Source organism: Paenibacillus sp. FSL W8-0439 (assembly GCF_038008995.1).
GTDB lineage: Bacteria > Bacillota > Bacilli > Paenibacillales > Paenibacillaceae > Paenibacillus > Paenibacillus polymyxa.
On the sequence record NZ_JBBPAK010000001.1, the window covers coordinates 2,910,857 to 2,968,527 of the forward strand.

General features: G+C 39.8%; 53 protein-coding genes and 9 pseudogenes (2 of these 62 running past the window's edge). 27 read left to right on the forward strand and 35 right to left on the reverse strand.

Annotation, left to right across the window (positions count from 1 at the left end):
• The 11 genes and pseudogenes from MKX36_RS12290 to MKX36_RS12340 form a co-directional block, all read left to right on the forward strand.
• Positions 1–85: the final stretch of an MFS transporter gene (locus tag MKX36_RS12290; protein WP_340864782.1), read on the forward strand. Its footprint begins 1,133 nt before the window's first position; 85 of the gene's 1,218 nt are visible here — the last part of the coding sequence; the start codon falls outside the window, past its left edge; it ends in the stop codon at positions 83–85.
• 669 nt (positions 86–754) lie between these two features.
• Entirely contained in the window at positions 755–985 is a 231-nt protein-coding gene (locus MKX36_RS12295; RefSeq protein ID WP_340864783.1) for a transposase, read from the forward strand.
• A gap of 455 nt (positions 986–1,440) precedes the next feature.
• Positions 1,441–2,848: pseudogene (locus MKX36_RS12300) on the forward strand (D-alanyl-D-alanine carboxypeptidase family protein).
• 328 nt (positions 2,849–3,176) lie between these two features.
• The gene (locus MKX36_RS12305; protein WP_340864784.1) at positions 3,177–4,148 is read left to right on the forward strand and encodes a zinc-binding dehydrogenase; all 972 of its coding nucleotides are present in this window, start codon (positions 3,177–3,179) and stop codon (positions 4,146–4,148) included.
• A 195-nt stretch (positions 4,149–4,343) separates the two neighbouring features.
• Positions 4,344–4,661, forward strand: a complete 318-nt coding sequence (trxA, locus tag MKX36_RS12310) for a thioredoxin (RefSeq protein ID WP_340864785.1) — start codon at positions 4,344–4,346, stop codon at positions 4,659–4,661.
• A gap of 115 nt (positions 4,662–4,776) precedes the next feature.
• Positions 4,777–5,547 carry an SDR family NAD(P)-dependent oxidoreductase gene (locus tag MKX36_RS12315; RefSeq protein WP_340864786.1) on the forward strand — a complete coding sequence of 257 codons (771 nt, stop codon included), beginning with the start codon at positions 4,777–4,779 and terminating at the stop codon, positions 5,545–5,547.
• A gap of 186 nt (positions 5,548–5,733) precedes the next feature.
• A complete protein-coding gene (locus MKX36_RS12320; RefSeq protein WP_340864787.1) occupies positions 5,734–6,840 on the forward strand; it encodes a flavin monoamine oxidase family protein in 1,107 nt (368 codons plus the stop codon).
• A 33-nt stretch (positions 6,841–6,873) separates the two neighbouring features.
• Positions 6,874–7,530, forward strand: coding sequence for a carboxymuconolactone decarboxylase family protein (locus MKX36_RS12325; RefSeq protein WP_340864788.1), 657 nt, complete (start codon positions 6,874–6,876; stop codon positions 7,528–7,530).
• A gap of 124 nt (positions 7,531–7,654) precedes the next feature.
• On the forward strand, positions 7,655–8,029 hold the full coding sequence (locus MKX36_RS12330) for a rhodanese-like domain-containing protein (protein ID WP_340864789.1): 375 nt from the start codon (positions 7,655–7,657) through the stop codon (positions 8,027–8,029).
• 284 nt (positions 8,030–8,313) lie between these two features.
• Positions 8,314–9,084 carry an SDR family NAD(P)-dependent oxidoreductase gene (locus MKX36_RS12335; protein WP_340864790.1) on the forward strand — a complete coding sequence of 257 codons (771 nt, stop codon included), beginning with the start codon at positions 8,314–8,316 and terminating at the stop codon, positions 9,082–9,084.
• A gap of 97 nt (positions 9,085–9,181) precedes the next feature.
• Positions 9,182–9,757, forward strand: coding sequence for a TetR/AcrR family transcriptional regulator (locus MKX36_RS12340; RefSeq protein WP_340864791.1), 576 nt, complete (start codon positions 9,182–9,184; stop codon positions 9,755–9,757).
• Between the two features lie 514 nt (positions 9,758–10,271).
• On the opposite strand, the gene MKX36_RS12345 is transcribed toward MKX36_RS12340, so the two are convergent.
• Together MKX36_RS12345 and MKX36_RS12350 are read right to left on the reverse strand one after the other, a co-directional pair.
• Complete coding sequence (locus MKX36_RS12345; protein ID WP_340864792.1) at positions 10,272–10,622, reverse strand: substrate-binding domain-containing protein; 351 nt, start codon at positions 10,620–10,622, stop codon at positions 10,272–10,274.
• Positions 10,607–10,777 (reverse strand): hypothetical protein, encoded by a 171-nt coding sequence (locus tag MKX36_RS12350; RefSeq protein ID WP_340866099.1) that lies wholly within the window; start codon positions 10,775–10,777, stop codon positions 10,607–10,609. The genes MKX36_RS12345 and MKX36_RS12350 overlap by 16 nt, the downstream gene beginning before the upstream one ends.
• A gap of 241 nt (positions 10,778–11,018) precedes the next feature.
• On the opposite strand from MKX36_RS12350, the pseudogene MKX36_RS12355 reads away from it, so the two are divergent.
• A pseudogene (locus MKX36_RS12355) lies at positions 11,019–12,267 on the forward strand (6-phospho-beta-glucosidase); the annotation flags it as partial.
• 77 nt (positions 12,268–12,344) lie between these two features.
• Here MKX36_RS12355 and MKX36_RS12360 read toward each other — a convergent pair.
• Positions 12,345–13,010, reverse strand: a complete 666-nt coding sequence (locus MKX36_RS12360; RefSeq protein ID WP_340866100.1) for an ArsR/SmtB family transcription factor — start codon at positions 13,008–13,010, stop codon at positions 12,345–12,347.
• A gap of 248 nt (positions 13,011–13,258) precedes the next feature.
• Here MKX36_RS12360 and MKX36_RS12365 point away from each other — a divergent pair, with 248 nt between their 5' ends.
• The 5 genes from MKX36_RS12365 to xerS all read left to right on the forward strand — a co-directional run bounded on the left by MKX36_RS12365 (position 13,259) and on the right by xerS (position 18,241).
• Positions 13,259–13,546, forward strand: coding sequence for a hypothetical protein (locus MKX36_RS12365; protein ID WP_340864793.1), 288 nt, complete (start codon positions 13,259–13,261; stop codon positions 13,544–13,546).
• A 153-nt stretch (positions 13,547–13,699) separates the two neighbouring features.
• The gene (locus MKX36_RS12370; protein ID WP_340864794.1) at positions 13,700–14,143 is read left to right on the forward strand and encodes an OsmC family protein; all 444 of its coding nucleotides are present in this window, start codon (positions 13,700–13,702) and stop codon (positions 14,141–14,143) included.
• 378 nt (positions 14,144–14,521) lie between these two features.
• On the forward strand, positions 14,522–15,190 hold the full coding sequence (locus tag MKX36_RS12375; RefSeq protein ID WP_340864795.1) for an ArsR/SmtB family transcription factor: 669 nt from the start codon (positions 14,522–14,524) through the stop codon (positions 15,188–15,190).
• Positions 15,191–15,363: 173 nt separating this feature from the next.
• Positions 15,364–16,674 carry an MFS transporter gene (locus MKX36_RS12380; RefSeq protein WP_340864796.1) on the forward strand — a complete coding sequence of 437 codons (1,311 nt, stop codon included), beginning with the start codon at positions 15,364–15,366 and terminating at the stop codon, positions 16,672–16,674.
• Positions 16,675–17,170: 496 nt separating this feature from the next.
• Positions 17,171–18,241, forward strand: coding sequence for a tyrosine recombinase XerS (xerS, locus tag MKX36_RS12385; RefSeq protein WP_340864797.1), 1,071 nt, complete (start codon positions 17,171–17,173; stop codon positions 18,239–18,241).
• A gap of 169 nt (positions 18,242–18,410) precedes the next feature.
• Here the strand turns inward: xerS and MKX36_RS12390 are convergent, their stop codons facing one another.
• The 5 genes from MKX36_RS12390 to MKX36_RS12410 all read right to left on the reverse strand — a co-directional run bounded on the left by MKX36_RS12390 (position 18,411) and on the right by MKX36_RS12410 (position 21,649).
• Positions 18,411–18,626 carry a hypothetical protein gene (locus MKX36_RS12390; RefSeq protein ID WP_340864798.1) on the reverse strand — a complete coding sequence of 72 codons (216 nt, stop codon included), beginning with the start codon at positions 18,624–18,626 and terminating at the stop codon, positions 18,411–18,413.
• 18 nt (positions 18,627–18,644) lie between these two features.
• Positions 18,645–18,884 carry an Imm26 family immunity protein gene (locus MKX36_RS12395; RefSeq protein WP_340864799.1) on the reverse strand — a complete coding sequence of 80 codons (240 nt, stop codon included), beginning with the start codon at positions 18,882–18,884 and terminating at the stop codon, positions 18,645–18,647.
• A gap of 84 nt (positions 18,885–18,968) precedes the next feature.
• Entirely contained in the window at positions 18,969–19,166 is a 198-nt protein-coding gene (locus tag MKX36_RS12400; RefSeq protein ID WP_340864800.1) for a hypothetical protein, read from the reverse strand.
• Between the two features lie 365 nt (positions 19,167–19,531).
• A complete protein-coding gene (locus MKX36_RS12405; protein WP_340864801.1) occupies positions 19,532–20,470 on the reverse strand; it encodes an FRG domain-containing protein in 939 nt (312 codons plus the stop codon).
• A gap of 333 nt (positions 20,471–20,803) precedes the next feature.
• Positions 20,804–21,649, reverse strand: a complete 846-nt coding sequence (locus tag MKX36_RS12410) for a DUF2971 domain-containing protein (protein ID WP_340864802.1) — start codon at positions 21,647–21,649, stop codon at positions 20,804–20,806.
• Positions 21,650–22,713: 1,064 nt separating this feature from the next.
• Between MKX36_RS12410 and MKX36_RS12415 the strand changes: the two genes are divergently transcribed.
• The 3 genes and pseudogenes from MKX36_RS12415 to MKX36_RS12425 all read left to right on the forward strand — a co-directional run bounded on the left by MKX36_RS12415 (position 22,714) and on the right by MKX36_RS12425 (position 26,975).
• Positions 22,714–25,011, forward strand: coding sequence for a hypothetical protein (locus tag MKX36_RS12415; protein ID WP_340864803.1), 2,298 nt, complete (start codon positions 22,714–22,716; stop codon positions 25,009–25,011).
• 28 nt (positions 25,012–25,039) lie between these two features.
• Entirely contained in the window at positions 25,040–25,945 is a 906-nt protein-coding gene (locus tag MKX36_RS12420) for a hypothetical protein (protein ID WP_340864804.1), read from the forward strand.
• A 364-nt stretch (positions 25,946–26,309) separates the two neighbouring features.
• Positions 26,310–26,975, forward strand: a pseudogene (locus tag MKX36_RS12425) (M28 family metallopeptidase).
• 499 nt (positions 26,976–27,474) lie between these two features.
• Here the strand turns inward: MKX36_RS12425 and MKX36_RS12430 are convergent.
• The 12 genes and pseudogenes from MKX36_RS12430 to MKX36_RS12485 form a co-directional block, all read right to left on the reverse strand.
• A complete protein-coding gene (locus tag MKX36_RS12430; RefSeq protein ID WP_045244572.1) occupies positions 27,475–27,951 on the reverse strand; it encodes a hypothetical protein in 477 nt (158 codons plus the stop codon).
• Entirely contained in the window at positions 27,917–29,977 is a 2,061-nt protein-coding gene (locus MKX36_RS12435; RefSeq protein WP_045244571.1) for a site-specific integrase, read from the reverse strand. The genes MKX36_RS12430 and MKX36_RS12435 overlap by 35 nt, the downstream gene beginning before the upstream one ends.
• A gap of 3 nt (positions 29,978–29,980) precedes the next feature.
• On the reverse strand, positions 29,981–31,108 hold the full coding sequence (locus MKX36_RS12440) for a tyrosine-type recombinase/integrase (protein ID WP_340864805.1): 1,128 nt from the start codon (positions 31,106–31,108) through the stop codon (positions 29,981–29,983).
• A 579-nt stretch (positions 31,109–31,687) separates the two neighbouring features.
• Positions 31,688–32,320, reverse strand: a pseudogene (gene bluB / locus MKX36_RS12445) (5,6-dimethylbenzimidazole synthase).
• A 92-nt stretch (positions 32,321–32,412) separates the two neighbouring features.
• Positions 32,413–33,645 carry a MalY/PatB family protein gene (locus MKX36_RS12450; protein ID WP_340864806.1) on the reverse strand — a complete coding sequence of 411 codons (1,233 nt, stop codon included), beginning with the start codon at positions 33,643–33,645 and terminating at the stop codon, positions 32,413–32,415.
• The gene (locus MKX36_RS12455; protein ID WP_016820892.1) at positions 33,575–34,435 is read right to left on the reverse strand and encodes a DUF3737 family protein; all 861 of its coding nucleotides are present in this window, start codon (positions 34,433–34,435) and stop codon (positions 33,575–33,577) included. The genes MKX36_RS12450 and MKX36_RS12455 overlap by 71 nt, the downstream gene beginning before the upstream one ends.
• A 146-nt stretch (positions 34,436–34,581) precedes the next feature.
• Entirely contained in the window at positions 34,582–34,977 is a 396-nt protein-coding gene (locus MKX36_RS12460; RefSeq protein WP_340864807.1) for a cupin domain-containing protein, read from the reverse strand.
• A 31-nt stretch (positions 34,978–35,008) separates the two neighbouring features.
• Entirely contained in the window at positions 35,009–35,755 is a 747-nt protein-coding gene (locus tag MKX36_RS12465) for an SDR family oxidoreductase (RefSeq protein ID WP_340864808.1), read from the reverse strand.
• Positions 35,756–35,833: 78 nt separating this feature from the next.
• Positions 35,834–36,586, reverse strand: coding sequence for a carboxymuconolactone decarboxylase family protein (locus MKX36_RS12470; protein WP_016820889.1), 753 nt, complete (start codon positions 36,584–36,586; stop codon positions 35,834–35,836).
• A gap of 127 nt (positions 36,587–36,713) precedes the next feature.
• Positions 36,714–37,247, reverse strand: a complete 534-nt coding sequence (locus tag MKX36_RS12475; protein ID WP_017426962.1) for an NAD(P)H-dependent oxidoreductase — start codon at positions 37,245–37,247, stop codon at positions 36,714–36,716.
• Positions 37,248–37,317: 70 nt separating this feature from the next.
• The gene (gene dmpI / locus MKX36_RS12480; RefSeq protein ID WP_340864809.1) at positions 37,318–37,530 is read right to left on the reverse strand and encodes a 4-oxalocrotonate tautomerase DmpI; all 213 of its coding nucleotides are present in this window, start codon (positions 37,528–37,530) and stop codon (positions 37,318–37,320) included.
• A gap of 110 nt (positions 37,531–37,640) precedes the next feature.
• On the reverse strand, positions 37,641–38,615 hold the full coding sequence (locus tag MKX36_RS12485; protein ID WP_340864810.1) for an aldo/keto reductase: 975 nt from the start codon (positions 38,613–38,615) through the stop codon (positions 37,641–37,643).
• A 237-nt stretch (positions 38,616–38,852) separates the two neighbouring features.
• Here MKX36_RS12485 and MKX36_RS12490 point away from each other — a divergent pair, with 237 nt between their 5' ends.
• Positions 38,853–39,398, forward strand: coding sequence for a TetR/AcrR family transcriptional regulator (locus MKX36_RS12490; RefSeq protein WP_016820885.1), 546 nt, complete (start codon positions 38,853–38,855; stop codon positions 39,396–39,398).
• A gap of 398 nt (positions 39,399–39,796) precedes the next feature.
• Here MKX36_RS12490 and MKX36_RS12495 read toward each other — a convergent pair whose 3' ends face one another.
• From MKX36_RS12495 to MKX36_RS12520, 6 genes and pseudogenes are all read right to left on the reverse strand, one after another.
• Positions 39,797–41,224, reverse strand: a complete 1,428-nt coding sequence (locus MKX36_RS12495; protein ID WP_340864811.1) for a 6-phospho-beta-glucosidase — start codon at positions 41,222–41,224, stop codon at positions 39,797–39,799.
• 30 nt (positions 41,225–41,254) lie between these two features.
• A complete protein-coding gene (locus tag MKX36_RS12500; protein ID WP_340864812.1) occupies positions 41,255–43,123 on the reverse strand; it encodes a beta-glucoside-specific PTS transporter subunit IIABC in 1,869 nt (622 codons plus the stop codon).
• 186 nt (positions 43,124–43,309) lie between these two features.
• A complete protein-coding gene (locus tag MKX36_RS12505; RefSeq protein WP_016820882.1) occupies positions 43,310–44,191 on the reverse strand; it encodes a LysR family transcriptional regulator in 882 nt (293 codons plus the stop codon).
• A 310-nt stretch (positions 44,192–44,501) separates the two neighbouring features.
• Positions 44,502–44,714 carry an aldo/keto reductase gene (locus tag MKX36_RS12510; RefSeq protein WP_445671820.1) on the reverse strand — a complete coding sequence of 71 codons (213 nt, stop codon included), beginning with the start codon at positions 44,712–44,714 and terminating at the stop codon, positions 44,502–44,504.
• A gap of 55 nt (positions 44,715–44,769) precedes the next feature.
• Positions 44,770–45,993, reverse strand: coding sequence for a multidrug effflux MFS transporter (locus MKX36_RS12515; protein WP_016820880.1), 1,224 nt, complete (start codon positions 45,991–45,993; stop codon positions 44,770–44,772).
• A 72-nt stretch (positions 45,994–46,065) separates the two neighbouring features.
• Positions 46,066–46,563: pseudogene (locus MKX36_RS12520) on the reverse strand (alcohol dehydrogenase catalytic domain-containing protein); the annotation flags it as partial.
• A gap of 359 nt (positions 46,564–46,922) precedes the next feature.
• On the opposite strand from MKX36_RS12520, the gene MKX36_RS12525 reads away from it, so the two are divergent.
• Entirely contained in the window at positions 46,923–47,474 is a 552-nt protein-coding gene (locus MKX36_RS12525) for a TetR/AcrR family transcriptional regulator (RefSeq protein ID WP_016820879.1), read from the forward strand.
• A 304-nt stretch (positions 47,475–47,778) separates the two neighbouring features.
• On the opposite strand, the pseudogene MKX36_RS12530 reads toward MKX36_RS12525, so the two are convergent.
• The 4 genes and pseudogenes from MKX36_RS12530 to MKX36_RS12540 form a co-directional block, all read right to left on the reverse strand.
• Positions 47,779–48,270: pseudogene (locus MKX36_RS12530) on the reverse strand (DUF1848 family protein); the annotation flags it as partial.
• 44 nt (positions 48,271–48,314) lie between these two features.
• Complete coding sequence (locus MKX36_RS25405; RefSeq protein ID WP_039276028.1) at positions 48,315–48,545, reverse strand: DUF1848 family protein; 231 nt, start codon at positions 48,543–48,545, stop codon at positions 48,315–48,317.
• Between the two features lie 854 nt (positions 48,546–49,399).
• Positions 49,400–49,723: pseudogene (locus MKX36_RS12535) on the reverse strand (MaoC/PaaZ C-terminal domain-containing protein); the annotation flags it as partial.
• The gene (locus MKX36_RS12540) at positions 49,680–50,516 is read right to left on the reverse strand and encodes an AraC family transcriptional regulator (RefSeq protein WP_340864813.1); all 837 of its coding nucleotides are present in this window, start codon (positions 50,514–50,516) and stop codon (positions 49,680–49,682) included. The gene MKX36_RS12540 and the pseudogene MKX36_RS12535, both read right to left, overlap by 44 nt.
• Before the next feature lie 148 nt (positions 50,517–50,664).
• Between MKX36_RS12540 and MKX36_RS12545 the strand changes: the two genes are divergently transcribed.
• The 5 genes and pseudogenes from MKX36_RS12545 to MKX36_RS12565 form a co-directional block, all read left to right on the forward strand.
• Positions 50,665–50,856 carry a hypothetical protein gene (locus tag MKX36_RS12545; RefSeq protein WP_340864814.1) on the forward strand — a complete coding sequence of 64 codons (192 nt, stop codon included), beginning with the start codon at positions 50,665–50,667 and terminating at the stop codon, positions 50,854–50,856.
• Positions 50,857–50,903: 47 nt separating this feature from the next.
• Positions 50,904–51,068 (forward strand): annotated as a pseudogene (locus MKX36_RS12550) (beta-glucuronidase); the annotation flags it as partial.
• A gap of 210 nt (positions 51,069–51,278) precedes the next feature.
• Positions 51,279–52,400: a glycoside hydrolase family 2 protein gene (locus MKX36_RS12555; protein WP_340866101.1), complete on the forward strand. Its 1,122-nt coding sequence runs from the start codon at positions 51,279–51,281 to the stop codon at positions 52,398–52,400.
• Positions 52,401–52,551: 151 nt separating this feature from the next.
• Complete coding sequence (locus MKX36_RS12560) at positions 52,552–52,722, forward strand: hypothetical protein (RefSeq protein WP_340864815.1); 171 nt, start codon at positions 52,552–52,554, stop codon at positions 52,720–52,722.
• A gap of 271 nt (positions 52,723–52,993) precedes the next feature.
• A pseudogene (locus MKX36_RS12565) lies at positions 52,994–53,276 on the forward strand (MBL fold metallo-hydrolase); the annotation flags it as partial.
• A 74-nt stretch (positions 53,277–53,350) separates the two neighbouring features.
• On the opposite strand, the gene MKX36_RS12570 reads toward MKX36_RS12565, so the two are convergent.
• From MKX36_RS12570 to ppsA, 5 genes are all read right to left on the reverse strand, one after another.
• Positions 53,351–53,566: an ATP-binding cassette domain-containing protein gene (locus MKX36_RS12570; RefSeq protein ID WP_330721039.1), complete on the reverse strand. Its 216-nt coding sequence runs from the start codon at positions 53,564–53,566 to the stop codon at positions 53,351–53,353.
• A 219-nt stretch (positions 53,567–53,785) separates the two neighbouring features.
• The gene (locus tag MKX36_RS12575) at positions 53,786–54,946 is read right to left on the reverse strand and encodes an alpha/beta hydrolase family protein (RefSeq protein ID WP_025364918.1); all 1,161 of its coding nucleotides are present in this window, start codon (positions 54,944–54,946) and stop codon (positions 53,786–53,788) included.
• 223 nt (positions 54,947–55,169) lie between these two features.
• Complete coding sequence (locus tag MKX36_RS12580; RefSeq protein ID WP_044785989.1) at positions 55,170–56,225, reverse strand: HAMP domain-containing sensor histidine kinase; 1,056 nt, start codon at positions 56,223–56,225, stop codon at positions 55,170–55,172.
• 1 nt (position 56,226) lies between these two features.
• The gene (locus MKX36_RS12585; protein ID WP_322252986.1) at positions 56,227–56,922 is read right to left on the reverse strand and encodes a response regulator transcription factor; all 696 of its coding nucleotides are present in this window, start codon (positions 56,920–56,922) and stop codon (positions 56,227–56,229) included.
• 588 nt (positions 56,923–57,510) lie between these two features.
• On the reverse strand, positions 57,511–57,671 hold the 3' end of the coding sequence (gene ppsA, locus MKX36_RS12590) for a phosphoenolpyruvate synthase (RefSeq protein ID WP_340864816.1). It continues 2,458 nt past the right edge of the window; 161 of the gene's 2,619 nt are visible here — the last part of the coding sequence; its start codon lies beyond the right edge, outside the window; it ends in the stop codon at positions 57,511–57,513.

Here is a 57,671-nt window from a genome sequence, read left to right on the forward strand (position 1 = left end):
TATCGCGATGTTATGGATGTACATGTTTCCTACTTTGAGAAAAATGAAGACATACGATGATACAGGAGCCGAAAAAACAATTTAATCAACGATAAAAAACGGTACAACCCCTTTGAGTGGACAAGAAAAAAAAGACATCTGTACAGATGAACTTAATCTTGCTGAACAGAGGGGTTTTTTATGGCTAGAAAACAACCTTGTCGGCGGTATTCCTTGGGATTGGAAATGAAAGGCTAAGTTAATGAAGAACATATGATTCATTAATATTTGTTTATTGGGAAGATAATTCTATTTTGCGAGAATATTCATCATTCTTAGTAATCCTTTGATGATGTATTCTATTCCTTGTGCCTCTGAGTGCAATACATCAAGACCTTTTGTACCTGTTGATTAGAACTAAATAAAAACGTTGTGAGGAAAAGGGGTAGTTTCAGCGGTCTGCATTGCTTCATTATTCGCCGTATTTTGTTTAATCTCACAAAAACGGTCAGTTGAGGACTAGGCTCAATTTCTATCGCGAGCTATGGATGTATATGTCTACGATGATAAAAAGCTCAAAAGAGTCTAATGCAATTAAAAAGGCTATCCTTTTAACTATGCCATCACACTGGATAATAACGATAGATCCATTAATACGTAGGTTGGGAAACACCTAATGAAAAATCGCAAAATTGGTATAACCCCTTTTAGTGGGCAAGGTAAAGAAAGGACATCAGTAAAGATGAACCTACTCTTGTTGAACGGAGGGTATTTTATGGCTAAAAAAGGACAAACTTTCCGTCGGTATTCCTTGGAATTGAAATTGGAGGCAGCCCTGTTAGTCAATGAAGAACACATGACTATACGTGAAGTCGCGAAACGTTTGGATATTCAAAACAAATCGCAAGTCTATGTATGGGCGGTGAAAACGAAACAGGGATTAAGCCTAGAATCAGCTAGATCCAAACAGGGACGCCCGAAAACGAATTTTTCTAGCATGGAATGATGAGGTGTTGTAATTCTGGGCGGCAATTATCTATAAAAGAAATATAAGGAGTGACGTGTAAAGCGATGATCCGCGAGCGCGTCGTCTGGTTCGACTTTTGAAATTAGCTGCCGTTTCCCGATTGGTGTAGTACAAGTGGAGAAAAAGCATCCGGAAAAAATAAACGCCCTTTCCCCGGCAGAATACCGAGAAACGGACGTACCTTAAATCTTGTCTTTTTTGTAGTGTCAACTTGAAAGGGTTATGACCGATTGAGTGCTTTTTTATTGTTTGTTTGCACAATTTCAGACCTAACCCAAGGAATTATATTGGTCTTATTCCGTTTTTATTCAAATCGATATGTATTAGAGGTCTAACTGAAAGGTGGTTTATGTAAAAACTATATTTTAAGAGGATTGGAAGAAAACTTGTGTAGCATAGGAACTACGAAGTTTCGATGTTTTGAAGGGAGAACTATTGTATTGAATTTCCAACTACAGAATGTAGCAAAACGACACTTGATTAGAAAAGGTATTACATCGTTTTTGGTGGCTAACATGCTCTGCATGTCGTTAGCATCACCTGTATTGAACGCCATGAGTAATAAGGGTGACATTTTAACTGCTTCTTCCTATACTCCTGCATTAATTGAAGAGGAAGAGTTAAACTCAATTCCTTCAGTGGATTCACTTGGCTTGAAGGTCAAATCGGCTATACTTATGGAGGTCTCAACCGGCCAAGTCCTTCTTAATATCAAGGGAGACGAAGCTCGGCCGCCTGCAAGTATGGTCAAAATGATGACAGAGTGAGCAGATAAACAAGGGGAAGTTTAATTGGGATGATATTGTTGAGATCCAGAACAATGCAGCTGAAAGTATCGGGTCACGCATTTTTCTTGCTGAAGGTGATAAACATACAGTAAAGGAACTGTATATCGCTATGACTGTAGGTTCGGCAAACGATGCCACAGTTGCGTTGGCAGAGTATGTAGCTGGTTCTGAGGCGAACTTTGTTAAAATGATGAATGAGGAAGCACAGCGTATGGGGATGAGTAATACGTATTTCATCAACTCCACTGGACTTGATCGTGCAGATATGCCTGTAGATTACCGTCCGGCTGAAGATAGAGAAACGTTGATGTCGGCGCTAGATGCAGCCATACTTTGCAGGTATCTTATTCAAGATTTTCCAGAGTACAAAGAGTTTACGACAATTCAATCATATAAATTCCGTCCTAATGACACGTCTTCAATTATTAACAACAACTGGATGCTTGAAGAAAACAAAAATATCAGCAATTTTAAGACATGCTCCTATGAGGGCTTAGACGGAATGAAGACAGGTCATACTACGAGCGCAGGAAATAATTTTACAGGTACTGCAGAGCGTAATGGGATACGGTTTATTAGCGTAGTAATGGGGACAAATTCTGAATCTGCTCGTTTTAAGGAGACAAGGAAGGTACTCGACTATGGATTTAACAACTTTAGTGAGATAAAACTGGTGACGGATGTAAAAAGTAAGGTTCCTGGTTGGGAGTCTGTTTCACTAAAGAAGGGAACTAAAACTAAGGTACCCATCGTGACCGACAGTGCCGTAGTTTTTGTTATTCCGAAAGAACAGCAAAACATAGACGTGACATTCAAGACAAATTTATCCAATGAAGACCAATGGGTAGCCCCAATTAAAGCAGGAACCAAAGTTGGAACCAAAGTTGGAACGGTTACTTATACGTTCAAAGCCGATGGAACGGAGACTCAGGAGAAAACCGTGAATTTGATCACTTCTGAAGACGTTGATAAAGCTAGCTGGCTCCGCATGCTTTTCCGTACGATAGCAGCTTTTTTTAGTGACTTGTTTAATAGCATCAAAAATATATTCTAGATAAGCACTTTAGCAATTGTATTGAGGCCAGATAGCATAATTAGATAAAATAAACGATACTAAGCAAAAAACTCCAAATATAAATATAAACTTTGATTAATCGGCACTACAATTTTCGAATGATCACTATACGTCATTAGTATAGTGATTTTTTCATATGACGTGCTATTTCTTGCAGTATTTCTCCTGAAAAAATAAAAGGAGATGAGAGAGTGTGAATTAAAGAGTTAACTCGCAACTAATTGTCAATTATTCAATAATCAAATTGAATAAAACTTAATATACTTCTATAATTATAATTACTAACTGATTCGAGGGGGTTAAATGAGTGAATAAGATGAAAGCAATTCAAGTTCCTGCAAAAGGTGAACCGATGAAATTAGTAGAAATTCCTATACCTATTCCTGCAGAAGGACAAGTACTTCTTCGAATAGAAGCATGTGGGGTCTGTAGCGGAGATTCAAGTACTATCAAAGGATTTGCCCCAGAATATCCACGAATTCCTGGCCACGAAGTCGTTGGAGTCGTTGAACAACAAGGTGTTGGATCGAAAAAGTGGGAAATTGGGCAACGTGTAGGTTTGGGTTATCACAGTGGCTACAATCAAGTAACAGGATTGACCATGGACGGAGGATTCGCAGAGTACATGGTTGCTAATGAAGATGCTTTAGTTCTTATTCCCGACGAAGTCTCTTCTGAAGAAGCAGCTCCATTAATGTGTGCCGGTGAAACTACATTTAGTTCGTTACGAAATAGTTCAGCACGTCCAGGTGATGTAGTCGCTATTTCAGGTATCGGCGGATTAGGACATCTTGCTGTCCAATACGCAAAGAAAGCTGGTTATCGAACAGTGGCAATATCCCGAGGTGGGGATAAGGAACTCTTGGCAAGAGAACTTGGGGCACATATCTACATTGATGCAGAAAAAGAAGACCCTGCCAAAGCTCTGAGAGCACTCGGTGGAGCTAAAGTTATTCTTGCCACAGCACCAAATGCTAGCATGATCTCTTCTTTAGTTCATGGCCTAGAGTCGGGCGGAGAACTCATTATTGTCGCCGGATCCAGAGATCGTTTAGAATTGTCATCTATGGATTTTTTGAAAGGGCCTCATACCGTGAAGGGATCATTCACTGGACAGTCCAAAGAAATTGAGGCAGCAGTCAAGTTTAGCGTTTTGACCGATGTACGGCCAATAATTGAAGTGTTCTCAATAGAACATGCAAGTGAAGCATATGAAAAAATGATTCAAGCAAAAACACGGTTTCGGGCAGTTTTACGTATGTATGAACCAAGTAAATGATTGTAATCCGATATGCCTATGGCCTCGAACGAATTTGTCTCGAGGTTATAAGTTGGACTAAAAAACTTAGGATGAGGATGGTATGACAAAACACTCGATATAAAAACGTGGTTGACAGAAGATTTTTATCGCTTTATAATTCAATTAATCAATTGAACAAAATATTGATTGAATTATATATTAGGAGGTACTCTTATGAGTGCAATTGCATTGAATAGTCAAACCTTCCATAAACAAATAGAGACAGGCGTAACATTAGTCGATTTTTGGGCGCCTTGGTGTGGTCCATGCCAAATCCAACTTCCTATTGTTCATGAATTAGCTGATGATCTAGCAGAAAAAGCTACAGTTGCTACAGTTAATGTGGATGAACAAGCTGAACTCGCCTCACAATTTGGCATTAGGAGCATCCCAGCGTTACTTTTGTTCCAAGATGGTAAACTCGTGGATACTATGATTGGAATAAATCAAAGAGATGCTCTCAAAACCAAAATTCTAAACCTTATCAAATAAATATAGATAAATCAGCAACAACGATAAACTGTTGCTGATTAGTTTTAAAACATGTAGAATACAGTATAACAACAATTAACTACCTACTAGTAGATAAATAAAGGAGATACAAAAGATGAATTTTGAAAATAAAACGGTAATTGTAACTGGTGGAGGAACAGGAATCGGTAAAACGACTGCACAACGTTTCTTTGAAGAGGGAGCGAATGTAGTGATCAATGGACGTCGGGAAGAGCTTCTGATGAAGACCGCCCTGGAGATTGATCCATCCGGAAAGAAAGTCATTGCAGTCGCAGGTGATATCAGCTTGCCAGAAACATCAAAAAAATTGGTTCAGACCGCAGTTGAAACGTTTGGCGGTGTAGACATCTTGGTCAATAACACAGGGAAGTTTAACCCTACACCATTTTTGGACCACACAGAAGATGATTTACAATCGTATTTGGATACCATCGTGAAAGGAACATTCTATCCATCTCAATCCGTGATTCCCGAAATGAAAAAAAGAGGTGGCGGCGCCATTGTAAACACCGGTTCGATGTGGGCCATTAGCGCGGTTGAAGCAACACCATCATCGGCATATTCGGCAGCTATGGCAGGAAGACATGCGCTGACTAGAAACATGGCGGTAGAATTTGCTGGAGAACATATTCGAGTGAATGCAGTGGCACCAGCTGTGGTTGAAACTCCAATTTACAACACATTTATGAGCGAAGAAGAAGTAGCAGAGGTATTGCCAAGCTTTAATGCATTTCATCCTATTGGACGGAACGGTACAACCAATGATGTTGCTGAAGCTATTCTGTTCTTGGCTAGTGACTCGGCTTCCTGGATTACTGGTGTAGTTATGCCTCTGGATGGCGGCGTCACTGCTTGCCTTCGTTAATTCTTTAGGGGCTATTCTGGAAAGATTGGCCCTGGTTTTATTAAGCATAGTACTGGAGAAATGTACGCATACTCCAACAGGTAATTCATTTAACTTCGACCTTGATACCCGTAAACTTTGACAGCATAAAATTCACTTTCCACTACCGATGTAGATAAGTTTTTATCATTATAAAGGAGCACCAGAATGAAAAATAATTTTAACAAAAATGAACCTGTAATTGTCATTGGCGCAGGTTTAGGTGGACTTCGTGCTGCAACCTTACTTCATGAACAGGGAATTAACTGTATTATCTTGGAAGCAAGAGATCGCATTGGGGGAAGGGTTCTGAGCTTAGGGGTTGAGGGCAAACCAGAGCTGGGAAAATTCGATCTAGGTCCAACTTGGTACTGGCCTCGATATGAATATGCAATGGACCGACTGGTCAAAGAGCTTAACTTACAGACATTTGAGCAGTTTACCGATGGGAAGATGCTAGTAGAAAGATCCAGAACCGAGACACCAATACAACATGTTTTACCCGCAGGAGCGATGGAGTATTCACTTCGGTTTGTAGGCGGAGTACAAGTGCTTATTGATGCATTGGTTGCCAAACTACCAACGGAGGCCATTCATCTGAATACTATGGTCACTGCAATTCATCAAGAAGGCGATGGCAAGGTAAAGGTTCAAACGAATGGGAAGGAATTTCATGCAAGTTCAGTTATCGTTGCTCTACCACCAAGGATCATTGAACAAAACATATCTTTCTTACCCAAACTCCATCCTAAACTACATTCAAATCTGCTTAATAAGCCAACTTGGATGGGAGGTCAAGCGAAGATTGTAGTGGTTTATGATACCCCGTTCTGGCGTGATCAAGGACTTTCCGGATTTGTTTCAAGTAGGGTAGGACCTTTACAAGAAATACATGATGCCTCACCTCCGAGTGGTTCTGGTGCACTTTTTGGCTTCTTTGGTCTCCCTGCTAAGGTACGTTTGAATACAGGAAAAGAACAAATATCTGAACTTGTGATGAAACAACTAACACATTTATTCGGCCCCTCAGCAAAACATGTAAAAGGAATATTGTACAAAGATTGGTCATCAGATGAACACACTGCAGTGGAGAAGGATTCCGAACCATTACTGGATTTCCCGAATTACGGTCCGATAATAGACAAAACGGATACGTTGCAAAATATTTTTTATGCTGGAACCGAAATGGCATCACAGCAAGGTGGGCATTTGGAAGGCGCTGTTCAATCAGCCGAAAGAGTCGTGAATGAAATTATTAAGCGGCATAATCAATAAATCAAAATTCAACATGTAAAGGGGCATTTTAAGATGAATCAAGAAAGCTTGTACAAAAAATCTTATATTAACCGATTAGGTGAGTTCAATAAGCTATCTGGTAGTGCTTTTCAAGCATTTATGAATTTCGACCAAAAATCTTTGAATGAGGGTGTACTCTCTACTAAGTTAAAGGAATTAATGGCTGTTGCTGTTGCTCATGTTACAGGGTGTCCATATTGCATTGAGATTCATGTGAATAAAGTGAAAAAAGAAGCTACAAAAGAAGAGATGGCGGAAGCCATCATGGTTGCTACTGCATTAAAGGCAGGATCTGCGATGGCACATGGGGTTAATGCTTTAAATGCTTATGACAATAATGGTGATGATGAATTATACAAAGCCTCTTATTTCGAACGTATCAAAGAATACTCCAGTTTAGCGAGCGATGCCTTCAAATCCTTCGTTACCTTTGATGTTCAAACGATGAAAGCAGGTGCGCTCAGTGTAAAGGAGAAGGAACTCATTGCCATTGCCATTGCACATGTAACTGGATGTCCATATTGTATTCAAGTCCACGTAAAAGCAGCTAAAAAAGCCCAAGTCACTAAAGAAGAAATGGCAGAAGCCATTATGGTCGCCACTGCATTAAAAGCAGGATCTGCGATGGCACATGGTGTCAATGCTTTGAATGCCTACGATGAATTATAATGTATCGCTAATGTATCTAACCATTCAACGTTATGTGGAAAAATATTAAGACGAAAGTGTAGATGATACTAGCAAGTGGGTTCAAATTGAGTGTTAGTCTGACGTATTTTTAAGGAGATATAGCATGTTAGTATGGATTCTATTATGCGTCGTTTTGGCTTGGCTATATAAACATGTGAGCATCATCCAAAAGGTAACCTTTTTAAATCTTGATCAACGGCAAGTCCAACTACATTCGAATGCCAGACTACTCGATGTAAGAGACGCTTCAGATTATGAAAAAGAAAATGTTCCGACAGCCATTAATATACCTGTAGGTCGATTGCCATTCGTTTGGGAGAAAGAACTTTCTCCTGACGACACTATTGTGATATTAACCGACCGGTTTTATAGGGGGAAGAAAGGAGCACGTATTTTATCTAAAAGAGGATTTCGCAACTTGTATATCCTCGTAGGTACGGTTCCTGAATTACATGAGTGGTTTAACACGAAGAATTAAGTTATTTTAACTTAAATAATCATAGATATTTTAATAAGTAGACATAGGGCGATCTTCTTCGGAAGCTCTTCTCATAATTCATATTAAAATTGATTCTTAAATAAATGGGAAAGATGGTGTCGACCTTCTACCTATTGGTTGGTAAAATGAAGCATATTCAAAATACATTACTCTAGCATTACTTCTGGATAGGGTTTTATCTACCTCATCACAGAGAATGTCTTTATGTATTTTTCTAATCCAAATTTCAAACAATATAAAAAATGATAAGGAGAGGTAAGAAGATGAAATTTGAAAATAAAACGGTAATTGTAACTGGTGGAGGAACAGGAATCGGTAAAACGACTGCACAACGTTTCTTTGAAGAGGGAGCGAATGTAGTCATCAATGGACGTCGGGCGGATGTTCTGACGAAGACCGCTCTGGAGATTGATCCATCCGGAAAGAAAGTCATTGCTGTCGCAGGTGATATCAGCTTGCCAGAAACATCAAAAACATTGGTTCAGACGGCAGTTGAAACGTTTGGCGGTGTAGACATCTTGGTCAATAACACAGGGAAATTTAACCCTACGCCTTTCTTGGACCACACAGAAGATGATTTACAATCGTATCTGGATACCATCGTTAAAGGAACATTCTATCCATCTCAAGCCGTGATTCCCGAAATGAAAAAAAGAGGTGGCGGCGCCATTGTAAACACCGGTTCGATGTGGGCTATTAGCGCGGTTGAAGCAACACCATCATCGGCATATTCGGCAGCTATGGCAGGAAGACATGCGCTGACTAAAAACCTGGCGGTAGAATTTGCTGGAGATCATATTCGAGTGAATGCAGTGGCACCAGCTGTGGTTGAAACTCCAATTTACAACACATTTATGAGTGAAGAAGAAGTAGCAGAAGTATTACCAAGCTTTAATGCATTTCATCCAATCGGACGGAACGGTACAACCAATGATGTTGCTGAAGCTATTTTGTTCTTGGCTAGTGACTCGGCTTCCTGGATTACTGGTGTAGTTATGCCTCTGGATGGCGGCGTTACTGCTCGCCTTCGCTAAATATTTGGGGCTAATCACGATTGATGTGGTTAGCCCTTTTACTACATGGGAAGGAGGAAGCCTTGACAGTTTACTTACTGAATGGTAGATTTCATCTATGAATATTAAAAGAAATACATTACAAGAGATTATGGATATAGGTCTAACTCTGGTTCAAGAGCGGGGTTATAATGGATTTAGTTATGCTGACATTGCAGATGCTATTGGAATACGTAAAGCGAGTATTCATTATCATTTCCCTTCTAAACAAGACTTAGTGCAGGCTGTCCTGATTCGATATCGTAAAGAATTTATGGATAAACTTCAACAAATCAAGGATCAACCTTCGAGTGGTAAGCAGAAGATAGAATCTTTCTTTGGACTATATCGAGAAACTCTGGAAAACAACACCAAGCTATGTTTGTGCTCCATGATGGCTGCTGAACTGAATTCCTTTCCAACCGAAATTCGTGATGAATTAAACAAATTTTTTGAAGCCAATACCGTTTGGTCTCAGCAGGTACTCGAAAAAGGAAAATTAGATGGAGAATTTTCATTTACTAATCCTGCTTTGGAACAAGCAAAGGCACTTATCGCATTTGTTCAAGGTGCCCAGTTGCTGTCTAGAACTTCCGGTAACATAGAATACTATGATTCGCTCGTCTCCAGCTACATGGCTGCATTAGTTTCATAATAGTACAAGGCTTTAAAAGCCACCCTATTTATACAGATGATCTGTGACCCGTAAGATGTACACTTTGAAAAAAGTGCGCATTTACGGGTCTTTGTATTTTATCTGTTTAGAAAAGTTTGCTGGGATGCGGTCATGATGAAAATCAGAAGTTCTTTTCAGAACAAGAAATTCAAGCTTGATAGTCGATTCCATCCCATTCTCCGTTTCTCGGGGAAAAGTTCCTCTCATTCAGCGGCAGTATGGAAACGGTCAATGGGCGTATATGTCCAGCGTGAAGGAGCGAGAGTTCACGTCAATGAATCAGAAGCCATCTGTATTGCAGCTTGAGAACGAAGGGGTCTTTTTAAAAGTGGGGCGCAAATACGGTCCACAGTTCAGATAATAGAAGTATGTTTTTATTAAGTTGAACTTGTAAAAACCTTTTTCCTTTTGAATCAAAATTATGTTGAAGATCGCTCGATTAATCGGTACTCCAGTGAATGAAGGCTTTTTTGGATTTGATTGAGTTGGTTATTTAAAATAAAAAAGAATTCTCAGCTTGTTGATCAATGGGATAATGAATTGTTGTCAAATCGAGTAAGTGAGCCAAAATGGAGTTATCGAAGCCCATTACGGCAAGGTCTCCCGGTATAGAGAATCCCGCGCGACGTAGAACAGTTGTAAGCCCTGAAGCCACATCATCATTGGCGCAGAAGATGGCATCGGGACGATCCTTTTGTTGCACCCACCACTCCGCAATATTCTCCCCGTCGGCAACAGAAGTCTTGTCTTCAATATAAGGAAAAGTGGAGTCGCTAAGGCCATATTTCTTTGAAAACTCAGAATGCGCGCGAACACGTTCTTTGGTATTTAGCCCTCTTGACATAGGGTAACACTAAGGATTCTTCTGTACCCTTTTTGGTATAAGTATTCGAGAGCTTCCCAATAAGCATGATAATGATCCATAAATACGGATGGAATAACCTTGGAATCGACTCTTTGCCAGGTAACAACTGGACCATACTGTACGTAAAATTCAATAACCTCCCACTGAGTTAGATCTAATTAGACAAACAATACCATCCAATTGTTTTCGTTTTAACATCTCAAGGGCGATGAGTTCTTTCTCAGGGTCACCATTCGTAATAAGAAGGGTAATATTAAAAGCCATTTCTCCCAGCAATCAACCTAAATGCTCGTACAAAGTTAACAATCATAGGACTGAAGCTAACAGTAATTATTTTGATCACGCGCGAAACCGTTGCTGTAGAGACACCGGCCACGTTATCATGAATTGCCCATTAAAAAATTATGGCTAGTTGATATAGAGGCAGGTAAAGAGAAGCTTGAAATCGTTGGTGCGATGGCTAAACGTATGGTTAAGGCAGCGGGCATTGATTGTGAAATTCATATGACATTAGATCGCAGATTGCTTTGAAAGATTCTGACTTTGTAACAACTCAATTTCGTGTAGGCTTAATGGAGGCACGGATCAAAGACGAGATCATTCCAATGAAATAGGCCTTATCGGGCAAGAGATGAATGGAGCAGGAGGAATGTTGAAAGCGTTCCGAACGATTCCCGTTATTCTAGGTATTGTTAGGGACATGAGAAAACATTGTCCGGACACATGGCTATTAATTTTACCAACCCTGCAGGAATGGTTACTGAAGCTCTGTTCTGCGTTATGGTCAGTGGGAAAAGGTTATAGGTCTATGCAAAGTGCCAATTATGGCTGTTAAAAATGAGGCAGCTGTTCTTGATAAACCAGAAGAAGAACTTTTCTTCAAGTTTGCAGGGATCAACCATCTGCATTGGCACAAAATTTATGGTAAAGACGGAAAGGAATTAACCCAAGAAGCCATTGAAAAAGTGCGGACCTGATGCAAAACCAGAGAAAATGGTTCAAAATATCAAAAATATGCGTTTTTTATATGAACAAATCGTTCACTTAGATATGCTGCCTTGCCCTTACCATCGTTACTATTATATGACAGATGCCATAATTGAAGAGGAGTTACAAGAGGCTCAGGTAAAGGTTCAAGAGGGCAGGTCGTAAAGCGATTAGAAGAAAGTCTGTTTGAAATGTACAAAAACCCGAATTTTGATATAAACCTGAAGAGCTTGAGAAACGTGGCGGTGCCTACTACAGTGATGCAGCCTATGAGATCATCAATTCTATATACAATAACAAAGGGAAACAAATGGTTGTAAGCACACGGAACAATGGGGCTATTAACGATCTGCCAAACGAAAGTGCGTTAGAAATTACGTGTGTTATTACTTCACATGGTGCAGAGCCCATTCATTTCGGTTCATTCCCACCAGCTCAGCGAGGATTGTTGCAGGTCATGAAATCCATGGAGGAACTTACAATTGAAGCAGCCATAACAGGAGATTATGCTACCGCTCTTCAAGCCTTCACAGCCAACCCACTTGTACAAAACGGGGATATGACTAAGGCACTACTAGATGAGTTATTGGACGCGCATAAAGAATATTTACCTCAATTTCATAATAACAAGGTATAAACCTGTTTAATTCGTGGTTAACAAAAGACCTCTAACCATTCTGGCTTGAGGTCTTTTGTTAAAAATATAAAGAAAACTTAATTGATGAAATGGCTTTGCCAATCATTAATACCTGCGTCCATACGATAAGCTTTATAACCTTCTTGTTGGAGTTTTTCAACCGCAATGGCTGAATATGCACAAAGGGGCCCTTGACAGTATGCAATGACTTCCGCATTCTTGGGTAATTCACGCATCATGGTATCCAGCTTGTCCATAGGCATCGAAATTGCGCCTTGAATATGTCCCGTTTCAAATTCCTCTTTCGAACGTAGATCCACTAAGATGATGGATTCATTATCAACTTTCTCCATTACTTCATCCATGGTCAGTGTTTGGATCCCATCCAAGTTGTTTATGAAGTCATCTTTTAATTTTGAAATATCAGGAAGTTGTTTCTCACTTATACGCCAAAGGGAGGACATAAAATCGATAATTTCAGGGTCTGCTAGCGAATAAATGGCATAGGTTCCCTTTTTGGTGAACTTAACAAGTTTTGCGTCAAGCAATATCTGCAAATGGCGTGATACGTTAGCTAGATTCATGCCAGTACACTGTGCCAATTTTTCAACCGTTTTAGGACTTTGAGCTAATACATTCAATATTTCAAGACGCTTGTCACTTGACAAACTTTTACCAATTCGTGCGAGTTGTCTATACAGTTCTTCCTTTAATACCTTTGCTGTGTTCAATTTATCTTCCAACATGATATAACCTCTATTCTAAGTAATTAAGTTTTAACACTATAGGAATGTGTTTATTCTCAATCATTAACCTCAATGATTGAATTGATTCAATTGATTAATAAAATTGTATCATGTTATTCCATGTAATCAAGATGCGGTTTACTTGACAAAAGTAAATACATTAATCTATAATTCAATCGATTGATTGATAATTTGAATTAGAGAATTAGGCGATCAATACATTACTCAATGGAGGGTTAAAAATTATGGCAAAGGCATATCTTCAAATTACACTCAAGATTAATGCACCGGAACGCGAGGCAGCTGTGAAAGTTTATACGACCTATAAAGAGCCATTTCTTTCAGGTATTGCTGGTGCCGTATCTAAGGAATTGTTAGTACGTGATGAAGATGTTCAAGTACTTCATGGATTTAACAGTGAGGCTGAAGCTAATGCTTACCTAGAAAGCGACCTTTTTACGAATGATGTTGTTGTTGGACTGAAGGACTTGCTTCAAGCTGAACCAGAAATCCGTATTTATAAAACATTTTAAATAATTGGTTAACGACTAAAGTTAATACTACAAATCATAAACCGACACTGTAATCAGCTATGTCGGTTTATGAATTTAAATTATGGTGTTTGTAGAGATCATGTTGATTGGGTCTGCTAGAGTTTTCTACTGATGAATGGAGGGATGATTGATATGGCGAAACAAAAAATAACCTTAAATACTACTTGGTATGGGAATGCAAAAGGCAATGGAGATATTAAAGGCGATAACTTCCAAACGCCAATCGCTATTCCTATTTTAAAAGGAGGGAGCGGAGAAGGTGTTGAACCTAAGCAACTTCTTATGTCTTCCGCAGCAGCTTGTTATCTAATGACTTTGGTGTATATGTTGGATCAAAATCGGATTCCGGTTTCCGAACTAAGTATGGTTACAGAGGGAGATACTACTCCGGAAGGGCAAATGAGCATCATTCATCGTCCACAAATGATTCTGAGAAAATTGGAATCTACAACTCAAGATAAAATTATGGCTGAAACCCTACTGCAGAGAGCAGAAGAGAATTGTCACATTGGTCAGCTTCTAACTAAATCGGATGTCCAAATTTCGGTGGAGGGCACCGTTTCTGTAGAAGCCTAGGCAACATTAGACCATGAGGAATTCAATTAGTTGTAGTTTTACAGTGCACCGCTATAGAATTTAAAGGTTGACGGTATATCGAGAGACAAAAATATATTCTCGTTGTAAGTCGCTAAATTAGCGACTTATTTTATTTGGACTAATCACCAAGCGTTGGATAACTAGGTGTACAAGAATACGAAAACCAGATCAAAAGCAACAAGAATAACAATATATCAATATAACTGGTAAATGAAATTGACAAATACACTGAGTATAAACAGTTTTTTAGTCAGGCCAAGTCTTTAGCGCAGTTATTTCTGAGCGAACAACCTTGACGAGATAAATATTTTACGATTATAATTCAATTAATAAATTGAATAATGGAGAGTGAATCTTATGACGCAAGGACTTCCTGTTCGTGCTTTCAAAGATGACTTGTATCGTCAGTTTTCTAGAATTGGAAAGTGCTTGTCCAGTGATAAACGTTTGGAACTTATGGATTTATTATCTCAAGGACCAAAAACGGTAGAAAAGATGGCAGAAGCCACCGGAATGAGCATGGCTAATGTATCGCGCCACCTTCAAATACTACATGATGCTAACCTTGTGAGATCCAATAAAAGGGGAACGTATGTCATCTACACCTTGGCAAGTCCTGAGGTTCAGGGGTTCATAAATTCCTTATGGCGAATTAGTGAAATCCAACTAGCGGATATTACCCGAATTAAAAACGATTTCATATGTCAGTTCGGGGAGTTAGATATGCTATCTATGGATGAAGTGATGAAAAAGGTGGAGGAAGGTAACATTATTTTATTGGATGTCCGTCCTTCTGAAGAGTTCAAAGCAGCACATATCCCAGGAGCAGTGTCTGTTCCATTGGAGCAAATCCATCATTACTTACAGACTCTCCCCAAAGGGACTCAAATTGCCGCCTATTGCCGGGGACCGTATTGTGTTTTGGCCGTTGAGGCGGTAAAGATGCTGCAACAAGAGGGTTTTACAGCTTTTCATATGGAAGAAGGAGTATACGAATGGCAGGAGTACCTTGTACAGATTCACTAAACCGGAGTTTTACTTGAGTTATTGACCTGTGAATTCCATACAGTATGGAAACTGTTTAGATGGAAATGAAAAATAAATCATTAATTCTTGAGTGTCATACAGACGTATGGCTTTTAAATTGCCTCAAGAATAATTATTTACTTGAATAGTAAAATATAAAGGGAGAATAGGATATGTCTGAACACTCAATAGATTCCAACAGGAAGACACATATCTCAGATTCACTAAAGAAATATGTGGAATCGCCTGAAAAGCAGCGTCAATTGTATAAAAGAACCCTGATGATTGTTATTCTTTCACAGATATTCGGAGGAGCAGGATTAGCTGCAGGCGTGACGGTAGGCGCGCTACTCGCCCAGGATATGCTGGGAACAGACAGCTTCGCTGGAGTACCGGCAGCGCTATTTACATTAGGATCTGCTGGTGCTGCACTATTGGTCGGTCGTCTTTCTCAGAACTTTGGTCGTCGTGCGGGATTAGCGACAGGATTTATCAGTGGGGGGATTGGCGCAATCGGAGTTGTATTAGCTGCCGTGTTGGACAATTTGCCGCTGCTCTTTATTTCATTGTTAATCTATGGTGCCGGCACAGCAACAAACTTACAAGCTCGTTATGCTGGTACAGACTTGGCTCAGCCTACACAGCGTGCCAAAGCTATTAGTGCGGCTATGGTTTTTACAACATTTGGTGCAGTTGCTGGACCGAATCTCGTAAACATCACGGGGGGAGTAGCCACCTCGATGGGAGCTCCTGCCTTAGCAGGGCCATTTATGCTGGCAGCCCTAGCGTATATCGTTGCCGGATTGGTGCTTCTCATTTTTTTAAGACCAGATCCATTTATCGTTTCCAAAGCTATAGCTGAAGCACAGCGCGCGAAAGATATCCAAAACGGTGTGGATGGAACGATTCCTCAAGAATCAATTGGTAATAAAACAGGTATTATTGTTGGAGCTACAGTAATGGTATTGACTCAAATTGTCATGATTGCCATTATGACCATGACACCAGTTCATATGCAGCATCATGGACATGGTCTCGGAGATGTTGGTCTCGTCATTGGTATCCATATTGCAGCAATGTATCTGCCTTCACTGATTACTGGCGCTCTTGTCGATAAGTACGGACGTACACTAATGTCCTACGCTTCAGGTGTAACATTGCTCTTAGCAGGCTTAGTATCAGCGCTTGCACCAGGGGATTCAATGGGATTTCTCATTCTTGGTCTTGCACTGCTCGGGTTAGGGTGGAATTTTGGATTGATTAGTGGAACAGCAGCCATTGTTGATGCAACGACGCCTCAAACTCGCGCAAAAACTCAGGGAACAGTGGATGTGCTAATCGCATTAGCTGGTGCGTCTGGAGGAGCATTATCAGGTATGGTCGTAGCTCAATCCAGTTACACAACCCTTTCTCTTATCGGGGGATTCCTTTCTTTGCTACTTATTCCGGTTGTCGTTTGGTCCCGTAAGAAGCAAAAGGTGTGATTTTTCCACCTGACTACCACTGCTTTCAAAAGGAGCGTATAGTTTCTTTATTTAGAAGTCGCTTTTTCAGCGGCTTTTTTGTTTTTGATATATCTAATTCAAATACTAGATTGCCTAGTATCAAAGAAAAAAGGGCGATGTAATATTTTGACTTCGAGGTATCAAGATATAGTTTTGAGCCAAAGATTTATTTAAAGCACTAATTGAAAAGCCATCTTGATTTATGTGCATGTAAGAGCAATCAAGATTCGACGATGACTAACCACTTTCTGTAAGCCTTCGTTAATATATAATATATAGAGGCTGTTGGGTAACATACTACAAATACCGATGATCACAAAATGATGCAAGAAATTAAGGTACCTTTGGAATAATCCCGGTTACGGATAACAAGAACATAGAGATTAGCGATCAGGAATCATATAATTACGTAAAATAATAATTTGACGAATAAATAACGATGAGTTATGATGAATCCATGGAGGTTTGTACATAAATGGATAAACTAATGAAAAATCACTACATGCAACGTATTGATGAAAAATTGTCCGATTTACCTTGGTATGTAACAGAATTTATAGATAGCAAAAAACGCAAGTTATCTCCAACAACACTTCTTAATTACTGTCATGATTACATTATTTTTTTCGATTGGCTTATTGCAGAGAATCTAACTTCATCAAATCGGAAAGAAATAACCTTAGAAACATTGGAGTTATTAACAATACGTGAAGTGGAAAACTTCTTGTCATTCCTGGATTATCAACTTGGAAACAAGAAACTTACGATAAATCGCAAATTGTCCTCTCTAAAATCGTTGTTTGATTACCTTCAGAATAAGGCTGAAACAAGTGACTTGAAGCCTTATATTCAACGAAATGTAATGGCCAAAATGGATTTGAATGCTATCAAAGAAAGCCAAGAAACCATTGCAAACCGTATTGAAGGAAAAATTCTAAGAAATGATGATTTCGAATTATTCAGGCAATTTATAGCTTACGATTTTGGTGAAAAACATAAAGAAAACAAGCGTATTTTTACGTTTCATCAGTTTAATCGTGAGCGTGATACAGCAATCGTTTCGCTGATATTAGGTTCAGGGCTTAGATTGTCTGAGGTTGCAGGAATTAATATGGATGACTTAGATATGAATAAAGCTTTAGTTCGAGTGGTACGTAAAGGTGATAAAGAACAATACGTTTACTTTAGCAAACAGGCTTTAATGGATTTAGAAACCTATCTGCAGATCAGAGAAACAAGATATTTACCAGATAAACAAGAAAACTATTTATTCATTGCAGCTCCTGTAGGTCGTAAAGGAAAAAGCCGTCGTCTTACACAACGATCAATTGAAAAGCTGATTGAAAAATATGCAACTGCCTTTGGGAAACCTTCTCTAACAGTGCATTCGCTCAGGCATTCATTCGCAACGCGATATCATCTTGAAAATAAAGATGTACCAAGACTAAAGAATCAATTAGGGCATTCTTCCATTCAAACAACAATGATATATACTCACTTAACAGATGAAGAGATGCGTAATGCTGTGAATAATATGGACCGATGAAACCGTGTCGCTACGCGGTTTCTCTTATACATCTTCACAAAATCCGTATTTTGACTAATAGTCTTACTCGGAAAAACAAACTAAATTGAAATCATCTTCTGATGAGCGCATTATGCTGTTTAGATAATGAAAACCTTGAGGGCAATTAGCCCATCAAGGTAACATAAACCTAACCTGTATAAATTAGCTCATTATAATATGGGTCCCATTCTCCAGTTAGAAATCTAGCATTGACTGGCTTTTCTAGACTAACAGGTGACCAAGACTCCAGTTCGGGGACTACTTCGATCTCTGAAGCACTGGGGTCTTCATTCAAAACATCACCCATATGATCTACCAGCATATACCCATCCTCAGTTTCCACTTTGTACAACGGAAATGTCATGCTTGGTATTGATCCATTTCAAATCACACTCCGGATACCATCTTCAATCCTAGAGTTTACAGTCTGTATTAAGAAAATGATTGGTTTAGAAGTAATTTCACTGATCGTTGGGTGTTCCATTGATACCAAATCATATACAATCATACAATCAGATATCCTTCCTTCAGAAACAACTTGGCCATAACAATAACGACCCTGATCAAGTCTTATTGCGAAGACAGCTCCTATCTTCACCTTAACCTTTTTTTTACCTGCCATTATTAGTCTCTCGTTTATTTTGTAATGTTCCACCATTTTTTTGCAAACCACCATATTGGTTGATTTTTTTCTGCTCAAGCACATTCAAATCTTTCCCAGGCTTAGCGCGCCCCACTTCCTTAAATTTATATTCAGCAGCGCGCCTAACATCTCGGTGAATTGTTCGAACCCACTCGCTCCATGCGAAATGACTATTGCTTTGCCAACGGGCTCATTTCGTTTTCGAAATGCCTGTACCACACTCGAACCTTTAGCGACATCTACACCAACAACAGGTTCCATGTCCTCACTCCTTATCTTTCGTTTCGCCGGTCCTTTCCACGATGGTTCCAAACCCATAAGCTTCGCTTGTTATACGGGGTCAACTGCCCCTACCAGCCCAAACATGGTCTTTTGGAGGTCGTGGGAGAACTGTTTTTGTTACGAGGTCCAAGCCCCTAAAGCCGCCACGTTCTCCCAGCTCCCCCCATCGTAAAACGACCACAAAAAAGGCCAACCAGTAATTACTGGCTAACCTGATAATACGAAAAGCCGCTTAAATAGCGACTATAATGGGACTATGTTCTTGTCCCCCGACATCTGTCAAGTCCCTCACACAGGCAGAATCAAGACCATCTTTTTTTCAAAAAAGTATAAATATTATAGAACTAATAGATTAAAGGTATCAAAGTTTCTTCTTCAATTGTTGTAGATATACCTTCAAAACCAGGGAATATTGTAGAAGCATTATAGTTTAAGGTGTTTAAAGCTTTTAATATATTCTTAGCCGCTTGATGAGGTATTATGAATTTATACATAATTATTCTTAAGTTTTTTTGAAATGATTCTTCCTTTGATAGATACTTATGTATTTGTATGTCCAAAGGAGTCCGATCCACTTTTCTGTCTGAAAGAACATCTTCTTCAAAATTCTCATTTTTCCAGTGAGTAAAGACACCTTTTTGAGCCTTAAGATTTGGATTACCACTATATGGCGGATTAATAATCTGCAATGGGAGTTCAAATTCTTTGTAAAAATCAAACAATGGTCGATGTAGAGCCCACAGCACCATAGATTCGTCCACCCTATCATGATTCAGAGCACCTTTTGAAGCAAAATAAAGAGAAACAAATGGATCAAGACTCCAATCTAAAAGTCTTGTCGGCAACCCATAATGCTGAGCAAGACCGGCTAGTTCATAAAATGAAGAAGGTAACCATTCTCTAACAAAACAAGGAGCTTTGTAATATGAGTACATATTCTCTCTCAAAAAGTCTACATGCGGAATCTGTAAGCCCACATAGTCCGATTTGACGAAAAATTTACGTAATATTTTGTACTCATTCGACCTTTGATTAGACTCAATTACATTTTCAACGTCTGCTCCACTTTCAAGATCAACACCATTTGCAAGTTTATTTACAACACTCCGGTTAAGTGGCCTTAAAGCTGTTGGCAATAAAGAATATCGGTCTGATTCCTCACCTCGAAACATGAAATCCTTATTCATTAAGTCATACTGCTTATCAAGAGGAGAAATGATGTGGAATAATTCTTCAGCCGAGTTGATGTGCACGGTTTGTACAACTTGATCATATGTTAGCATCCTCACTCACTCCTAAAATATATTTAATAGCCTTAAATCATTGCGATCACATATTGAGGCTGATACGGCACCAACCCACAATTATGGGACGGAGCCAAGCATCGCCTGCAGGAACATAGACACCTTTTATACCGGCATCGATATAAATCAGATCATGATCGTCATGCATCACTTTTCGCTAAAAATCGTAAGGTAAACCCACAGCTCCCAGTATGATTACGCATACCGTTTTCTCAAGGCTCCCTTGGAACCGGACTCGAAGCTTTTACCTCATCCGACTCCCCAGATAACTAACTTCTACAAGTTAGTCTTAAAAGCCTAGAGTCATAACAATTATCTATAAGTTGAATTAGATTTGTTAATTTCTTTGATTTCTCCATAACCATAATACTTCAACAAATGGTCAATATCATTTCTTTCTAAATTAGATTTTGGTCCGATATATATATTGTTAATTAGTTCACTCTCAAAGCCCTTGAAACTAAAATCCAAGTAAGATGAAATAGTATTATTAGAGCTTCTAAACTGTAAACCATCTGGAAAAACTTCTCCAAAGTATCCCGTAAGAGCACTTTTGTTATCCGCAGTAGAGTACCAATAATCCCAATCAGTTGAGGATTTATCTAACTCATTCTCTTCTTCATTCAATACTAATCTCCATTCTTCTTCTTCCTCAAAAGCAGGATTTTTGTAGAATAACGATTCTTGAATGAGTAGTTTAGTGTTTAAATAATGGAAAAAGTTCATCATATAATCATCACTAAAGTATGTCTCACGCATATTATATTTGGAAATTGCAAAATTAATGCTCTCCAAGTAGCTTTGAGCATATTTTGACACTTGCTCTGGTAAGGTTTCTATTGAGTATTTCACTTTCTTAAGTTTTAATAAATTTTCTTTTGAAGCAATTTCTCTTATAATTTCAGCATTAAAGCCTATGGATAGTCCCTTTCCATCATCGGCATATCCTCTCCATTGACTTAGCTTATCAGCTGCTTCAGAAAAACATGATACATAAAATAGCATTTCATTTTGTTTCAAAATTTTATCTAATGTTAATTTTAACAAATACTTTATTGTATCTAATTCATCAAGACCATAAATTACTTTATTAGGCACTAAGAATGGATTCGCTTTATATTGACAAGAACTTCTTTCTCTACAAAGGTAAATAACCATTTGCCTTCCATGTTATCATTTGATTTTGTGATGTCTGACAACCTAATTGTCTTATTGCGTATAATGTTTAAAAACGTTTCAACATTACAATAGTGATAAAGTAAATCTGTCATATTTCTACCTCCATTTTTTAATAATATTTTTAGAATCGGACGTTTTCAAGCTTGTGTAAGTATCTATTTGATAAATGTAGGTCCAGTTCATTATGATATTATAAAACGTTTTGATAATATCATAATGAAAATATCATATGGATATATTATATGCATAGATTTATATTGTCAACTTACTTTTCATTACGAAAAAAAACACAAAGAAAAAAGTACACTATCATTAGCATACGTTATTCTTCGTGATAAAATATTTTTCTAAATTCAGTAATGCTGAAATCTCTCCATCATTGCTTTGTAAGAAAAGAAAACCATTATATATACTAGACTCTCTAACATCCTACATTTTCTCTTGTTCTTTCATTGTAAGTAGCCGCTTTTCCGTTACGGTACACTTGTCAACTAACTCAACGTTTTCCGCTTAATCACTTTTTTCTTTCATCGTTTACCTTCGCCCTAATTTTAGAGTGTGAAGTCGCAGGAAGTCATATGGTATTGCTGGCTGTATTGAGAATTATGTATGCTGAAATAACTATTATGAAAAAAAGCCCCCCTTATTTGTGAGAGGAACGGTCTCTTTTTGAAGTCGAATTAGAGAATCAAGTCTAGAACTTTACTGAACAAATATGTGGTGTTCCTGTCGTGGTTATCAATACTTGATGTCATTCTTGCTACTCATTCAGCAGTAGTGTAAACAAGCTCCCTCAAAACCAACTGTTGTGTGTTGGCAATATCCTATGGTTGGTCAAACGTTTTTACCAAGATGTGGCCCAGAAACATCCAACTGAGCACCCACGCTTTGATGAAGAAATATGGGGTTATCTGGTAAACCTTATTCCCACCGATAAGGACAAAATTGATATAAACATAAAACTTAGGTAACTATTTGCCCTTCCACGAGAATCAATAAAGGACCGGGAGGATATTGATCAATGGCGAAAAGATCTAGTTCAGTTGCAGCAATTCTATCCGCAACGTGATCCTTTTGCCAGAGTAGAGCCTCAAATCCCGACACTCGATTTTCACCAAGTAATCTCGAATCTCGGAGATTATCCACTATTGCTTCGTGAATTGGGACTGGTATTCGATCTAGAAGTGGATCTCGAAGCAGATATTCCTCTGATCGGAAGTGTAGCTATCCTTCCCAGTTGGTCATCGACATTTGACGATAGCATAGATCGGTGCCCTGAGACCCAATATTCGATAGACCTTACCCATAACAGCTTTACAGCAACTCCGGCCAGTTCGGGGATATCAGAAAGATATGTTCAATTGGTTGATACACGAATTAACCATGTAGAGGACGTTGATCCCTATTCGGTCATTCAGGTAGATGCGGACAGCACTTCACTTAAGTTTCTGGAATTTATCCGGAACGTTGCGAAGAATCAACAGTGGGATCACTCGACAGGTAGTGCTCTCCCTTCATTCCGTTCCAATGGTATCTCCATTGTGCACGGAGATCGAGCAAGAGAGCTATTCCTATCCCTTAATGATAGCGTTGGACTAAACGCCGACATCGAAAGTGGAGGAGGTCTACTGTTTGCGGAGCAATTGGTTCGCGGGTATCGCGTCGACGTATGGGATTCTGAGTCTGAAACTTGGCATTCTTTGTGCCGCAGGGAGGGCAAGTATGACTTCGGTAATCATAGAATTAGGCTTACGGACGAGGGTTTTATTTCCATGGGCCTAACAACGGCCGCAGATAAAACTTCGACAGATCTTTTTCTCCATCAGTCACTCTTTACTTGGGGAGGATGGAGTTTGGTAGCTCCGCAACCGGGTAAGATCATCAACCCACAAGATGCTGTCGCATCGGCGAGCAACAATGCAAGCACCAATTTTCAATTGGAGACCCACTTCAAACCTGATGCTGGCTCTCTCCCCAGACTGCGATTCGGCCGGGCTTATCGATTTCGGATGAGGACTGTAGATCTTGCCGGCAACAGTCGAAAATGGAATGAATCGCTACCGAAGTCGGTTGCGGACACCTCTCAGACGCGAGAGCTGGTTCATAGTTGCTTTGAACCCGTGGAATCTCCCGTTGTCGTTTTAAGAAAGGATACTGGGCCAGGTGAGTCGGTACACCATCTGACCATAAGAAGTAATTTTAACTCGTCTGCTGAGTCCTATAATGAACGCCACATTGCACCACCTAAAGTATCACAAATGATGGCGGAAAAACATGGATGCTTTGATATTTCATCTGGCTTGGATCCAAATGCATACCAGATTATGATCAATAAAGACAGCAGTTTTTCAACAGAACCACACGAAGAGTCGCAACTCCGTTTACCCTATCTGCCTGATCCCATTTCACGTGGGGCCGCGTTTCTAGGACTACCAGGGTTGAAAGTTGACAAGACAACGATGGTGCCATTTACTACTGAAGGTGACTGGTTCGAGGCATTGCCCTTCCGCCTGAGACTTGAAGAGGGTACAGGAAAGCCTAACTGGGATCCGCATCGTCGATTATTAAAGGTGTATTTGCCAAAGGCCGAAACGGCGACCATTCGACTATGCTCCTACCTGTCGGAAGAGGAATGGGAATTGATGGGGATTCGTCAAATAATAGAAGAAACGGGTGCCGCGCTTCCTTCAGAGGCTACTCGTGATTATCTAAGAAGGTTAGCACTCGAAGGCAGACTTTGGATGTTAACACCTAGCCGAGAACTAACCCTCGTGCATGCTGTTAGGCAGCCACTTATTGAGCCTGTCTTTCAAGAAACTGTAGCAAATCGAGAAAAGAGTCAGACCTATGTAACTTTAAAGGGCTCCATTGGGATGGATGGTAAATCAACCGTAAAACTCGATATTAACGCTTGCTGGCAGGAGCCTGTAGATGCTTTATCCGAGCCCCAATGTATAACGATTTCTCACCAAGTCCATGTCTGTGAAATTAAAGTAGATGCCTCTGAAAACGAAGTTCCCTTGGTCTACCGACATGAATTTGGCGACACAAAGTACCGCCAGGTGACCTATACTGCCGATGCCACCAGCCGGTTTAGTGAGTACTTTCACACTCCTTATGAAGATTGGTGTACGCTAAGTCGTTCTCAAGGTGTAAAGCTGAGACACACGCATATCGTTGAGAACACGGAGATCGTGTTTAGCAAAGACAAAAAAATCAAATACGAGAGAAAAAAAGATTACACAATTGATTACGGCAGTGGAACTATTACCCGAAACAACTACTGGCGCTATACGAAAAGGGGAGTCGGTTCATGTTCTGTATTCGTATCTCCCCGGTGAAATCACTCGATCGTCAGAAAGTGTGACTTTGGATATTTGTAATTCGGCCCCTCCTGCTGCTCCTAAGGTTCTATATGCTGTTCCCGCGTTTGAATGGGAGCGTGAACAAGACCTGAGTGAAACGAAAATTCATCGAAAGGGTGGCAGGCTGCGAATATATCTGGACTGGCCATGGTTCTCATCTGGTGAAGGAGAATTACTTGGAGTCATTCTCTGGCCCGACCTTCCAGGCAACGAAATTCCACCGCAAGCAAAACCTTATATTACGCAGTGGGGTAAAGATTGTATCCGAAGCGGCGGAGCACGAGCACTCCCTCCCCTGCCCCAACTTAAAGATTTCAAGCGAGCAACTCTAAGGGATACTGTGAATGATCTACAAGAACTACCAGGTAAGGACATCCATGTGGCGGGCCATACTGTACAATATGACCAAGATTACAAACGCTGGTACTGCGATGTGGATATTAACACTTACGATGAGTATGATCTTTTTGTTCGTTTGGCTCTGACACGCTATCAAGCAATGTCTTTAAATGGAGCTCACCTTTCACCTGTGGTGTTGTTGGATTTTATGCAGACACCCTCCCACCGACTAGTCACTTTCCAGGAGGATCCAAACGACTCGCGCAAGTTTAATATTAGTTTGTCTGGTACTGCTCCTGGTGGCCCATTAATCGGGGCAGTTGTGGTAAAGCTCCAAACCATGGATCCACATAAACCTGAGCAGGGATGGCTGCCGGTTCCCAACTTTACTTATTATCTAGCGCCAATTGAGAATCCAGAAACATGGACTGGCCAAATTACATTGCCTAGTCCTCGCGGGGATAAACCGTACAACTTGATCGTATGCGAGTATGAGCGCCACGAAGTCGATGGGGATGCTCCTAGTAACATTGGCACGCGTCTTGTCTGTTCGGTTGAATATGAGATCTAAAGGCAAAGGCAAGCTACGATCACGGTTTTCTTCATAAAATGGGATATAACGATGAATTCGGTTGTGGATTGACACCCCTTAGAATGGACATTGGAAAAGCCTACGTGTTTAACCGGTGAAATTCTAGGGGGTGGTTTTTTTATTGAACAGAAGTTTAAGACGTATTCTATCTCATTGAAATAACTAAATGTTTATTTTGGTGATTACAGCAAAAAACGTCGATCATTTGGGATTAACGGTTTTTTAACACTAACATTAGTTATCCTTTGGTATCAATCCCGTGTTCCATTTCCCAAAAAACACAGGTTTTATTTCGTTATGAAGACGATCATTCAACCCTGACCACCCGCGAAAGCAAGCCTTCGTGCTATTCAACTCTTCCATATATGCAGTTTGGAATATTGCCGCTCAAAAAAAAGGCTCTTCTTCAGGCCCGCGTAAGTTGTTATTGCTTACTGCTCATCTTGACTCTATTAATCATGAGAATGGTGATATTCATATACTAGCCCCTGGTGCAGATGACAATGCAAGCGGAAGTGCAGGAGTGCTTGAAATTGCCCGTATAGTGGCGCATACACAATTTGAAAATGATATTTGATTCGTGCTCTTCGGAGGTGAAGAGCAAGGCTTGTTCGGAAGCAAACATCATATTGAGCAGCTCACGCCTGATGAAAGGTCTCGAATACAGGCGGTAATTAATATGGATATGATCGGCTGCTTAAATGCTTCAAAACTATCAGTACTTATCGAAGCAGGCGCCAATTCTAGATCGATTATGGAGGAATTGAAAATATCCGCTTCGATTTATACTACATTACAGGTTGAAACTTCTCTAAACCCCTTTGCCAGTGATCATGTATCGTTTCTGGATGCAAGTTTCCCAGCAGTATTAACCATTGAAGGAGCCGACAGCTCTAATCCACACGATCATACCTCTAATGATACAGAAGATCATATCCATTATGATTTGGCCCTTAGCATTCTTAAAATGAATACTGCAGTTTTAATTCAACAGCTAGAAATAACTTAGATTCAAAAATGGACTATGCCCATCCACTTATTAAGGCATTCACTAAAGGACTAGGCTCAATCTTTTGGTTACAATCAGAGATATATGCAGATCTAATCTGGAAAATTATGCTGTTCACAATTACATGGATTTTATTTTTAAAACTAGATGTATGTTTAGAATATCTCCGTATATTGCTTGCTTCGTTACTACGCGTGCTGATTTATATTTAACAAATCGTATACTCCAATAATGAAGCGGACAACTTAGTCAGGATTCAAAAAAAGAAACAACGGAGGAATTTAACCGCATGAATGATTCTAACAAAACATCCTCAACTTCAAATGACCGTGAAACCAAACTACCTCAGTCTCCCTACCTACCAAAAGAACTTGTGCTACTGATGACATACATCGTATGCTGCTAGCTTCTTCTCCTGAATATGTAAAAAACCGAGAGCAGCTTAAAGAAGCATCTGGTGCCCTCGATAGCGGCCGAGCACAGAATCGTGAAATTATAGCTACTCCTTATACTTCTCAAATTGTGAAACTATCCATTTTTGATTGTTTTCTGCAATATATTGCTCGGCATTAATTAATAATTCAATAAGTTCATTTTTTTCATATTTCGCAAATCTTCTTCTAAGAGCCTGTAGGTCTCGATCAGGCTTGATTATATTGTAATTTTTTGTTGACAGATTTGATTTAAAAGATGAATTTAGTGATTTTTTGACTATAGTTTTAATTTCAGCATTTTCTTTATAATAGTTATAAAGTTCAGGATTACTTTTAATGGAATTAGGATGAATACCTTTATTCTCAGTATCAATTTTTTTTGATAATTCAGCAATCTTCCTGTAAGAAATTTTTATACCCTGTTTTATTAGTTCGTCGATAGATCTTTTGCCCAGCTCAAACGTTCTGTTTTTACGTTGAAGGTATATACTATCTAACCATGGTTTTTTAGTTTTCTTTCTGGAATTGAATGTTTGGCTCATACGATTCATCCTTTATATACATCTCAATACCTTCAATTTCTTTTAATTCTATTTTAGCTCTCCTCATAGCTAGTTTCATCTTCTTTGCCTCTACTTCTAATCCTAATTCTAAAAAGCGCTTTTCACTTTCCTGTGCCCATGTATGATACTGTTCAATTTCGTACTTGAATTCAGGTTGCGGCACTTTAGCTGCACAACCCATACATGCCATTTTTGTCGGGCAGACTGAATCAATTGTACATATGCCACCAACTACTTTTGAGACAGTCCCAACCTTTTCTTTGTATTCTTCGTAGATATCTTTAATTTCTTCAGGGCTTCTCTGAATCCCTTGTTGAATATCTATATAGGACATCCAATTATCATGTAAAGATTCAATTGTCCCTGAGATTTGAATATTGGTTGGTGCAGCATAATAACTTGTGACACTTTCATCTTTTTGATGTAATAATTTACGCACAATGTCGATAGGTAGTTTCTCTGTTTGAGCTGCATGAGTGGCAAAAGCATGACGCAGAAGGTGAGTTTTAAGAATAACCTGTTTACCTTCCTCTGTTTGTATAATTAAGCCATGTGTTAAAAAACGAATTACAGAATTCAAGGTGAACTGATTTATGTGTTGGTAATTATACTGAAAAACAAATTTTCTTTTCTTATTCATTAAGTGCTTTCTTGAACTTATGCTATAGTCTACTTCTGGTAATGTACTTGAATTGTAGTGACTCTTTAATTCTTTGATTATCATTAATATTGTTTGAAAAACACTTTCAGGCATATAGTAATTCTCTAATAAATCTCTACCTTTTGGAATTAATCTAAGAATATAATTTCTTTTCGTAGGTTTTATACTTTTATCCTCCGTAATAATACAACATTCTGGATCATAACTAACTTGTAGAATCTCATTAATTCGAGCACCTGAATAAGACTGAATATCTAATGACAATATTGCAAACATACAAGCAATGTACAATGGTTCTACATTAATAAAAAGTCGTGAACTATTATATTGCTGTTTTCTGGTTAGGTTAAACCCTTGAGTTAGTACTCCATCATTCCTTGATTGGAATGGGTGTATATTTGCTGTTGTATCATGGCCCCACCTTTCTAAAAATGAGATACCTTCAGTCTTTCTTTCATCAGATGCTAGATTAGACCATGCACCTAAAAGACGATTATTTAAAATCTCAAAAAACCATAATCCTTCTCCTTTAGATCCATCTAAAAGATTTATAGATTTAATAAATTCCAAATAATATTCATCGTTTGAATTCTTATTCAAGATAAAGTAAAGTCTTTCATTTAAATATTCAGATTCTTCATAATCAAAAGAAAAAGGTAGTAAGATTTTCTCATTTTCAACTTTTGCGATCATTTTATTTGTGATTTCACGTAGTCGCTTTATTTGATTCCATCTAAAATGACTTTGTGCTCTAATATCTGGAAGCATTGGAGTTACAGCAGAAGTCTCTTCTTTTCGTTTTTTTTGCGCTGAAGTTACTGCCAAATCTCTAGCTTTATAATCTCTATTATCAAAAGGAAATTCCGGGAATAAAAATTCCGAAAAATAATCCTGACGATTTAGTTCAATTCTGTCTTTTAACCATTTGGATACGTTATACAAGAAAGACTTATAATAAGAGATCAACATTTGTCTTTGTCTATTTGTATGATCTTCATAAATTTGACCAGATAAGTATTGGTGAAAGTGTGTGTAGTTTAAATCTTTAATGTTCACCAAATCAAATGCTTTGAAAATATCCTTAAGACGCTTATTTAAAGTGGACATCATATTATTGATAGAAGCAGGAGATTGTTTGCGATCCGTAGCACATAGAACTGCTAATGAAAATTGATTTAACCAGGGGCTTTCTAAACAATATTTGTAAATGTAATTTAAGCTTTGTTTATTTAGCATATCCCACAGGTATTCATTATTAACATTTCTTAGAAGAAGTATTTCATCATCAACAACTCCAAGTAATTTTTTATACCACTCTTTCTCTTCTAAAATCTCTGATTCCATTTCCTATTCCATCCCCTTATAAAACTCATTAATCCACTCAATCTCTTCTGTTGGTAATATCGCTTTAGTTTGTAAAACCGAACTAGATAATTGTTCACCCTCACTGGAACTATGAGATTTTTTTAAATATTCTTTTTCATATTCTTGCATTTTTTTAGCCATGTTTTCATGTATCTCTCTGAACAAAGCCTCATTAAAGTAATGTTCATATACTTTTATAGTCTCAGGATCTTTCCACTTCATATAATTTATTAATTCATTTTTCTTCATTTCGATTTCCCCGCCATCACTAGCTGTGTCATAAATATTTCTAATCATATTAGTGACAAACCAGTGTCGAGTTTTGTGTATGTTCATTTTTATTTTAGCTTGAGTAATGATTTTAGACCATTGTGAGTAAAATGCATTATAGTTGTAGGGATCACCTCTCCTTGTAAGAAAAATCACTTCACTATCGGAAAGTTTTGTAAATGATTGTTTTTCATGAGCGTATGTCTTTCTCTCGCCATTAACATATCTCATTAATAGCTTCAAAGTGTCTTGAGAAAACCTAAGAAACTTAATTCTCCTTTTTTCACTTCCTTTATTAAGGGTAGCTATCTCATATTGATTTATCCGTTGCCGATAATCTCCAAGTGTTAACTCAAGGATTTCATTTATTCTAGCACCAGTTTCAAAAAGCATTCTTATTACGACTTCATCTCTTAAAGACCAACCAATCTCTGAACCAGCTCTGTAAATGATATAAGGAAGATCATGATCTGCAATAATATTTGGCTTCCAATCATTTGCTACAAGTTTAAAATAGGAATCTGATTGACTGCGATATGAAGAATCAGATGGAATCTCTGTTCCTGCTATTTTAGGTAATCGTGGTTTATTCTCACGTATGCTTGTAGGACTAAAACTCCCAATAGAAATACTATAATCAGCATCAACTAAAGGATTTTGAAATTCGTACAATTTTAGATGTAATGCAGTTTTATAGAACGATTTTATGGCAGCTAGAAAGTGATTAATAGTCTGAGGACTTTTTTTAGTCATTATTACGTACTGGAAATTTTCTTTAGACCTTAACTTACAGCCCATCTGATAAATCAGGTAATTCTCGACCGCTGTTCTTATAGCCATGTGACTATCAGACCACTTGACTCGGGTACCTTGGTAATTACTACTTTTTGCAAGCCATGAAAAGAATCTCTCCAAAGTTATTAAATAAGATAAAGCTGAACTCTCATTAATTCTTTTCTGTTGATAATAATAGAATTCTGTCAAAGGTAAAAACAGCTCATTTTCTCTATTAAATACGAGAATTGAATACTTACTCTGAACGTTCATAGGACACTTGATGTGATAATAATCGCCCGCTATGAACAGCCCCCCCTTAATGTGACACAATATATAAGATTGTAATAATTTTATATGTAATTAGGAATAATATCTACTAAATATTACATAGTATTTTGTACATATGTATAACATGATCTTCGGAGATAAAAATGCCTAACATAAACGTTTTTTTTAAAATTGACACAAAGTTCCCTACCAAAAATTAAAAATCCCTTATAAAACAAGGGATTTCTTGGTTGGTAATTTTATGTCATTCTACAGGAAACTTGTTTACTGAGGTTATAAGTGACTCCAAGTTCGCATAATCGTTTATGTCTTTTGCAACCTCGAATAAATTTATCTTTTTCATTTATATTTCAATCATTCCCAAGCATTATGATGTATTAGATTATTTAGATTTCGACGCCTCTCCCAATTTACTTGCTCTAGGATTGGTTTTGTAGGATAAAAATCCGTGTAACCTAATGAAATCAATGTAATAGGATCAATATGTGGTGGAATATTCAGTATTTCCCGTACGTCTGTTTTCTTGTAAAAACTCACCCACCCCATTGCTATTCCTTCTGCATAAGACGCCAACCACATATTTTGGATACAACAGGCTACGGATAGAATATCAGTTTCAGGAATAGAATTTGGCCCAATTACATGTCCGCCACCTCTTGTTGGATCACATGTAATACAGAGCGTTATAGGTGCTTCCCTTATACCCTCTAATTTTAACGAGAGAAATCTTTTCTTTTTTCATCTTCATAGTGTATGGACAAGGCCTGTATTTCTTTATGACATGCATGCGCCAATCGTTCTTTAACTTCTTGAGAGTCAATTACAATAAAATCCCAAGGTTTCATAAAACCAACGGAAGGTGCATGATCCAGCCATTAATATGTTGTTTAACTTATCTCTGGATATGGGTTTTCTATTAAATGATCGAATATCTCTCCTTTCAAAAATGGCTTTAAATATTCCTTTTCTCTCATAAACATTTAACAACTTAATTCCTCACTTAAAACAAAAATCCCCAGAATGCGCCAGTCTCAGATTATTATGACATGGTTTCAGGTTCAAGTGTAACCATTATTGAATCAATCATTCATTCTTTGATATGCCTGAATCCCAATCTTCAAGCGCTGCAATCCATCAGTTAGTCGTTTTTTAGGGCAGGCGTAGTTCAATCGAATGAAACCGTGTCCATTGCCGCCATAAATGGCGCCCTCCGAGACATACAGCCCCGTTTCTTTCCTTATGAACTTACACAGTTGACTTACATTAGAAGTTATGTTCCGGCAATCGATCCAGGCCAAATAAGTCGCTTCCGAATGGATAATTTGGAGCTGCGGTAGTTCACTAGCCAAATAATGTTCGAGATATTGCTTGTTCGCCATGAGATATTCCAATAAGGCTTGCAGCCAGGGTTCGCCTTCCGTAAAGGCAGAGATTGCTGCTTCAATCGCAAAAAAGTTAGGTTCGGCCACTTCATTGGTGTTAATGCCACGGTGTACAAGTTTTCGAATCTTCGAATTCGGCACGATAATACTTGAAGTTTGAATTCCCGCAAGATTGAAAGTTTTCGTCGGTGCCACACAGGTGATGCAATTTTGTGCGATCACTTCCGATACGGAAGCGAACGGAATGTATTGGTGGCCTGGGTGTGTTAAGTCGCAGTGAATTTCATCGGAAAGGATAAGGACCTCATGTTTGACGCAGAGCGTGCCGAGTTTCTCAAGAACTTGTTTGTCCCACACTTTACCTATGGGGTTGTGCGGATTGCAGAAAATCATAAGCGTTGTGTCAGGATCGGCTAGCTTTTTCTCCACATCGTCAAATTCGATCGAATATCCATTGTCTTTGTAAATCAACTCGCTTACCAGAACTTCTCGTTGATTGTTCTTTATGGAGTTGTAGAAAATGTTATAGACAGGCGCAAGCACTAGCACTTTGTCGCCGGCTTTGGTCATATTGCGTACGATAGATGATATCGCCGGCACTACCCCCGTGCAAAACATAATCCATTCTTTTTGGATCTGATATTGATGTCTCTTTTCCCACCAATGGGCAACTGCATCATAATAAGTATCTGGTATCGAGGTATATCCATAAATACGATGGTCTAATCTCTTTTGCAGAGCATCGACTAAAGCAGGCGAAGTCTCAAAGTCCATATCCGCCACCCACATCGGCAGCTCTTCTGGTCCAACATCCCATTTATAAGAGTTAGTGGCCAAGCGTTTCGTCATTTTATCAAAATTAAAGGACAAATCGATCACCTGCTTTATCCAGCTCGTATCGGGTGTAGGCAGCGTTGATTTCTTCGTCATTGATGATGATTTCACCGATATCCTTTGCTTTGATTTTCCCGGAGATTGGATTTTTCACGCTATCAATTGATGTCTTGGTTTCCACCTCAATGGTTGAATATTCGAATGCCAAGTCGGTATTCAGAATCGTTCCGTTCTCGATTACGAGACGGTCCATGTAGCACATTCCCTGATTGCTTTCGATAGTGCAGTTGATAAAGGTGATGTTTTTCGAATTCCATCCTAAATATTCTCCGATGATCAATGAATCATAGACGGTGACATTCTCGCAATTCCAGAAGGCGTCCTTTGAAATAATCTTCGCATTGCGAATCTCCATATCCTTAGCTCCGTCGAATGCGTAGTTCCCCGCTAATGTGAAATCGTCGATAGTGATATTTGCACTATTCATTCCAAAGTAATCACCTTTTGCGGTCACATGATTCAAGTGAATATCTTCGCAATTCCATAAGGTTTCTTGCGCGTTGGGCAGATCGACATACGTCAGTCGGATTCCGCTCGAACGCCGAAATGTCTTTGGCGCCTCTATTACGCTGTCACTGATGACAATTTGGTGTGTATACCATATTCCCGATCGGGCCATTACAAGGAAAGTGCTACGATCAACACGAATATTATTGCAATACCACAAGGGATATTTCCATTTAAAAATGCTATTATCGATAGTAATATCGTTGCTTTCCTTCAGGGGGGACTCGCCATCCGCGAAAATGGAATTAGTGACCATGAGATTCTTTCTCTTGAAAAGTGCTCGTTCTCCGGTAAGCATTTGTTGGTCGATCGTTTGCATAATACTGTCTCCAATCGCTCAGTGCTAGCTTCAAATATTTCATGACCCATAATTCGCAGAATAGCAGCAGAGGGTTCCAGATCTATTAGAAGCTTCTATATAAACGGCGGTATTAACGGCTGCCGTTTATATGTGTTAATTATTTATCATAGCTTAATATATTCTTCATCCAGTACAGGTTCTAACCAATCTGTTTGTCCTGGTGTAAGAGCTAAGTGAACAAACCAGCTTTCCTTCGTAGCCCCATGCCAATGTTTAACGTTCGCTGGAATGTTTACCACATCGCCTGTTTTGAGTGATTGAGCTGGCTTTCCTTGTTCTTGATACCACCCCTCACCGCCGGTAACTAACAACACTTGTCCAGTATGATGAGAGTGCCAGTTATTGCGGGCACCGGGAGCAAAGGTTACATTCCCGATTGCTGTATTGAGTGGTGCTGGATCGGTAAACACCATTTGTAAGTACGCGTCTCCGATAAAGTTTTTTTCGACTTTTTGACCCAATGGGAAGAGTGTGCTATGGCTTAAGTGCTCGTTCTTCATTTTTCATCTCTACTTTCTTATATTTTTAACGTTATCCAACTTGAGCTGTTGGTCGAATGATCATCTCATTAATGCCCACATCCGATGGTTGCTCGATGGAAAAGGCAATGGCACGTGCGATGCTGTCTGCATCAATTGCTATCTTGTAAAAATCATCCAAGCCCGCTTTCATTGCCGGATCGGTTGTCGTCTCCAGCAGTTCGCTGGTCACAGCTCCCGGCGAAATATTGGTCACACGAATATTTGTACCACTCATCGCTTCTTCTTGGCGCAAGCCTTCAGAGATTGCTCTTACGGCATGTTTGGTACCACAATAAACTGTCCCGCCTGGGTAGATGTTGTGTCCAGCCACGGATGAAAGGTTAATAATATGACCTGATTTCCGTTCTCTCATAGATGGAAGGACTGCCCCGATTGCGTACAATACCCCTTTGATATTGACATCGATCATTCGGTCCCATTCATCAACCTTTTTCAAAGCAAGAAAAGCCTGCGGCATGATTCCAGCATTGTTGACTAAAACATCAATTTTTCCAAACTCGTTCAGCGCATACGCAGCAAGATCTTCCATTTGTTGGTGCGAACTTACATCCGTCACTTTATACACAGCTTCTCCGCCGCTTTGTTCAATTTCATCTTGTAATTTCTTTAACCGGTCTTCGCGGCGAGCGGCAAGAACCAATTTTGCACCTTTAGATGCCAGTTCTTTTGCAGCTGCTTCTCCAATACCGCTGGACGCTCCTGTAATAATAACTACTTTTTCTTGAATATTTGACATTTTAGATAAACACCTTTCTTAATTTTAGGTATACTTTCATCTATAAAAAAATCTATTTCTTCGCTTAATTTTCTTCTGCTATTCTGGAATGATCTCATTCACACAACTCAAAGCATTTAATGTTCTCGGAAAACCCATATAAGGAAGGCAATGAGTGATGGCAGTGATCATGATATCCTTGTCATTGCCTACATTCAGGTTGCCTTGCACATGTGCCTTGACTTGACTTTCACAACCGCCGAGACTACTCACAATACAGAGGGTCAGCAACTCCCGTGTTTTCAGATCAAGGCCTCCACGAGTATAGAAGTCACCAAAACAGAAGGCAGAAAGATAGTCCTGTATATGCTTTTGATTGTATGGAACATTCCCCCTGTTCTTTTCAATGATATCGCCAAAGATTTCTACCTGCACTGCAAGGCCTTTGTCTAACCGATTCTCTTCTTCAACCTGCTTTTGACTTTCGAGAGGTAACTCGATATTTCTGGATTGGAAAACCTCATTAATCTCCGCGATGGCATTTAGCGTTTTAGGGAATCCTAAATAAGGAGCACAATGGTAAATGGCCTCTTTAATTTCTACCGGAGTTAGTCCAACGTTCAGTGCAGCATGAGCATGCGCCTTGAGCTGAGGTAATGTTTGATTCGTTACAAGCACCACCAGAGTGATAAGCTCACGTTGTTTATCGTCCAACTTCCCTTGATAAAAAACTTCCCCAAAAATAAAACGGCTCAGGATGTCCTGAAAATCAGGATCAGTAGCGTATGCTCCCGGCATTCCATTACCAAATAGCTGTTTAAACGTTTCTTCACTCTTTTCAATTCGATTCATAACTATGCCTCCTGCTTGTTTTTTTGTGGATGAATAAGACCCATGAAAGAATGACGATAATTGCGACGCGGTAACCTCCAATTCCCGTCTCTATGATGAAGCCGACAAGCTTAGCATCACCATTCTTCTAGACAAGTTTAGGGTTCAGCGCATAAGCCACATAATCCTTGGCACTTTGCTCTAGCTCCTCATCTGACAGGTGTTGCATTACACCATACAAGATATATGGTGTCAAATAGCGTGTTCCAATCAAGTTACTGGTTGCCTGAAGAGGTCGCAGCAGCTCGGAAACGGTGTATTTAAAATTACCGTCTGGTAAATAGTTTTCTTTAGCAGCGCCGGTAGAAACGGCAATCAGCAGCTCTTTTCCGTGCAGCTTGTCCCCTTTGCTTCCAAATGCCCAGCCATGAGTTAGGACTACATCCTCCCATTTTTTCAGCAATGAAGGCGTACTGTACCAGTAGAATGGGAATTGCAAAACGATGCGATCATGCTGCTCCAATAGACTCTGCTCGGCAGCGACATCGATCTTCTCATTCGGGTATGCCTCATAAACATGGTGAATTGTAACACCAGCTTGCTTCTTCATTTCTTCCGTTAAGCGACGATGAACACGGGAAGCAGTTAAATCAGGGTGAAAAACAAGAACGAGTGTTTTCATTTTAAATTTTCTCCATCCAAGAATATTTTTTTCTATCTTAATTGTTTAAATGGATACCAAGTTAATTATTTTACTCCTCACTTTTCAGTGGATCATTTACAGCTTTGTCTGCTAAAACCCGTCCTGCAACACCTATATTATCTAGTTCATTTTCCTTTACGAACACAAAGAATGCTTGTTCAGGTATATTCATGATAGTTGAAGCTGATGTAGTAAGGTCTTTTACTAACTTTCTTTTTTGCTCTTTAGTTAATTTAGCTGCTTCAATTGTAATTACAGGCATAATTTATTCTCCTTTATTGTGAGTTTATGTCTAATGACGACGAGCTGACACAAAAACTCATGTGCATCTCTCTTATCAAAGAGGCCGTGCGACACCAAATTTATATGAATTTAAAAATGACCAACGATTCGGTGCGGTACATATGGTTCTTCCAAAAACGCAATTTCTTCAGCAGTTAATTGAATAGATAGAGCAGCTTCTGCATCTTCGAGCTGGGATATTTTTGTCGCACCGACAATAGGAGCGGTTACCGGTTCTTTATGCAGAAGCCACGCAAGTGCGATGTGAACCCGGCGAACACCATGTTTCTCTGCCAAACTCGCAACTCGGTTCACCACCAATTGATCCGCATCTGTTGTTGCATCATATTTTTGTTTTGCAATTTCATCAGTTTCGGCACGATGTGTTGTTGTCTCCCGCGCCAATCTTCCTCCTGCGAGTGGGCTATAAGGAATGACCCCGATTTTTTCTTCCTTACAAAGTGGGAGCATCTCTCGCTCCTCTTCACGGTAAATGAGATTTAAATGATTCTGCATTGATACAAATCGGGTCCACCCATTCTTCTCAGCTATATGTAAAGCTTTCTCAAACTGCCATGCCCACATTGCAGAGGCGCCGATGTATCTTGCCTTACCAGCCTTAACTATATCGTGCAATGCCTCCATCGTCTCTTCGATAGGCGTGTTATAATCCCAACGATGAATTTGATACAGATCGACGTAGTCGGTTTTCAATCTCTTAAGGCTCTTATCGATTTCGCTCATGATCGCCTTGCGGGAAAGTCCAGCGCCATTGGGTCCTTGATGCATTCGTCCATGTATTTTAGTCGCGATGACAATCTCATCACGGTTCGAAAAATCCTTTAATGCACCTCCAATTATTTCTTCACTTGTCCCGTCAGCGTACACGTTTGCAGAATCAAAAAAATTGATTCCAAGCTCCAGAGCTTTTTTTATGATTGGACGAGCGCGTTCTTCATCAAGTACCCATCGATGATGACCTTTTTGTGCGTCTCCAAAACCCATACAACCAAGACAAATCCGGGATACATCCAAGCCAGTATTTCCAAGTTTCGTATATTCCATTTCATGGTTCCTCCCTTTCGTGTGGTGCGATTTTGACTTGCCTCAGAACGGGTACGCGTGCTGATCATTGAGTTTAGATAACTCCAAATAAAAAAATGAACATTGATTGTTTAATCAACTTACGTTTATAATTCTAAACGGATACAAAATGCTTGCAATAATCAATTTCTTTCGATGTGTGGATTACTCAACAAATTATCCGTAATTGCCGATTATCTCAGTAAGGGGACTTTAAAAATGACTAAAGTGGACAGAAGGGTACTCAAATCTCAAGAAGCCATAAAGAAAGCAATACTTGAACTGATGACTGAAAAAAACTTTGATGACATTACAATTCGGGATATTTCTGATAGGGCAAATGTTAATCGAGGAACAATCTATCTCCATTACATGGATAAATTTGACTTGCTAGATAAGATAATTGAAGAACATATAAACAATCTCCGTGAACTTTGCCACACAGCATCTGAAATGAGTTTCCAAGAAGGAAATTATGTCTGGTTCGAATACTTTGCAGACAATCATTTGTTCTTTTCAACCATGCTAAACACGAAAAGTTCAGCTTATTTTCGTAGTCAATTTCTTGATTTAGTCGTCCAGGAGTACAAGGTTGAAGTCGATGTAACAGAAGGAATAAATCAAGGCTTAAGTGAAGATGTCATTCTTCAATTTTTTGGGGCCGCGGTCGTGGGGATCGTAGAATGGTGGTTTAAGAATGGAATGTCAGTCCCCCCTCGTGTCATGGCAGAACAAACTGGGATATTGTTAGACAGAAATTTTTAAATTGCATTCCCAACAAATCTAGTAAATCGAGTAATTTCTTGTACTGAGGTTATTTAAACAAAATTCTCATCCTAATTTCGTGATGAGGGTAGGGTTTTGAAAACTGTTCTCGCATTCGGGACTTGAACACTAGAGATAAGGCCCATACCCGGCACAGTACAAAAACATGGAGCGGCACCCGCTCCATGTTTTGTACTTAAATCCATAACTTTATTTCCTATTGAGAACACGATCCCGAATAACAAGAAAATGCTTACCACAAGAAGAACTTGCCTCATGTTAGTGAGAACAAGAGAATATATCGCATTTTAAATTAAGGGTCTTGTTTAGAAAAAGTTTGTAAGCGTCACATCTGGTCGACTGTGATTCCACCATCAACTAGCTATGTCTGTATAAACTTAGTCTAAATCTTCTCCATTGCTGTTAATTACTTTCTTATACCAATTAAAGGACTTTTTCCTACTACGGCTTAACGTACCATTTCCCTGGTCATCTTTATCCACGTAGATGAAACCATATCTTTTGCTCATTTCTCCAGAGCTTGAGCTTACTAAATCAATGCACCCCCAGGTTGTATATCCTAACAATTCTACGCCATCTTCTTTTACAGCAGTTTTAAATGCGCGGATATGTTCCCGAATATACTCGATTCTGTAATCATCCGAGATACATCCATTTTCATCAGGCTTGTCCGCAGCTCCCAACCCATTTTCGACAATAAATAATGGTTTTTGATAGCGATCATACAATGCATTTAATGTAATTCTCAACCCGAGTGGGTCAATTTGCCAGCCCCATTCACTTCTTTTTAAATGGGGATTTCGTAATGTCGGAAATAGATTGGCAGCGGTTTGAGTATTAACTGCTGGGTCAGCACTTGTTAATCGCGAACCATAGTAACTAAATGAAACGAAGTCAACTGTATTATTTTTCAGAAGCTCCTTATCACCATCTTGCATCTTCAGATGTATATTCATCCTTTCGAACATTTTTTTGGCATAATTCGGGTATTCACCACGAGATTGTACATCCACAAAGAAGTAATGTTCTCGATCCCTTGTCATGGCTTTCCATACGTCTTCAGGAGCGCAAGTATAGGGATAAGTGCTGGCACCCGCCAACATACATCCTATCTTGAATTCGGAATTTATTTTGCGTGCAATTTCAGTAGCTTTAGCACTCGCGACCAATTGGTGATGAGCTGCCTGATACTTCACAGCTTCTTCATCTTCATCTTCATCAAACACCAATCCTGAGCTCCCGAATGGTAGGTGTAATAACATATTGATTTCATTAAAGGTTAGCCAATACTTCACTTTATCTTTGTAGCGAGTGAATAGTGTTTCGCATAGTCTTTCATAATAATCAACCATTTTACGGCTTCTCCAAGAACCGATCGTTTTTACCAAATGCATCGGCACATCAAAATGAGTGATCGTTACTAAAGGCTCTATATTATATTTTAAACACTCATCAAAAACATCATCGTAGAACTTCAAACCTTCTTCGTTGGGTAATGTATCATCCCCATTTGGATAGATTCGTGTCCATGCAATAGATAAACGAAAGCATTTGAAACCCATTTCTGCAAATAAAGCAATGTCTTCCTTATAATTATGATAAAAGTCGATGGCTTCATGGCTCGGATAGAAATGCTCATCATCACATTCCATCATTTTCATCTTGCCTTTCATTACAGAAACGCGATCCTGTCCTGCGGGTATAACGTCGACGGTTGACAATCCCTTATTCCCTTCCAAATATCCACCTTCACATTGGTTTGCAGCAGTTGCTCCTCCCCATAAAAAGTCTTTGACTAAAGTCATTTATAATCCACTCCTTGAATTTTGATATGGTTACACTATTAGGACTAACAACTCATTGTTAAAATCAGTGACTGTACTACTGTTATTAGTTAGCACATCAGCATAACTGTAAGTATTCGTAACGATCACCGGGGTTTGGGTAACATATCCTTCCTCCCTGATTTTCTCCAAATCAAACGTGATTAGTGTCTGTCCCTTGGTAATTCTCTGACCTTCTTCAACATGAGCTTCAAAGTACTTCCCATTCAGTTTAACGGTGTTCAATCCTATATGGATGAGTATTTCAACCCCATCATCGGAGAGTAAACCGATTGCGTGCTTCTTGGGAAACAACGAAACAATTTTCCCATCAAAAGGAGCGACCACTTTTCCTTCGCTTGGCTCAATGGCAATTCCTTTTCCCATTGATTCTGTGGAGAAGGCCGCATCTTGAACATCCTTCAACGGAATCATTTCCCCTTTGATAGGACTTGTAATGACCGTATTTTTAAGTGTGATGATTTTATCGTTTGTGGTGACTTTATTCTGCTCAGACGTTTCTTTCTCATATTTTAAGGTTAAAAAATAGGTAAGCACTGCAGTTATAACCGTCGTAATTAATAATGCGATGAGTATATTATAGAAATTCCAAATGTTTTCTCCAATATAAAGCGGAATAGCTGGAAGCCCTGATGAACCTGTTGCATAACGTGAAACTTCCATAACCCCTGCGTAAAGCCCGCCAGCAGCGGAGCCAACCATAGCCGCAACAAGAGGATATTTTTTAGGTAAATTAACACCGTAAAGTGCTGCTTCTGTAATTCCCATTAAACCTGTAATTCCACTTGTAGTGGAGATTTGCTTGGATACTGTATCCTTTGTTCTCCAACTGACAATCAACGCGGCTACACCTTGCGAAATATTGGATATCATGGCTCCAGGTCCAATGATATTTTCATATCCCAATGTCGTGATTTGAGCCAATGATAACGGAACGATACTGTGATGAAGTCCAAACATAACAAGGATTGGCCAGAAGGTTGCAATTATGAAAATGACCACCCATGCTCCGTGCGATCCCAAAAAATCAAACCCCATTGCCAAATATGTTCCGAAGAAAGAACCTAGCGGTCCTAGTGCAGTTAAGGAAATAAATCCAACAACCAGAATGGTAAACATCGGAACAAAAATAATTTTTACAGCGTTAGGAATGATTCTTTTAAAGAATGGTTCAATGTAGGATTGCGCCCACACGGTTAATAGAATCGGAACAACCGATGAACTATAAGCAACAAGTGTCAATGGAATATTGAAAACGCTAACATTATTACCCGCAGTTCTCAATAGATCCAGATTCGGATGAAGCAATACCCCAGCCAACACAAGTGCCAGTACAGGGCTGCATTTTAATTTGTTTGCAGCCGAATATGCTAATAAAAAGGGTAAGAAATAAAAAATGGCATCCGACATGAAATTGATTACATAGTAAGTTTGTGACGCTTTTGAAACTACATTAAATAAGATCAGCAAAGCCAATAGCGCTTTTATCATTCCCGCGCCTGCAATAGCCGGAACGATTGGACTGAATGTACCTGAAATAAAATCGATTAATTTGCCAAAAACGCTTACATTTTTTTCATTAGATAATTTATCATCTATATTTTCTGCATGTTTTATATATTTAACCACTTCCTCATATACTTCTTCAACATGGGTGCCAATAACCACTTGAAATTGGCCACCGCTTTCAATCGCATCAATTACGCCATCTAAAGCTTTAATAGCGTCTTGATCGGCTTTTTTATTTTGGTTTAGTGCGAATCTAAGCCTTGTCATACAATGAGTTAGTGTTGATACATTTTCACTACCACCAATCTTCTCTACAATATCCTGAGCTAATTTTTCATATTTTTTGCTCATTAGAAAATGCCCCCTCTTCTTGTTGTTGAACAATGAATTACGCCTTTTATTTATTAAACATAAACAACTTTACCCGCTAAATAAAAAAAGTTATTTATCAGTAATATTTAAAGGCTTCATTCAAGCTGCACCTTTAAGATATCACTAGATAAATAACCTTATCCAATACCTATAATCTATGTTTTATTATGCTTGTGAGGCATACTTGATTAATTGAATTAAGTGAGAAGTAGCCTGGTTAAAAATCTTGTGTTTCTTCCAAACAATAACACAACTAAATTTGAGTTCTGGAAAAAATGGTCTGAAGCAAAGATGTTTTGAACCTGTCATCGCAAGAGCACCTTCAATACAAATAGCAGTTCCCATACCATTATCTACAAAATTAACTATGTTAGAAATTAAGTTGTATGTGGCTAGAACATGTATATTTTCATATTCATCAGCAAACCAATTAGCAATTTCATTTTGTACTGTTGGACGACTAGAAAGAAGTAAAGGAACTCCAACAAGATCATTGGGAGTAACATATTCTTTTTGAGCAAGAGGGGATGAAGCCTGTGTTAGAATTCCCCATCGTTCCTTTTGAGGCAATCTGATGAAATCGTATTTTTCAATATTTATGGGCTCTAATAAAATCCCAACTTCAAGTAAGCCTTTGTCTATTTTTTCCTTTATATCATCCCCTGTTCCGCTATAAATATAATAATTAACCTGTGGATACTCTTCATGAAAAGCTTTTAATGTTTGAAATAAATAATGTGATGTTAGTGATTCGACGCTTCCTATAGAAATAGTCCCTCCAACCAGATTATTTTGATCTTTGAATTCTCTCTCTGTTTTATCCGCAATCGTTAGGATTTCTTCTGCCCTTTGACGTAAAAGCATGCCAGCATCCGTTAATGACACCTTTTTTTTACCGCGAATAAGCAATTGAGTTCCTAAATTTTTTTCTAAGTCAGCCAATTGTCTGCTTAATGTCGGCTGTGTTACATGTAGTACATTTGCTGCATGCGTAATACTTTCCAAACGAGCGACTGTAAGAAAATAACGAAGCACTCTTAACTCCATGTTTCCCCCTGTTGACAATATGTGCTTAAGAATAGATTCAATATGTCCTAGTAATTAACTTACCATCTTAAATACAGTTCTTTCAGTTTACACTTTTCACATACTTCTCTGCCATTATAACCATTAATCAATTCTATATGCATATGTTTATATGTGGAATTGAATCGATATATGGGAAGGATTTGGGTACTGTTACGTGAACATAGTGTTGTTGGATTTGAGCATTTTGTGATAAGACCTCCCCAAAATTAGTAATAAAATTTCATATTGCTGAGCCGTTCAACGTTCTCAGGATCGTGAAGAGATAAAATTAAACTCTCTTTGGAATCCAACTTAGCAATCCTCTCCAATCGTCCCTGCTCAATTCGAAGTTGAAGATATTGAAATTTTTAATAATTCTTTCCTTATGAACAAACATTGGAATCGCAACAATTCCTCTTTGTATCAACCAACGTAAAGCAACTTGATCCACGGATTTATGATGTTTCTCAGCTAAAACCGAGTATCGGCATCTCGACACCATTGTTTAGTGTAACATTTTACATTTTAGATCCTACTTAATGTTCGCTAGCGATTGGTTAAGTATTGGATTCAAAGCTATTTTTGGTGCCGGATAATTTTTTTATCCCTTTAACCAGAATGATATAGGTAATTATAGATAATAAACTTGTAGAAAAAATAATAATTCCAAAAGGTATAGCAGAATTTTCGCCTGCAATTCCCACAAGTGGAGACGTAACGGCACCTAATGCAAATTGTAAGGTCCCGAGCACGGCAGACGCGCTCCCTGCAATATGCCCCTGGGAATCCATTGCTAATGTAAAAGAGATGGGGCCAATGATCCCAATGGATAAAGCGAATAAGAAGATCGAAATAAACATAGCTGATAATACTCCATGTACTAGTACTATAAATAAGACTGCTGCAGAAGATAAAAACGCTAGTATTATTCCGATCAAAAACAGCCGCCTTTCCGTAACCCGGCCTGCAAGCAGTTTGACGAATTGAGATCCCAAGATAATAGCAAGGCCATTCAACGCAAAGAGGATTGAAAACAGTTGCGGCGACACGCCGTATATGTTTTGATAAATAAAAGGGGTACCTGCAACATAGGCAAAAACACCTGCGAACAATATGCCATTGACTAGAGCATACCCCATAAAAGACCGCTTTCGGAATAAGCTAATATAATTTTTTATCAACGCACGGGGACTGCCTGAAATACGTTGTTGTACAGGTAAGCTTTCCTCTAACCCCCATATGGTAATCCCAGTTAACCCTATGCCTAGCACCCCTAAAAATATAAATACACCTGACCAAGAGCAGTATGACATAACCGTACTTCCAGCCGTAGGGGAAATTAATGGTGCCACATTGCTGATCATTGTCAGCAACGATATAAACTTAGTCATTTCAATCCCACTAAACCGATCTCGAACAATAGCGCGCGAAATAACGAGTCCAGCGGACGCAGCAACCCCTTGTATAAATCTTAAAGATATAAACCATCCTATGCTTGGAGCAAAAACGCATCCAATAGAGGAAAGGATATATAGTATCATGGAAATCAACAAAGGCTGGCGTCTTCCATAAATGTCGCTTAAAGGTCCCATTATCAACTGTCCTAGCCCTAATCCTAACAGACTAGTGGTTAAACTCGCTTGAACCGCAGTTGCGCTTGTTCCAAAAAAAACAGCGATTTGCGGAAGTGATGCAAGATACATATCGACGGTAAACGGCCCCAACGCCGAAAATATGGCCAATAATAGAGCAAAACCGAAAGAATTTTTTTGGGTCTTCATTCTTTTAACTCCTATGATTGTTTAAATGCTTTCTTTAAGCTAACGCATATGCTTTAGATGTTATGGGTTTGCTTCTGCCCCCATAGAATAAGCGAACCTAACAGCCATGTGTCCGAGTCCACCAAGTCCAACAACGGCTATATTTTTCCGGAATTAACACCCCAATGGCGCAGCGGCGACATCAAGATTAATGCCGTCTAGAATTCTAACCACGAAATCCTCCGTTACAACGATATGGCTGGAATAACCTCCCTGCGTATATTGTCCATATCTATCGATGAATCCATAGCTACTCGTATGTCCATTAAGACAATATTGCTCCTTTCCTCGACGGCAACTCTCGCACTCTCCACAGGAACCATACAGCCAACTTCTACTCGGTCACCAACAGCATACTTTGTGACTTCCAAACCAATCTGGGCGGACAATTCCAGCAATTTCGTGTCCTGGAACGAGAGGATATTGGTCTGGCCCTCAATCGCCACGGGCAGCATGGATGTCAGAGTGGCAAATACCCGTATATTTGATCTCAATGTGAATATCATGCGGTTTAAGATCCCTGCGCTCAATTGTAAGTTAGAATGAGCGGATCTTATGGACGGCACACAGCACGTGCGCATTAGCATTAATCATATATAACCTCCAATGAATAGAATTTTTATCAGTTAGCTATTTAGAAATTAATAATGATTATCCACACTTCTTTATTAAACACCAAGTGAACACCCCTCTTTTTTAAATTTAAATTCCCCTTTTAGGTATGTATGCCACGGAGAACAAATAAGCAAAACTGGTTGTTTTATCAACTTATGTCTATTATTATAAAAAAAGAAACCTAAGTTCAATGGTTAAAAAAGCGAAATTTGTTGAAATAGCAACATCATCAGGAAAAGTGTTCATTATTTTGTTGATCAGGGGGAAAAGACAAGATGATTAAAGTGGATCGGAGAATCCTAAAAACACAAGAAGCCTTAAAAAAAGCCGTTATTGAACTGATGGCTGTAAAAAACTTTGATGACATTACCATTCAAGACATTGCAAACAAGGCAAACGTAAACCGCGGTACAATTTATCTTCACTATCAGGACAAATATGATTTATTAGATCAAATCATGGAAACACACATTAATGAATTAAAAGAAATGGATACGTGGGCATGTCAGATGGAGTGGGCTGATGCTCTTGTTCCATATTTCGAGTACTTTGAGAAAAATTATTTACTTTTTTCAACCATGCTAGCTGGATCAAAAGGTACACCTTCATCTTTTAGAACGCGGCTACTTGCTTATTTCATGGAAGGGTTCAAAGGGGAGATTGACAAAGAAAGCGGAAAAAATGCGGAATTAACCGAAGATGTGATGTTACAATATGCTGGGACTGCTTATGTAGGGGTTATTGAATGGTGGATTCGAAATGGAATGCCCTATTCACCGCAAGTCATGGCCACGCAAGTTGGCACCTTGCTAGAAAGAAGTTTTTAATCGGTAATTATATTCTGTAAAGTAAATGGCATTTTCCCTTTTCAATAAAGGTCACAGTATACAACGAAACACTAAAACAACGGCAGCCGATCGGCTGCTGCTTCTGCATGTTTTTTTCATTTTTTGTTACTTGGCTGGAAGAGATCAGGTTATCTCCCATGTCGGAAGCAAACTGGAAACAGGAGAGAAAGCAGTTGCTTTCTCTCCTGTTTCCGGTAGATAGATTTCCTTACTACACTTGCATATACGCACCTGTATATACATTCATTCAAGTAGCCTCAATTGGTACCGGGCATAAGTCAAATTAATTCTTTTTCAAAAAGCTCCTCTGTGCTCCTTGTTGTAAGATATCTGTTGTCTTCAGATGCCCGAACAGTAATGGCGAATTCGGGTCATGTAGCTTATAATTTTCAGATGCAGCTTTGGGACTCTTGTTTGCATAACAATATTTGCAGCCACTCACACATGTGTCATAAGCACCAATATCTCTACTCTCAATGCAGTTACATCCTGCTCTCATACCTTTATGTTTCAAATTACGGAATTCCGTCTCATTTGCATTTCCAAGAATCTCAAGCGTCATGCAACCTGAAGCATGAATACCGTAATTGCTATAATCTTCGCTCGGTCCGCAAGTTTGAATGTAAATACCATATTTGGACGCTATAGCTCCAAACCGTTGTGCCAATTGATCCATATCTTCAGATGAGATGCGCTCCAGTTCAGGCATGTTTACTTCCAATTTTTTATACATTTCAACAAAACCAAAAATGCAACGATCAATATAAGGTGCAAGCTGACTAGCGAGACATTAAAGGTTTCAGGATGACGTTCTACCGTTTAATCTTGTGTAAGCAGAACAGGATCATACCGCCAAGCAACCTTTTTACTTCCTACAATTTTAGATAATTGGATGAGTGTTTCTACGCTATTTTCAATCGAAGGAACTCCTGGTTCAACATCTCTACTATAAGCAGTGATGGAGTAATAACAGTAGATATTAAATTTTTCCGCAATGCCACGAATGTGGGAAAGTATCGGTGTCTTGTTTTTGAGCAAAAAACTACGCAATCAACTGCCTCAGGTGTCAGTTCATAACGAGTCACTTTATTTGTAATGAGTGCCGTATCGGAAGGTACAGCTGGATCACCTCCTTTCTATGGAGTCCATTCTGCCTGCAGGGCAGCGGGCATGAAATAAAGCACTTTCACTCGAAAGGTGGGGAATTCTTGAGAGAACATAATCCTCCTCAAACCCTTTTAATAACAAACCCGCCTTGACATAATTGCATTTTTTTCACTCCTTTAAAGTGTTATGCCTGCAAGAGCGTATGTTCTCATTGTAGTCTGCATTATAGTTGTATATAGTACTAATGTCAAATGAATAACATAGGTGGTTCTTTTGATCAAATCGGGTGCATTCTCTCAATCCTTATTTGTGATTTGGGTGAGGGGTGTGACTTGAATTCCCTTAAAAGCTCCATAAACCAGTGGAATTATGAATAATATAATAGTTATTTGTATGGAATGTTTTCAAACATTTAAGTATTTAAAAAACGCACTGACTTGGCGGCTTAAATAAGCTCATTGTATAAAGAAAATAAAAAACATCGAAAATTATTGTACTTATCCGAATCTCATGCTAAATCTGAACATCTCGATTTAATCGGAATGGTCTTAGTGGTCAAACGCTGATTCCTCCACCCGCGTAGCGGGTGGTTTTTGTTTCGCACGTTTCACGCACACAACTGGCTAAAGCCATAACAAAAAAGTCGCTAAAATAGCGACTTTCAATGGGACTATATTCTTTTCCCTCGACAACTATCTCATACAATCCTTGTGCAAGATCGTTTCGACCAACTGCTATGTATTACTATAGTTTCCTCTAGCTGATAGATTAGCTTCATTCCACTGCGAAGCCTTCGTTTCATTGCGTTTTTCCATAAGTTCGGTGACCTTCACAAGTGTATATAATTCGTCTCCCGGATATACAGATTTTATAAATCTGATATTGCTCATTGCTGTTTCTGCAATGACCCCATCACCATAATCACCTGTTTCAACCCACAGTTTGAACGAAAATGTTAGGGTTTGAATTCCTGATGCAATAATTCCGTTAAATCTTCCCTGTTACGCTTTGTCCTCGTTTAAGTACATATGCTGGGGATCAAATTCAGACGCAAATCTGATGATATCACCCTTGGTATCAATTTCTTTGCATTCTTCGGTACTCAATCGGAGGGAGACCATTGCGCTTTTTGAACGTTTTACTGAACTGGTATACGTCAGAATAGCCACAGGCTCTCGCGATATCTGTGACGGAATCGCTTGTGAACCGGAGCCGGCGAACGGCATGCTCATTACGAAGATGATTCAGGTACTCCTTAGGACTGCACCCGTACCGAGATGCAAAGGTTCTGCGTAAATAAACAGGTGAGAAACCCGTATGCTCCGCCAATTCGGTAATCCGCAACTCGGTAGCAAATCCCGTATCTAACTTCTCTTTGAATTTACGAAGAGCCTCTACTATTCCGTCCCCATCGTTGTGCCTCCCTCCTGCTTCCGCTGCCTCGTGTACCTCTTGTACCAAACGATACCATACTGACTTTACTCTGGCCTCTTGCACAAGATCTCCAGGTACCCATTCCCTTTCCGCTTCCCGGAATTGTTCCCCAATCCGGCCCGCACGCTCACTTTGTAAAGGCATAAGAAATGGAAGCCGCAGCCGCTCAATCGGGTTTGGGGTACCCCATTCATTCTCATTTTTCATTAGCGAAGCGCAATCGAAGAGTAGCATCGTCATTCGGAGTGGATGTGCGTCAGAGGATTTCATATAAAGAGGCAGCCCAGGCCAAAGATACACCAATGTTCCCCCACCAACCTCTATATCCTTCTCCTCACAACGAAAAGTTCCCTTACCACTGTAAATGTAATAAAAGGTGTGCCCCGATACGGTTTGCCGAAAATCTTCCCATCCTGGCAGGGGAGGCTTGGCAAGTACCCAATGGATGTGCACTACCATATTTCCCAAAGCATAGTCCATAGAAATCCCTCAATCCTTAATAGTATCATTTATGACAAATGATCAAGATTGTTTTTACCATTGTCGCTTTCTTGCTACCAATGCTACACTCCCAACATACAGACCATCAATGATGTTCTATTGCAAAAAGATAATGGAGATGATGAATATGATCCGAACGTTTCAGCAGCATCGACTTAGGAAATCCCAACAGCTTGACGGATTATGGGATTTTGTTTTTGACAAGAATAATGTTGGTTTATCTGAAAAATGGAGCACGCACTTCCCTTCCAACCCTGATCGTATACCCGTGCCAGCTGTTGGAATAACGAGCTCGGAAAATACGACTACGAAGGCGTAGCATGGTACCGCACCTGGGTAACCCTTGACGATCGCAGCCATCTCCGGCTACTGTTCCACGCCGTGATGGGGCATGCCGATGTGTATTGGGATGGACAGCATCTAGGGTACCATTATGGTGGATTCACTCCTTTTGACTTTACCATTCCAGATGTCTCCTCCGGTGTTCACGAACTCATTGTCCGCACAGACAGCACACTGGGGACCAATACGTTACCATATCATATTGTAGACTGGTTTCATTACGGTGGAATCATCCGGCCCGTTGAGGTTCAACTTTTGCCTGATGTCTGGATTGAGGGGATGCGCATCACCTATGAAATGACCGGAGATTCCAGTGCAGATGCCCGAATCCTACTTAAGCTCCGCTCGATGTCGGATAAACCGGTCGAAGTACCTGTCTCTCTCTATCGAAACAATGAGATGTTTCAAAGTGATAGCGCTTACCTTTCTGCTAAGGGTAGCACGGAACTTGTGCTCGAACAAGCTTGGTCAGACCTCCAGCGATGGGACACGAACGCTCCTGCCCTATACATGATCAGAGCAGTCGTGGGTCAAGACGACCGGGCAGATCGCATCGGGTTCCGTACCGTGGAGACGCGGGACAAGAAGATTTTACTGAACGGCAAGGAACTTTATCTGCAAGGCGTTAATCGTCACGAAGAGCACCCGGAATGGGGCTTCGCTTTTCCCAACAAATTGATGACCAAGGAACTTGGTATTATCCGACATATGGGATGCAACACGGTACGCGGGTCACATTATCCCCAGAGTGAGTACTGGATCGACCTGCTTGATGAGCAAGGTATTCTCTTCTGGAGCGAAATTCCGATTTGGGGCGCTGCTTTTCCCGCCAAGGAGACAGATAATCCCCTCTTCGTGGAACGAGCATTGACCATGATGGATGAGATGATCGAGCGAGATTTTCACCATCCTTCAATTCTGTTCTGGTCTGTACACAACGAGATTGATACACGTTCTCAGCAGGCTTATGATCTATCTGTCAAAATGACCGAGCTCGTTCGAAGCAAGGATCAATCCAGACTGGTCACTTTTGCCACGATGCATCCTATGACAGACATCTGTCTTGGACTATTCGATGTCATCGGGATTAACTATTATGGTGGATGGTACTTCGGACATGTCGAGTTTGAGGAGATGCTTGAAGTCTTTCATGAGCGTTGCAATGAGTATGGAGCCGAGTATACCCCGGTGCTCATGACCGAATTTGGTGGAGCTGGTATATATGGAGATTCTGGCTGGGAACCGCGCTTATTCAGCGAGGATTATCAAGCTGATTTGCTCGGCAAGTCGCTGAAGCTCTTCCGAAGCGATCCGAAGATTAGCGGCACTTACGTATGGCAATTTGCAGATACACGGGGCCAACTTCTGAGCCATCAACCGCACTTCAGAGACCGGGCACGCTCCTTCAATAACAAGGGACTGGTTAACGAATATCGCAAACCCAAGCATGCCTATCGTGTGGTGAAGGGTATTTACACCGACCACAGTGATCCGTATGACTGGGGCTCTACACTGAAATGAGTTTGTAGAGATTCTATAAGCTTTTTTTGAACTCGCACTTATATTTGGAGGCAATCCTTTTGAGGATAGCCTCCAAATATAAAGCCGTTTTATAAACCGTCATTCCAACGATATGAACATCATTATGGATAATCAGGAGGGCGATTTGTTCATGTTCAAGCACACAAAAAGTTTTAAAAGGCATGCTGCTGTTTTAATCGTCTCGGTACTGTTCACAACGACATTAGCCGCTTGTAGTGGCCAACAAACCGAACCAACCGAGCAAGCAGATCCGAATCACCCCTTAACGAAACTGACGTATTGGGTCGATTTGTTTCCATAAACATATCCTCTAAAAGCTATCCAAGCAAATTGTCTTGAATTTTGTCGGCGTAACAGACTTTGATAGCCAGTTTGTGGAAGGTATGTCCACGGCGGGAGACTGCGCTCCCCAAATCGAAGCCGAAGCAATCGAAAAAGCTCGCAATGCTGCGAAGAATTTCTAAGAGTATTTCGATAACGATTGGAGGTTAGTCAATATCGTGGCTATGGTTCGTTACATAACGTTAATCCGAATAAACTCGGCATCGCCGATTTGACCAAGGGGAAGAAAAATGAAAGTATCTTATCATGGACATTCGTTGTAAAAATCGAAACCCATGGCACAATTATTCTCATTGATCCTTTTATTACAGGCAACTCCAACACCGATCTGGAAGCAGCCGACGTGCAGGCTGATGTAATCCTTCTGACCCATGGACACGGGGATCATGTTGGAAATACCGTGAAATTGCAAAACGAAGTTATGTTATGATAATTGCATCGGCAGAGCTTGCGGATGTTCTCAGTTGGCTAGGTGTACGAACCCACGCCATGAGCATTGGGGGAGCTTATCAACTAAAAAATCAAAGCGGGCGCTCTCCTTTGTTGGACGGCACCCGTTTTTGTTTTTTTGGATTTTAATGGTTAACTTAGGAGTTAACTGAGATTGGCTTCAGCATCGCTAAGAGCATCTTTATGGTCGTTGTCTTTCCAGCGTCATTCAGTCCTAAAAATCCAAATATCTCTCCTCGGTTCACCTCCAGCGAAAGATTATTCAATGCGATATAGTCGCCAATTTTTTTGTGCAGTCCCTCAATTTGTATGGCGGACGTTACGCTAATTTTTTCCTTTGAGGAAATACTCACAGTCTTCAACTCTTCAATAAAGAGAGAGCTTATTCAGGATTCTAAGTAGGACACTCCTGAATAAGCTCATCAGAAATCTAAATCTTTCAATATATCGAATTTTGCTTTTTCATGATAGTACTTGGTGCCTCTGGCAACCGGAAGATCGAAGCTGCCAGCATCATCCGCAATGGGATCAATTCCGATGGTCCAAATTTACTTAAAATGACGTCCTGGCAATCACTTAGGACGAGGTGCGGCTGGTCCAAGTCCAATTGAGCAGAGCCAATTCAGCACTACCTCATGCAGCACGTTGATGTTGTCTACCTGACAGTGTTCTAATCCCCCAAGTCGTCTATCCTCTATCGGGAAGAACGTCTTGTTTTTCGAACCCGCTTGCTCATAATTTTTCAAGGCTTGTGTCAGCGGATTTGGCTGAACCAATATCTCTTCCGCTCCGTGCATTACAAGAAGTGGACATTCTATCTGGTGAAGCACCCCCTCAAGATCATAGGCAAAACGCGGATTACCCGCAAAGTCCTCCATGCTCTTTGCCCCCAGAATTCTCATGCCATGTGCGGCCAGACTCGGTGGCATCCATTTAAGCATTGCATCCCAATCAAAGGCATGCGTACCGCCGTCGGAGATGACGGCAGCAATTCTGTGATCGAACGAAGCGAATCGCAAAGAGTCGTAAGCCGCAAAACTCTCACCGTGCACGATAATCTTGTCGGGATCGACTTCCGGCCGCGTTAGAAGAAAATCGATTGCTCGGGAATGGAAAGCCTCACTGTCCGCTCGTCTTCCTTTTCCCTTTTCGTACAGCGAGAGGCCGGTGCCAGGCTGATCATAGACCAGAAAGTTATATCCACACGAAATAAAAGCGGGACCTAGCCAGAAATAGTTTTCAATTGACCACTCGTCGCCACCGTTGAGAGCAAAAAGGGTCGGCTTCGGACCTTTTATCCAGGAAGGGGAGAAGAAGTAACCATCCAGCTTAACATCTTCGTAATCGACTTGGATCTTCTCCGGTTGGACATCGAAGTACTTCCCGGCAGCTTCGAAGAGTTCATTTACTTTTTTAAATACACGGATTTTCTCGGTGTCATCATCCATCACCGTATATTCTGCAATTCTGTAGTAATTGCAGGCACGAATGTAGCAGTTTCGTGCTGTATACCAGTTTCCAGCTGTTTCGGCCTCCTTGCCGTGTCTTTCCAATGCCTGAGCCGTTATGAGCCATTCCCTGTGCCACGTGTCCTTGTCTTCGGGGTCGATTTTTTTGCAGGCCTCGTAGATCTCGGTGACGTCCGTAGCACCGAGGCTTGCCATACCTAAAGCTTTGGTGACTTGATATGACATCATGTAGTGATTGGGCCAACGGCTGAACTCAATTGACATTGTAACATCCCCCTTTTCCAGTTCTAGTTCTTGTAGTTTTTTTACTACAAGTAATTTTTACAACACAAAGATAAAGCTTCTTTAAAAGAAAAATAAATGTTTGTAAAGAGAATATAAAAAATTATAAAACACTAAAAAAATAAAAAATGGCTGCTGCCTGGGTGTTCACAGCTGGCAGCAGCCTTTAACTCCTGTAGTAAAAGAAAATGTGCAAAAAATAAAATCAGTGTTGTGCGGCCAAGGGAAGGCTGAATCTTATCCCCAAACCGCCATATTCGGAAGGGTAGGCGTCAATTTCGCCCCTATGATGTTCAATAATGGATTTACAGCTTGCAAGACCCAGCCCCAGCCCGCCCTTTTGGATTTGTCGCGATTTATCCACAGTGAAAAATTTGAGGAACAGAGAAGATATATCCTTATCCGGCACTCCAATTCCATTATCCTCGATTTGAAAAAAGGCATACTGTCCTAGCGGGTAACCGGTCATATACACTTTCAGCTTATTTTTCCCTCCATATCTTACAGCATTGCTAAAGAGGTTGCCGAAAACCCGACGTATCATCGGTTCATTGATCATCAGCCATATATTTTCCGTGAATGAATGGCGGCAAGTAAGCTCGTTGTCAAGTCCCGCCAACTCATATTCATATTCAAGGGCAATGTTTTCAAATAATTTTGATGCTTTTACAGGTTTAGCTACCATAGATTCCAACTCCAGTTTTTCTTTGGTGAAGCTGGAGAAATCATTGATGAGTTCGACCATATATCCTGACTTCTTTTGAATCAAATCATAATATTCCTGCTTTTCAGTTTCTGGTAAATCCTTGTGCATAGCCAGCAGTTCAGTAAAGCCATTAATAGATGTCAAGGGAGTTTTCAAGTCGTGGGCAATTGCCGCGATCATATCAGTCTGCTCTTTGTGCGCGAGTTGAAGCCGATGCTCCATCTTATTGAAGTGTTTATAAAGTTCTCCGATCTCGTCATTACTTCTTAGAGCTAGCGGAGGCAGTGGATGTACAATATTTACTTCTTCAAGCCTGGTATTCAGAAGCTGAATGGGTTTCTCTATGCAAAAATGAATATAGATAATTAGAATAATAAATATGATGCAGGCAATTGCAAATATGGGCAGGAGCAATGCTATATATCGCGAGTCCAGCAATGAACTGCGTATAGGAGAATATACTGCAAAGACAAGCTTCAGGTACATTCCAATCGAAAACATGAATATTATAAACATCAGCAGGAACAAAAGAGGAAGCTTTATTTTCAGTTTCATACTATTGCTCTCTTTCCGTGTATTTATATCCTATGCCCCATATTGTTTTAATAAAGTCATATTCAGGACCAAGTTTCTTACGGATATTTTTTATATGAACCGTTACGGTATTTATTTCTCCGTATTCGTCTCCCCAGACGTTTTCATATATCTGCTCACGAGTCAATACATTATTGGGGTGGCGCATGAGGATAGACAGAATCTGAAATTCCTTCGTTGATAAGTCGAGCTTCCTGCTATTCAGGAATGCTTCAAACGTCTTATCGTTCAAAATGAGCGGAGAATCCGCCTTTTCGTTACTGGGACTAAGTTCATCCCACTCTTTAAAAAGCCTGTCCACTTTTCTGAAGTGAGCCTTTATCCTGGAGACAAGCTCCTGAATACTGAAAGGTTTGGTCATGTAATCGTCTGCTCCTATTTCGAGCCCGACGATTTTATCAATGTCCTTATCACGCGCACTTAAAAACAAAATTGGAACATTATAAGAGTTTCGGATACTTCTGCAGACATCAAGTCCATCCATATCAGGCATCACTATATCAAGAACGATGAAATCAATGTGATTTTCTTCCAATGCGGATAAGGCTTCTTTCCCAGAATATGCCGAAATTATTGCAAATTGCTCGTATCTTAAACTCTTTGTGATGAGTTTTACGATTTCTTCATCGTCGTCTACAACTAATATCGTTTTTAGCATATTTATACCTCCCAGCCGCTTTAAGTGGACTGAATTTATAAAACAAAAGCCGCATGGACTTCTCGCTTTGAAAAAAGTCGCGCTCAAAGCGTCTCTCCAGTCCCGGATAAGCTGGAAAAAGAGCTTGAGCAACGACCTGGGCAATGCTGGCTTTAACAAACTGGTATGCTCTTCAATAGCGTTCGAGCTATGTACATATTCCAGCTTGAAGGCCTGCACATAGCTTTTGACGTAATGTCCGGGAGTGTGTCTAATCAAAAGACAGTGTGAAAAGGAGCAAGAAAACTATCACAAGTTTTGGTTTTCAGCCTTTTCCGATAAAGTCCATCCGAGCTACGCACTCCACATGACTTGAGTGTCGGTCACTTTGCAGTTATTAATAACTTCTTGCAAGTTTATCATACAGGAGAATTGAACACTAATTCATGCAGGAAATCACTTTTGGATGATACTACCGCTAGTTAGCGGAATCATGGTACTGACCTGTGGGATACGTGAAACGAATGCCAGGCCTGTATGTGTTGAATTAAATGCAGCGGCAAGCTTAAATGACCGCCGCTGCCCATAATTCCCCCCCTTAATTATCCATTACAAAAATTCGATATACCCTTCTGTTCCATGCACGCGAATTCGTTGGCCATCTTTTATCAGTTTGGTCGCATTCTCCACTCCGACAACGGCTGGCAAGCCATATTCACGTGCGATAACGGCTCCATGCGTCATCAGTCCGCCCACCTCAGTAACCAAGC

Excerpts from the sequence above, each read along its gene's own strand:
- MKX36_RS12320 (WP_340864787.1), top strand. The coding sequence starts at position 5,734 with ATGAAAAATAATTTTAACAAAAATGAACCTGTAATTGTCATTGGCGCA.
- MKX36_RS12295 (WP_340864783.1), top strand. The coding sequence starts at position 755 with ATGGCTAAAAAAGGACAAACTTTCCGTCGGTATTCCTTGGAATTGAAA.
- MKX36_RS12335 (WP_340864790.1), top strand. The coding sequence starts at position 8,314 with ATGAAATTTGAAAATAAAACGGTAATTGTAACTGGTGGAGGAACAGGA.
- MKX36_RS12540 (WP_340864813.1), bottom strand. The coding sequence starts at position 50,516 with ATGGACTATGCTTTGGGAAATATGGTAGTGCACATCCATTGGGTACTT.
- MKX36_RS12315 (WP_340864786.1), top strand. The coding sequence starts at position 4,777 with ATGAATTTTGAAAATAAAACGGTAATTGTAACTGGTGGAGGAACAGGA.
- MKX36_RS12465 (WP_340864808.1), bottom strand. The coding sequence starts at position 35,755 with ATGTCAAATATTCAAGAAAAAGTAGTTATTATTACAGGAGCGTCCAGC.
- MKX36_RS12545 (WP_340864814.1), top strand. The coding sequence starts at position 50,665 with ATGATCCGAACGTTTCAGCAGCATCGACTTAGGAAATCCCAACAGCTT.
- MKX36_RS12485 (WP_340864810.1), bottom strand. The coding sequence starts at position 38,615 with ATGGAATATACGAAACTTGGAAATACTGGCTTGGATGTATCCCGGATT.
- MKX36_RS12585 (WP_322252986.1), bottom strand. The coding sequence starts at position 56,922 with ATGCTAAAAACGATATTAGTTGTAGACGACGATGAAGAAATCGTAAAA.
- MKX36_RS12380 (WP_340864796.1), top strand. The coding sequence starts at position 15,364 with ATGTCTGAACACTCAATAGATTCCAACAGGAAGACACATATCTCAGAT.
- MKX36_RS12395 (WP_340864799.1), bottom strand. The coding sequence starts at position 18,884 with ATGGCAGGTAAAAAAAAGGTTAAGGTGAAGATAGGAGCTGTCTTCGCA.
- MKX36_RS12460 (WP_340864807.1), bottom strand. The coding sequence starts at position 34,977 with ATGAAGAACGAGCACTTAAGCCATAGCACACTCTTCCCATTGGGTCAA.
- MKX36_RS12505 (WP_016820882.1), bottom strand. The coding sequence starts at position 44,191 with ATGGAGTTAAGAGTGCTTCGTTATTTTCTTACAGTCGCTCGTTTGGAA.
- MKX36_RS12325 (WP_340864788.1), top strand. The coding sequence starts at position 6,874 with ATGAATCAAGAAAGCTTGTACAAAAAATCTTATATTAACCGATTAGGT.
- xerS (WP_340864797.1), top strand. The coding sequence starts at position 17,171 with ATGGATAAACTAATGAAAAATCACTACATGCAACGTATTGATGAAAAA.
- MKX36_RS12575 (WP_025364918.1), bottom strand. The coding sequence starts at position 54,946 with ATGTCAATTGAGTTCAGCCGTTGGCCCAATCACTACATGATGTCATAT.
- MKX36_RS12390 (WP_340864798.1), bottom strand. The coding sequence starts at position 18,626 with ATGACATTTCCGTTGTACAAAGTGGAAACTGAGGATGGGTATATGCTG.
- MKX36_RS12430 (WP_045244572.1), bottom strand. The coding sequence starts at position 27,951 with ATGAGCCAAACATTCAATTCCAGAAAGAAAACTAAAAAACCATGGTTA.
- dmpI (WP_340864809.1), bottom strand. The coding sequence starts at position 37,530 with ATGCCTGTAATTACAATTGAAGCAGCTAAATTAACTAAAGAGCAAAAA.
- MKX36_RS12500 (WP_340864812.1), bottom strand. The coding sequence starts at position 43,123 with ATGAGCAAAAAATATGAAAAATTAGCTCAGGATATTGTAGAGAAGATT.
- MKX36_RS12525 (WP_016820879.1), top strand. The coding sequence starts at position 46,923 with ATGATTAAAGTGGATCGGAGAATCCTAAAAACACAAGAAGCCTTAAAA.
- MKX36_RS12370 (WP_340864794.1), top strand. The coding sequence starts at position 13,700 with ATGGCGAAACAAAAAATAACCTTAAATACTACTTGGTATGGGAATGCA.
- MKX36_RS12400 (WP_340864800.1), bottom strand. The coding sequence starts at position 19,166 with ATGGAACCTGTTGTTGGTGTAGATGTCGCTAAAGGTTCGAGTGTGGTA.
- MKX36_RS12450 (WP_340864806.1), bottom strand. The coding sequence starts at position 33,645 with ATGACGAAGAAATCAACGCTGCCTACACCCGATACGAGCTGGATAAAG.
- MKX36_RS12435 (WP_045244571.1), bottom strand. The coding sequence starts at position 29,977 with ATGGAATCAGAGATTTTAGAAGAGAAAGAGTGGTATAAAAAATTACTT.
- MKX36_RS12345 (WP_340864792.1), bottom strand. The coding sequence starts at position 10,622 with ATGTCAAGAGGGCTAAATACCAAAGAACGTGTTCGCGCGCATTCTGAG.
- MKX36_RS12365 (WP_340864793.1), top strand. The coding sequence starts at position 13,259 with ATGGCAAAGGCATATCTTCAAATTACACTCAAGATTAATGCACCGGAA.
- MKX36_RS12410 (WP_340864802.1), bottom strand. The coding sequence starts at position 21,649 with ATGGTTATTTACCTTTGTAGAGAAAGAAGTTCTTGTCAATATAAAGCG.
- trxA (WP_340864785.1), top strand. The coding sequence starts at position 4,344 with ATGAGTGCAATTGCATTGAATAGTCAAACCTTCCATAAACAAATAGAG.
- MKX36_RS12405 (WP_340864801.1), bottom strand. The coding sequence starts at position 20,470 with ATGCTAACATATGATCAAGTTGTACAAACCGTGCACATCAACTCGGCT.
- MKX36_RS12580 (WP_044785989.1), bottom strand. The coding sequence starts at position 56,225 with ATGAAACTGAAAATAAAGCTTCCTCTTTTGTTCCTGCTGATGTTTATA.
- MKX36_RS12560 (WP_340864815.1), top strand. The coding sequence starts at position 52,552 with ATGTTCAAGCACACAAAAAGTTTTAAAAGGCATGCTGCTGTTTTAATC.
- MKX36_RS12440 (WP_340864805.1), bottom strand. The coding sequence starts at position 31,108 with ATGGCTATAAGAACAGCGGTCGAGAATTACCTGATTTATCAGATGGGC.
- MKX36_RS12340 (WP_340864791.1), top strand. The coding sequence starts at position 9,182 with ATGAATATTAAAAGAAATACATTACAAGAGATTATGGATATAGGTCTA.
- MKX36_RS12330 (WP_340864789.1), top strand. The coding sequence starts at position 7,655 with ATGTTAGTATGGATTCTATTATGCGTCGTTTTGGCTTGGCTATATAAA.
- MKX36_RS12475 (WP_017426962.1), bottom strand. The coding sequence starts at position 37,247 with ATGAAAACACTCGTTCTTGTTTTTCACCCTGATTTAACTGCTTCCCGT.
- MKX36_RS12490 (WP_016820885.1), top strand. The coding sequence starts at position 38,853 with ATGACTAAAGTGGACAGAAGGGTACTCAAATCTCAAGAAGCCATAAAG.
- MKX36_RS12375 (WP_340864795.1), top strand. The coding sequence starts at position 14,522 with ATGACGCAAGGACTTCCTGTTCGTGCTTTCAAAGATGACTTGTATCGT.
- MKX36_RS12515 (WP_016820880.1), bottom strand. The coding sequence starts at position 45,993 with ATGAAGACCCAAAAAAATTCTTTCGGTTTTGCTCTATTATTGGCCATA.
- MKX36_RS12470 (WP_016820889.1), bottom strand. The coding sequence starts at position 36,586 with ATGAATCGAATTGAAAAGAGTGAAGAAACGTTTAAACAGCTATTTGGT.
- MKX36_RS12555 (WP_340866101.1), top strand. The coding sequence starts at position 51,279 with ATGTTTCAAAGTGATAGCGCTTACCTTTCTGCTAAGGGTAGCACGGAA.
- MKX36_RS12455 (WP_016820892.1), bottom strand. The coding sequence starts at position 34,435 with ATGCAAACGATCGACCAACAAATGCTTACCGGAGAACGAGCACTTTTC.
- MKX36_RS12510 (WP_445671820.1), bottom strand. The coding sequence starts at position 44,714 with ATGGTGTCGAGATGCCGATACTCGGTTTTAGCTGAGAAACATCATAAA.
- MKX36_RS12495 (WP_340864811.1), bottom strand. The coding sequence starts at position 41,224 with ATGACTTTAGTCAAAGACTTTTTATGGGGAGGAGCAACTGCTGCAAAC.